General features: G+C 60.1%; 40 protein-coding genes and 1 pseudogene (2 of these 41 cut by a window edge). 19 read left to right on the forward strand and 22 right to left on the reverse strand.

The genetic code is table 11. The features are described 5' to 3' along the window. A pseudogene (locus AC30D7_RS02575) lies at nucleotides 1–209 on the reverse strand (aldehyde dehydrogenase family protein); its annotated part reaches 451 nt to the left of the window's first position; the annotation flags it as partial. Nucleotides 210–370: 161 nt separating this feature from the next. Between AC30D7_RS02575 and AC30D7_RS02580 the strand changes: the two are divergent. From AC30D7_RS02580 to AC30D7_RS02590, 3 genes are all read left to right on the forward strand, one after another. Continuing rightward, on the forward strand, nucleotides 371–1,633 hold the full coding sequence (locus AC30D7_RS02580; RefSeq protein WP_490132905.1) for a serine hydrolase domain-containing protein: 1,263 nt from the start codon (nucleotides 371–373) through the stop codon (nucleotides 1,631–1,633). Between the two features lie 117 nt (nucleotides 1,634–1,750). After that, nucleotides 1,751–3,088: an alginate export family protein gene (locus AC30D7_RS02585; RefSeq protein ID WP_490132906.1), complete on the forward strand. Its 1,338-nt coding sequence runs from the start codon at nucleotides 1,751–1,753 to the stop codon at nucleotides 3,086–3,088. A gap of 39 nt (nucleotides 3,089–3,127) precedes the next feature. Further along, nucleotides 3,128–4,231: a polyamine ABC transporter substrate-binding protein gene (locus AC30D7_RS02590; RefSeq protein ID WP_490132907.1), complete on the forward strand. Its 1,104-nt coding sequence runs from the start codon at nucleotides 3,128–3,130 to the stop codon at nucleotides 4,229–4,231. Nucleotides 4,232–4,322: 91 nt separating this feature from the next. On the opposite strand, the gene AC30D7_RS02595 is transcribed toward AC30D7_RS02590, so the two are convergent. Together AC30D7_RS02595 and AC30D7_RS02600 are read right to left on the reverse strand one after the other, a co-directional pair. Continuing rightward, entirely contained in the window at nucleotides 4,323–4,934 is a 612-nt protein-coding gene (locus tag AC30D7_RS02595; RefSeq protein ID WP_490132908.1) for a TetR/AcrR family transcriptional regulator, read from the reverse strand. Between the two features lie 217 nt (nucleotides 4,935–5,151). Then, a complete protein-coding gene (locus tag AC30D7_RS02600) occupies nucleotides 5,152–6,927 on the reverse strand; it encodes a sigma 54-interacting transcriptional regulator (RefSeq protein ID WP_490132909.1) in 1,776 nt (591 codons plus the stop codon). A 293-nt stretch (nucleotides 6,928–7,220) separates the two neighbouring features. Between AC30D7_RS02600 and AC30D7_RS02605 the strand changes: the two genes are divergently transcribed. From AC30D7_RS02605 to AC30D7_RS02630, 6 genes are all read left to right on the forward strand, one after another. Continuing rightward, nucleotides 7,221–8,696 carry a benzaldehyde dehydrogenase gene (locus AC30D7_RS02605; protein WP_490132910.1) on the forward strand — a complete coding sequence of 492 codons (1,476 nt, stop codon included), beginning with the start codon at nucleotides 7,221–7,223 and terminating at the stop codon, nucleotides 8,694–8,696. A gap of 71 nt (nucleotides 8,697–8,767) precedes the next feature. Continuing rightward, the gene (locus AC30D7_RS02610; RefSeq protein ID WP_019578612.1) at nucleotides 8,768–9,535 is read left to right on the forward strand and encodes a coniferyl-alcohol dehydrogenase; all 768 of its coding nucleotides are present in this window, start codon (nucleotides 8,768–8,770) and stop codon (nucleotides 9,533–9,535) included. Nucleotides 9,536–9,743: 208 nt separating this feature from the next. Continuing rightward, complete coding sequence (locus AC30D7_RS02615) at nucleotides 9,744–11,393, forward strand: DUF1302 domain-containing protein (protein ID WP_490132911.1); 1,650 nt, start codon at nucleotides 9,744–9,746, stop codon at nucleotides 11,391–11,393. Nucleotides 11,394–11,408: 15 nt separating this feature from the next. Continuing rightward, on the forward strand, nucleotides 11,409–12,770 hold the full coding sequence (locus AC30D7_RS02620) for a DUF1329 domain-containing protein (protein ID WP_490132912.1): 1,362 nt from the start codon (nucleotides 11,409–11,411) through the stop codon (nucleotides 12,768–12,770). Nucleotides 12,771–12,841: 71 nt separating this feature from the next. Continuing rightward, entirely contained in the window at nucleotides 12,842–13,942 is a 1,101-nt protein-coding gene (locus AC30D7_RS02625) for a WD40/YVTN/BNR-like repeat-containing protein (RefSeq protein WP_490132913.1), read from the forward strand. Nucleotides 13,943–13,994: 52 nt separating this feature from the next. Continuing rightward, entirely contained in the window at nucleotides 13,995–16,418 is a 2,424-nt protein-coding gene (locus AC30D7_RS02630) for an efflux RND transporter permease subunit (RefSeq protein WP_490132914.1), read from the forward strand. Nucleotides 16,419–16,624: 206 nt separating this feature from the next. Here the strand turns inward: AC30D7_RS02630 and mhpT are convergent, their stop codons facing one another. Then, entirely contained in the window at nucleotides 16,625–17,851 is a 1,227-nt protein-coding gene (mhpT, locus tag AC30D7_RS02635; RefSeq protein ID WP_490132915.1) for a 3-(3-hydroxy-phenyl)propionate transporter MhpT, read from the reverse strand. A 332-nt stretch (nucleotides 17,852–18,183) separates the two neighbouring features. On the opposite strand from mhpT, the gene AC30D7_RS02640 reads away from it, so the two are divergent. Then, a complete protein-coding gene (locus AC30D7_RS02640) occupies nucleotides 18,184–19,494 on the forward strand; it encodes an OprD family porin (RefSeq protein ID WP_490132916.1) in 1,311 nt (436 codons plus the stop codon). A 6-nt stretch (nucleotides 19,495–19,500) separates the two neighbouring features. Here AC30D7_RS02640 and AC30D7_RS02645 read toward each other — a convergent pair whose 3' ends face one another. Beyond that, nucleotides 19,501–19,989, reverse strand: a complete 489-nt coding sequence (locus tag AC30D7_RS02645; RefSeq protein WP_018927890.1) for a MarR family winged helix-turn-helix transcriptional regulator — start codon at nucleotides 19,987–19,989, stop codon at nucleotides 19,501–19,503. Between the two features lie 212 nt (nucleotides 19,990–20,201). Between AC30D7_RS02645 and AC30D7_RS02650 the strand changes: the two genes are divergently transcribed. The 5 genes from AC30D7_RS02650 to AC30D7_RS02670 all read left to right on the forward strand — a co-directional run bounded on the left by AC30D7_RS02650 (nucleotide 20,202) and on the right by AC30D7_RS02670 (nucleotide 26,666). Further along, entirely contained in the window at nucleotides 20,202–21,032 is an 831-nt protein-coding gene (locus tag AC30D7_RS02650) for a p-hydroxycinnamoyl CoA hydratase/lyase (RefSeq protein ID WP_007895816.1), read from the forward strand. A gap of 129 nt (nucleotides 21,033–21,161) precedes the next feature. Beyond that, nucleotides 21,162–22,610: an aldehyde dehydrogenase gene (locus AC30D7_RS02655; protein ID WP_490132917.1), complete on the forward strand. Its 1,449-nt coding sequence runs from the start codon at nucleotides 21,162–21,164 to the stop codon at nucleotides 22,608–22,610. Nucleotides 22,611–22,753: 143 nt separating this feature from the next. Further along, entirely contained in the window at nucleotides 22,754–24,637 is a 1,884-nt protein-coding gene (locus tag AC30D7_RS02660; protein WP_490132918.1) for a feruloyl-CoA synthase, read from the forward strand. Then, the gene (locus tag AC30D7_RS02665) at nucleotides 24,634–25,875 is read left to right on the forward strand and encodes a thiolase family protein (protein WP_138867371.1); all 1,242 of its coding nucleotides are present in this window, start codon (nucleotides 24,634–24,636) and stop codon (nucleotides 25,873–25,875) included. Before AC30D7_RS02660 ends, AC30D7_RS02665 begins: the two co-directional genes overlap by 4 nt. Before the next feature lie 77 nt (nucleotides 25,876–25,952). Beyond that, nucleotides 25,953–26,666: a GntR family transcriptional regulator gene (locus AC30D7_RS02670; RefSeq protein ID WP_019578625.1), complete on the forward strand. Its 714-nt coding sequence runs from the start codon at nucleotides 25,953–25,955 to the stop codon at nucleotides 26,664–26,666. 10 nt (nucleotides 26,667–26,676) lie between these two features. Here AC30D7_RS02670 and AC30D7_RS02675 read toward each other — a convergent pair whose 3' ends face one another. Continuing rightward, entirely contained in the window at nucleotides 26,677–27,627 is a 951-nt protein-coding gene (locus tag AC30D7_RS02675; protein WP_490132919.1) for a PDR/VanB family oxidoreductase, read from the reverse strand. Next, nucleotides 27,624–28,670: a Rieske 2Fe-2S domain-containing protein gene (locus AC30D7_RS02680; protein WP_490132920.1), complete on the reverse strand. Its 1,047-nt coding sequence runs from the start codon at nucleotides 28,668–28,670 to the stop codon at nucleotides 27,624–27,626. Before AC30D7_RS02680 ends, AC30D7_RS02675 begins: the two co-directional genes overlap by 4 nt. 246 nt (nucleotides 28,671–28,916) lie before the next feature. Between AC30D7_RS02680 and pcaQ the strand changes: the two genes are divergently transcribed. The 3 genes from pcaQ (at nucleotide 28,917) to pcaG (ending at nucleotide 31,286) form a co-directional block, all read left to right on the forward strand. Further along, nucleotides 28,917–29,846, forward strand: coding sequence for a pca operon transcription factor PcaQ (gene pcaQ / locus AC30D7_RS02685; protein WP_490132921.1), 930 nt, complete (start codon nucleotides 28,917–28,919; stop codon nucleotides 29,844–29,846). 103 nt (nucleotides 29,847–29,949) lie between these two features. Continuing rightward, nucleotides 29,950–30,669 carry a protocatechuate 3,4-dioxygenase subunit beta gene (gene pcaH, locus AC30D7_RS02690; protein ID WP_018927930.1) on the forward strand — a complete coding sequence of 240 codons (720 nt, stop codon included), beginning with the start codon at nucleotides 29,950–29,952 and terminating at the stop codon, nucleotides 30,667–30,669. Nucleotides 30,670–30,680: 11 nt separating this feature from the next. Beyond that, the gene (gene pcaG / locus AC30D7_RS02695) at nucleotides 30,681–31,286 is read left to right on the forward strand and encodes a protocatechuate 3,4-dioxygenase subunit alpha (RefSeq protein WP_490132922.1); all 606 of its coding nucleotides are present in this window, start codon (nucleotides 30,681–30,683) and stop codon (nucleotides 31,284–31,286) included. 60 nt (nucleotides 31,287–31,346) lie between these two features. On the opposite strand, the gene AC30D7_RS02700 is transcribed toward pcaG, so the two are convergent. The 10 genes from AC30D7_RS02700 to bcsQ form a co-directional block, all read right to left on the reverse strand. After that, nucleotides 31,347–33,770, reverse strand: coding sequence for a glucose/quinate/shikimate family membrane-bound PQQ-dependent dehydrogenase (locus AC30D7_RS02700; protein WP_490132923.1), 2,424 nt, complete (start codon nucleotides 33,768–33,770; stop codon nucleotides 31,347–31,349). Nucleotides 33,771–34,015: 245 nt separating this feature from the next. Next, a complete protein-coding gene (locus tag AC30D7_RS02705) occupies nucleotides 34,016–35,170 on the reverse strand; it encodes an alginate O-acetyltransferase AlgX-related protein (protein ID WP_430953944.1) in 1,155 nt (384 codons plus the stop codon). Next, complete coding sequence (locus AC30D7_RS02710; protein WP_028940804.1) at nucleotides 35,170–36,579, reverse strand: MBOAT family O-acyltransferase; 1,410 nt, start codon at nucleotides 36,577–36,579, stop codon at nucleotides 35,170–35,172. The genes AC30D7_RS02705 and AC30D7_RS02710 overlap by 1 nt, the downstream gene beginning before the upstream one ends. 18 nt (nucleotides 36,580–36,597) lie before the next feature. After that, a complete protein-coding gene (locus AC30D7_RS02715; RefSeq protein WP_490132924.1) occupies nucleotides 36,598–37,272 on the reverse strand; it encodes an alginate O-acetyltransferase AlgF in 675 nt (224 codons plus the stop codon). Continuing rightward, a complete protein-coding gene (locus AC30D7_RS02720) occupies nucleotides 37,269–37,937 on the reverse strand; it encodes an SGNH/GDSL hydrolase family protein (protein ID WP_026286561.1) in 669 nt (222 codons plus the stop codon). The genes AC30D7_RS02715 and AC30D7_RS02720 overlap by 4 nt, the downstream gene beginning before the upstream one ends. Before the next feature lie 17 nt (nucleotides 37,938–37,954). Continuing rightward, nucleotides 37,955–41,815 (reverse strand): cellulose biosynthesis protein BcsC, encoded by a 3,861-nt coding sequence (locus AC30D7_RS02725; RefSeq protein ID WP_490132925.1) that lies wholly within the window; start codon nucleotides 41,813–41,815, stop codon nucleotides 37,955–37,957. Then, nucleotides 41,791–43,032, reverse strand: a complete 1,242-nt coding sequence (gene bcsZ, locus AC30D7_RS02730) for a cellulose synthase complex periplasmic endoglucanase BcsZ (RefSeq protein WP_490132926.1) — start codon at nucleotides 43,030–43,032, stop codon at nucleotides 41,791–41,793. Before bcsZ ends, AC30D7_RS02725 begins: the two co-directional genes overlap by 25 nt. Before the next feature lie 7 nt (nucleotides 43,033–43,039). Further along, nucleotides 43,040–45,298 (reverse strand): cellulose biosynthesis cyclic di-GMP-binding regulatory protein BcsB, encoded by a 2,259-nt coding sequence (gene bcsB, locus AC30D7_RS02735; protein ID WP_490132927.1) that lies wholly within the window; start codon nucleotides 45,296–45,298, stop codon nucleotides 43,040–43,042. Between the two features lie 41 nt (nucleotides 45,299–45,339). Continuing rightward, nucleotides 45,340–47,571 carry a UDP-forming cellulose synthase catalytic subunit gene (gene bcsA / locus AC30D7_RS02740; protein WP_490132928.1) on the reverse strand — a complete coding sequence of 744 codons (2,232 nt, stop codon included), beginning with the start codon at nucleotides 47,569–47,571 and terminating at the stop codon, nucleotides 45,340–45,342. Beyond that, the gene (gene bcsQ / locus AC30D7_RS02745) at nucleotides 47,568–48,653 is read right to left on the reverse strand and encodes a cellulose biosynthesis protein BcsQ (RefSeq protein ID WP_490132929.1); all 1,086 of its coding nucleotides are present in this window, start codon (nucleotides 48,651–48,653) and stop codon (nucleotides 47,568–47,570) included. Before bcsQ ends, bcsA begins: the two co-directional genes overlap by 4 nt. Nucleotides 48,654–49,238: 585 nt before the next feature. Between bcsQ and AC30D7_RS02750 the strand changes: the two genes are divergently transcribed. Further along, the gene (locus AC30D7_RS02750) at nucleotides 49,239–50,015 is read left to right on the forward strand and encodes an alpha/beta fold hydrolase (protein ID WP_490132930.1); all 777 of its coding nucleotides are present in this window, start codon (nucleotides 49,239–49,241) and stop codon (nucleotides 50,013–50,015) included. A gap of 155 nt (nucleotides 50,016–50,170) precedes the next feature. Here the strand turns inward: AC30D7_RS02750 and AC30D7_RS02755 are convergent, their stop codons facing one another. The 5 genes from AC30D7_RS02755 to AC30D7_RS02775 form a co-directional block, all read right to left on the reverse strand. Then, entirely contained in the window at nucleotides 50,171–50,869 is a 699-nt protein-coding gene (locus AC30D7_RS02755; protein ID WP_490132931.1) for an outer membrane protein, read from the reverse strand. Between the two features lie 84 nt (nucleotides 50,870–50,953). Continuing rightward, nucleotides 50,954–51,430, reverse strand: coding sequence for an SRPBCC family protein (locus tag AC30D7_RS02760; protein ID WP_490132932.1), 477 nt, complete (start codon nucleotides 51,428–51,430; stop codon nucleotides 50,954–50,956). Nucleotides 51,431–51,489: 59 nt separating this feature from the next. Further along, nucleotides 51,490–54,900 (reverse strand): beta-ketoacyl synthase N-terminal-like domain-containing protein, encoded by a 3,411-nt coding sequence (locus AC30D7_RS02765; RefSeq protein WP_490132933.1) that lies wholly within the window; start codon nucleotides 54,898–54,900, stop codon nucleotides 51,490–51,492. 83 nt (nucleotides 54,901–54,983) lie between these two features. Beyond that, nucleotides 54,984–56,069, reverse strand: a complete 1,086-nt coding sequence (locus AC30D7_RS02770; RefSeq protein WP_490132934.1) for an acyl carrier protein — start codon at nucleotides 56,067–56,069, stop codon at nucleotides 54,984–54,986. Between the two features lie 116 nt (nucleotides 56,070–56,185). Continuing rightward, nucleotides 56,186–57,671, reverse strand: the 3' portion of a protein-coding gene (locus AC30D7_RS02775; protein WP_490132935.1) for an FAD-dependent monooxygenase. It continues 278 nt past the right edge of the window; only the last 1,486 of its 1,764 coding nucleotides appear in the window; the start codon falls outside the window, past its right edge; the stop codon is at nucleotides 56,186–56,188.

Below are 57,671 nucleotides of genomic sequence, written 5' to 3' on the forward strand. Positions count from 1 at the left end.
GGCAGGTTTCGATCTGCGCCAGTTCTTCGCGGTTGCGCTCCAGCAGGTCCGCCAGTTTCAGCAGCACATTTCCCCGCGTCGCCGGTGTGGCCTGGGACCATTGCTTGAAGCCACGCCTGGCCGATGCCACCGCCGCGTCGATATCGGCTGGATCGCTCGGCGACCTGGGCAATGACGTTGCCAGTGGCAGGATTGATCACTTCCGGTGTCCAGTAATCTTTTCGGCGAGTTAAATCGACCTGATTTGTCCCCCAAAAGCACAGGGCTATTATTTTAATTTGCAAAAATGTTTTATTGACTAAAAAATAATACCGAGTAATTATTTCCCTGCATCTGCTTTCACGCAGAGTCATTTTGCAGGGGAAACCCGATGAGTCAGAACACCGTGCCGTTGCTGGCCAGTCTTTACTTCGAGACGAATGAATCGTCACTCGACAGGCGCTCGGCGCCTTTGTTTATGCAGGGTTTTCCGGCCGAGCCGAAGCGCCGCGTCACCTGGAACAACTGGATGCGTCCACCGTTCAATCAGTGGGGGTTCCGCAATCTGGCGCGCCTGCGGCCCTCCATTGATGTGGAGGCGGGTGGTGGACCGGTCAGCGTCTTGAAGGAAGCGCCACAAGCGCTGGATGAACTGCACTTCGACAGTGAATGTGGCTTGAGCGTCAGCGTCATCGATCATCTGGTGGTCAGTCAGACCGACGCCTTTTTGGTGATGCAGGGCGACACCGTGCTGTTCGAGCGTTACTTCAACGGCCAGCGTCCCCGGGACCGGCACGTCATGTTCTCGGTGACCAAGTCGCTGATCGGCACCCTGGGGGAGCAACTGGTCTGCGATGGCATCCTCAATCCGCAATTGCCGGCGGCGTATTACGTGCCCGAACTGGTGGGTAGCGCGTTTGGCGATGCCACGGTGCGCCAGCTGTTCGACATGGCCGTGGGCATCAACTACAGCGAAGTCTATGACGATCCCAACTCTGAAAGTTCGCAGTACGGCTACGCCTGCGGTTTTCAGCCGGCACCTGCGCAGTACGCTCAGTTCGAGTCGCTGTATCAGTACCTGCCGTCGCTGAAAAAACGCAGCAGTCACGGCGGCTTTTTCCATTACGTGACCGCCACCACCGAAGCCTTGGCCTGGGTCATGGAGCGCGCGTCGGGCAAGGCTTGCAATCAATTGCTGCAAGATATCTGGAGCCAGTTGGGGTGTGAGCGCGACGGCTACTTTATGGCCGACCCTTGGGGGCGCAGCGTTGCCGGTGCCGGTTTCAACGCTACCTTGCGAGACATGGCGCGGTTCGGTCGGTTGCTCGCCAACGACGGTCGCCATGATGGACTGCAATTGCTGTCGACCAAGACGGTTGCACGCATTTGCGCCGGTTCCGATCCGGCGATCTACGCCAAAAACTCCGAGTTCTCCAAATGGACCCCCAGCGCTTCCTACCGCAGCCAGTGGTACGTCTTCAACGACCATAGCCAGGCGATCATGGCCGGCGGCATTCATGGCCAATACCTGTTCGTCGATAAGCCGTCCGGTGTGGTGATCGTCAAGCAGTCATCGCTGACCGAGGCTGTCAGCCCGGTCGATGCTGACAGCGTGCGCATGCTGCGTGCCATCGCCGCGCACCTTCGCCACTGAAACACCCCATAAAGACAAGAAGTTTGCGTCCTTTTCGCCTGGCTCAGTCAGGTGTTGGCGGCGCTTTGCGCCGCCATTCACTGCCCTGTAACAACAATAATCACACAGGAGCTTCATATGGTTTTCATGACGCGTTTCTCTCGAACGCTCTTGGCGGTCGGCTTACCCCTGACCACCCAAGTCGCGCTGGCGGGCTACACCTTCGAGGATGGCAACCTCAAGGGTGAGGTCAACTTCACCGCTGGCGGTGCGACTCTTTCCACCCGTAACGTCAACTTCGGCAGCGGCCGCGTCGATGCGCGCAGCGGCAAGAATGGCGGCACGGATATCGACTGGCAGGAGTTCTACATCAAGCCCGGCGTCAAGCTGGAATACGCCCTGCAGCCAGACTTCAGCCTGTTGGCCGGTGGCTCGCTGGTGGCGGCGACCACCTTTGGCGATGGCGATGCCGGCGGCTTCACCCGCAGCTCTGATGGTGATGTAGCCACCGAAGAACTCTACGGCGGTTTCCGGGCCGGGGAGTGGACGCTCACTGCCGGCCGCCAGAACTACATGATCGGCACCGGCTTCATCGTCATGGACGGTAACCTCGACCAACTCAAGGACGGCGCCTACTGGCTTGGCCCCAGAACAGCCTTCAAGGATTCGGCCATTCTGGCCTGGGATCATGGCGCATTGAAAACCCAGGCCTTCACCTTGCGGGTCGATGACGATCTGGGTGACTTCCGCATGACCGGCGCTAACCTGGACTACAACCTCGACGACCAGGTGACACTGGGGGCCATGGCGATGAAGGTCAACGCGCTGGGGCCCAAGGGCAGTACACTGCCACGACGCCGGGACGGGATGCAGGTGTACAACGTGCGTGCGTTGAAGGCCAAACTACCGGGTGTGCCGGACCTGACCCTGAATGCCGAATACGCCGTGGAGCGGGGCAGTGGTGAAGGCGCGGATTACGATGCCAACGCCTGGTACGGTCAGGCGGATTACGCCTTCAACACGTTGCCGCTGACCCCGGTGATCGGCTATCGCTACGCCAGTTTTTCCGGCGACGACAACCTCGCCGACAACCGGCAGAAAGCCTGGGAGTCACTGAGCAAGGGCTTCGTCGACTGGAGCACCTGGCTGGTGGGGGATGTCGTCGGTAACTACCTGCTGTTCAACAGCAACGAAAACGTTCAACAGTTCTCGCTCAAGACCCACCTCAATGAAACGCTGACCCTCGGCGCGATCCACTATCAGTTCTGGCTGGACGAGAAAAACTACATGGGTGCGCAGGTCAGTGATCGGCGCTTTGCCGATGAGAGTGTGGTTTTCCTCGACTGGACCCCGACGCCGTCGTTTTATACGTCGCTCTCCTATAACTGGGTCAAGCCGCTGGCCGCTGCCAAGCAGGTGTTCGGCGATGACCAGAAATTCAGCGCGCTGGAACTGTACTTCACCTACCGCTACTAAGTGCCGCGAGCCTTCGCGGCCGCGCAGGAGTGCTTAACCATGAACATGTTTTTGCGTAACACCTTATTGGGCGCTGTAGTGTCATTGCTGGCCAGCGGTGTGTGCTTGGCTGAAGAACGCACGGTGCGGATCTACAACTGGATCGAATACCTGCCACCTGAAGTGCTCAAGAGTTTCCAGGAGGAAACAGGCATCCGTCCGATCTACGACGTTTTTGACAGTGTCGAAACCCTAGAGTCCAAACTGCTGACCGGCAATTCCGGGTATGACGTGGTGTACCCCGGCAGCGCCAACCTGAGTCACCTGATCGCCGCCGGTGCCGTCCAGCCGCTGGACCGCAACCAGTTGCCGAACTGGCAGCACCTGGACCCAGAGTTCATGAAAACCCTGGAAGCCGCGGGTGATACGGGCAACCGCTACGCGGCACCGTACTTATGGGGCACCACGTTGATCGGCTATAACGTCGATAAGGTGCAGCAAGTCCTGGGTGCCAATGTGCAGATGAACACCTGGGACATGATCTTCAAGGAAGAGAACCTCGCCAAGCTGGCCAGTTGCGGTGTCGGTTTCCTCGACGCAGCCAACGAAATCGTGCCCATTGCCTTGCACTACAAGGGCCTCGACCCCAACAGTCAGAAGCGCGAGGACTACCCGCAGGCTCAGGCGGCGATGATGAAGATTCGCCCGCACATCACCTACTTCAACTCCTCACGCTACGGCATGGACCTGGCCAACGGTGACATCTGCGTGGCCGTCGGCTGGTCGGGTGGCGTGGCGCTGGCCAAGCAACTGGCCGATGCCGCCGGCAAGGGCGTCAAGGTGGAGATGGCGTTACCCAAGGAAGGTGCGCCGATGTGGTCGGATGTGATGATGGTGCCAGCCAACGCCCCCCATACCAAAGAGGCCTACGAGTTCATCAACTACATCCTGCGCCCTGACGTCATTGCCCGGATCAGCAACAAGATCGGTTACCCCAATCCGAACAAGGACGCCACCGCACTGGTGAACGCCGAGATCCGTAATAACCCCAACATGTATGTGCCGGACGAAGCGCGCAAAACACTGTTCGCTCTGCAGCCCATGCCGGCAGCCGTGGAGCGGATCCGCACCCGCACCTGGACCACCATCAAGACCAACCGCTGATCATTGTGGCCCGGCGTCGTGACGCCGGGCTCGCCAGCAATGACGCGCCTCGGCTATGGCATGCAGCCAGTCTGGGAGGAGGCTGGCGTTCTCAGGCCCGCATTCCGTAAAAGAGCAGCTCGGTGATACGCCTTACCTGGGCGGAGTGTGACTCGATGTCCGGCTGTTCCTGGTTGACCAGCCTGAACAACTGCAGGTGTGAGTAGTCGTTCAACAGGAAGGCGGCCAGGTCGACGTTGAGGTCGGCGCGTAGCTTGCCGGCCTGTTGCAGTTCTCTGAGTAAACCGCTGATTTCGGCCCTGAGCGCATCGTTCATGGCCCGATAACCTTCGGGCAGTCCGTTATCACCACCAAATAGAATCAACGGCAGCAGTTCACGCCAGAGACTGGGATGCATGACTTCCAGGGCGTAACCAGTCAGCAGGCGTTCCAGGTAGCACAGGGCCTCGACCGGATCTTCTATTTCAGGAATCTGGCAGCGGGTGTCCTTGAGTGCGCGCTGGTCGGCGTCGTGCAGGATCTCCAGGATGATTTCCTGCTTGTTGCCGAAGTACTTGAACACGGTAGGCGCCGACACCCCAGCCTGGTTGGCGATCTGTTCGATGGTGGTGTTCTGGAAACCTTGACGCTCGAACAGTTCGATCGCTGCCTTGCTGATGGCTTGGCGTCGTTCGACCTTCTGACGTTCACGCAGTCCGCTCACGGTTGATCCCTGTCGCTATGAATAAAAGGGGGCGCATGTCGCCCAATCATCCATGCAAAATACTTAATCGGGTAAAACTTTTAAAGCGCTAATTTCTGTAGTGCACGTTTATCCCGGAAGCGAAAAGTCTCGTTGGCTGATGGCGAGCGTCCTCAGGCTATATAGTTAATTTTATTAATCTTTTCAGCGCTGTTCACCATGCATCGACCCGCCTGAATCAAGCCGATGCCTGTCGGTACTTTTTTAGTCGATAGGCAAACTGCGCACGACTCAAACCCAGCAGTCGAGCGGCAGCGGCCAGATTGCCTTGGCTTTTTTGTAGCGCTTCATCGATCAGGCGCGACTCCAGCCCTTCAATGGAGAAGCCGTGTTCCAGGCGAGCCAGGGTCTCCAGCAAGGCCGGGCGAGGCTGTGTGCCGGTGGGACTCTGGTCGGTTGCGGCGAGGCTGCCATTGTCGTCCAGAGAGTACGCATCCTGCGGCATGGGTTCGTTGCGAAACAGGTGGATCAGATCGATGGCTTGGCCGTCTTCGCTGGCGATCAGGCCGCGCTCCACCAGGTTCTGCAATTCCCGTACGTTGCCGGGAAATTCATAGCGCAACAACACCTTGAGTGCGCGCATGGTCAGGCCGGCGGGTTTACGGGCGTAGGCCTGACAGAAGCGCCGCAGGAACGCGTTGACCAGCAACGGAATATCGTCGCGACGTTCGCGCAGTGGCGGCAGCATGATCGGGTAGACATTCAACCGGTAGAACAAGTCTTCGCGAAAATCTCCGGCCGCCACGGCTTTGCGCAGGTCGACATTGGTAGCCGCCACCACCCGGACGTCGACCTTGATTGGCTGGCCACCGCCGATACGCTCGATCTCCCGCTCCTGCAATGCACGCAGCAACTTGCCCTGACCCGGCAGGCTGAGACTGGCGATTTCGTCGAGAAACAGCGTGCCGCCCTGGGCGCGCTCGAAGCGTCCGGGGCGCGAATGGGTCGCGCCGGTGTAGGCGCCACGCTCGACACCAAACAGCTCAGCCTCGATCAGATTGTCCGGGATGGCGGCGCAGTTGAGCGCCACGAAAGGTGCTTGATGGCGTGGGCTGAACTGATGCAACTGACGGGCGAACAATTCTTTGCCGACCCCGGACTCGCCGCTGAACAACACCGTGGCGGGCGTCGGCGCCACGCGCTGCAAGGCGAGGGTAGCGGCATTGAAGGCCGCGCTGGCGCCAATCGGTTTTGGCCCGCCGGGGTTTTCGCTGTCGTCATCCTGGGGGGCGGGCGCCCGGGCTTGAGGCTGTTTGGGCGCGGCGCCTGAGGGTGAGGCGGTGAGATAACTCAGGTCCTGTTCGACATCGCCCCATTGCTCGGCGGTCTTGCCGATCACCCGGCAGCTCTCATGGCCCATGCCCCGGCATTCGGTTTCGCGGAAGATCACCAGACGGCCGAACAGCCCGCTGACATAACCGATGGCATAGCCCAGTTCGGTCCAGCACACCGGGTCCTGGCCGATGCCGAAGGCGGCGATATGTTCGTCGGCCTCACAGGAATGGTGCCAGAGGAATTCACCTTCATAGAAGCCTGAGTCGGCGTCGAATTTGAAGTGCAGGGGTTCGACCTTGGTCATGCCTTCAAGTGTATGCAGACGCGTGCCGGCCGAGAAAACCGCCGCGGCGTCGGCGTCTGGCCAGCGCTCGCGGATCAGCCGCGCATCGCGCGCGCCGGAGAGATAGCCGGTGCGGGTAAACAGGCCGCGGCTCTGTTCCACTCCCTGGCGCTCGATAATTTCCCGTCGCAGCGCGCCGAAGGATGAGCTGTGCAACAGCAGCATGCGCTGGTCGTTGAGCCAGATACGTCCGTCAACAGGGGAAAAGAACAGGCATTCGGTCAACTCGGCCAGGGTCGGTGAGTTGCCTTCGGCCAGTTGGGTGCTGTCGCCTCGGGGCGAGAAATGCTCCTCCTGCACCGCAAGATGAGGAAGCAGCGAATGGGGATTGTTCATTGTTATGCCCCTGAGCGAGTCGACTGATCGAAATGATCAACTAGCAAAACAGTTATTAAACATAACTTTATCATTTGGACAAGTGGCGAGCTGCCAGCTGTACGCCAAGCACCTTGTCCTATTCGCAACCGCCCCTCTAAAGCCCGCAGGCCAGAGCCTTCGCCACTTGAAATATGGCGAAACGCAGGAAGTCGGCACAGCCCTTGCTCTACTGCTTTCACCACGCAAACGCCTTGCATCGTATTAGCAAGGCTGCGTCAGGCAATGACAAACACAAGAGCCGGGAGACCGAAATGTCGGTAAGTGAACCATCTGATTTTCTGCGGGATGAGCCATGGCGCGAGCGCATCTTCAATGGTGACTGGCTACGTCCATTGGGCGGCAGCCATAGCGTCATCGAACCGGCCACTGGCGAGGTGTTGACCGTCACCGGTTTGGCCGATGCAGCGGACATCGCGTTTGCCAGCCTGAACGCCGCTCGTGCTCAACCGGCCTGGGCGGCATTGGGGCCACGGGAACGCGCAGAGATCTTTCGTAAAGCTGCCGCACTGGCCCAGCAACACTTTGCCGAACTGGCGTTGTACATCGCCCGGGAAAGTGGCGGCAGCCTGTTCAAGGGTGAACATGAGGTCCGTGAGGCGATCGTGTTGCTGCATCAGGCGGCCGGGCTGCTGTCGCAACCCCATGGTCTGGTTCTGCCGAGCGAAGCGGGGCGCTTGTCCTATGCACGCCGGTTGCCCCATGGCGTGGTCGGGGTGATCTCGCCGTTCAACTTTCCCCTGGTGTTGTCCCTGCGTTCGGTGGCGCCGGCGCTGGCGGCGGGCAATGCCGTGGTGCTCAAGCCCGATCCGCAGACCCCGGTCAGTGGCGGTTTCATCATTGCCCGGTTGTTCGAGGCGGCCGGTCTGCCCAAGGGCTTGCTGCAGGTTTTACCGGGGGCAGCGCCAGCCGGAGAAGCGCTGTGCCGCGATCCGCATGTGCGGATGATCGCGTTCACCGGCTCCACTGCAGCGGGGCGCAAAGTCGCGGAGCTGGCTGGGCGTCATCTGAAAAAAGTCGCCCTGGAGCTGGGCGGCAAGAACTCGTTGATCGTGCTCGAAGACGCCGATCTCGAACTGGCGACCAGCAACGCCGCCTGGGGTGCCTGGCTGCATCAGGGGCAGATTTGCATGGCCACCGGACTCATCTTGGCCCATGAGTCGATTGCACAAGAGCTGGTCCGTCGGCTGGCAGAAAAGGCACGGGCAATCACGGTCGGCAATGCCGCTCGCGGTGAGGCGGTGCTGGGGCCGTTGATCAACAAACGCCAGCTGTTGCGAGTGCATGAAATCGTTACGGAGAGTGTGACGGCCGGCGCAACTCTGCAAGCCGGCGGCGAGTATGAGCAGCTCTTCTACCAACCCACGGTGCTTTCCGGTGTGCGCCCGGGCATGCGTGCATTCGATGAGGAAATCTTCGGCCCGGTGGCCACGGTGGTGAGTTTTGCCAGCAACGATGAGGCCATCGACCTGGCCAACCGCACCGAGTATGGCTTGTCCGCGGGAATCATTTCGCCTTCGGTCGGGCCCGCGATGGCGATGGGCGAGCAACTCAATTGCGGTCTGCTGCACATCAACGACCAGACAGTGGCCGACGAATGCATCAATCCCTTCGGCGGACGCGGCAGCTCAGGAAATGCCGGCAGCGTTGGCGGTCCGGCCGACTGGGATGAATACACCCAATGGCAATGGGTGACGGTCAAGGATAAGGCGCCGCGTTACCCGTTCTGACGGCGTTTTTTATTGGGGTCGACAAGGTAGGTCGGCCCACCGAGTACACAAAAATAATAAGAGGACTCAACATGAAACTCGACAACAAGATTGTGCTGGTGACCGGCGTTTCTTCGGGTATCGGCGCCGCCACGGCAAGCCTGCTGCGCAGCCACGGCGCTCACGTGATTGGCGTGGACCTGAAGGCTCCGCACATGACCCTGGACGGTTTTGTTCAGGGCGATCTGAGCAGTGCCGAGAACATCGACCGGTTGCTGGCGCAGCTACCGGCACGGATCGACAGCCTGTGCAATATCGCCGGGGTGCCGGGCACTGCAAACCCGCAACTGTTGGCGCGGGTCAACTACCTGGGATTGCGCCACTTGAGCAGCGCGTTGCTGCCACGCATCAACGCTGGCGGCAGCATCGTCAATATCGCCTCGATCCTCGGCGCCGAGTGGCCGTTACGCCTGGAACAGCACAAGGCACTGGCGCGCATCGAAGGTTTCGCCGCCGGGCAGGCCTGGCTGGCCGAGCACCCGGTACCGGACCAGACCTGCTACCAGTATTTCAAGGAAGCCTTGATCGTCTGGAATTACCTGCAGGCCCAACCCTGGTTTCTCGAACATTCGGTGCGCATGAACAGCGTCGCGCCAGGTCCGGTTTTCACACCGATCCTCGGCGACTTCGTGAGCATGCTCGGTGAGGCCCGAACCCAGGCCGATGCCCATCGCATGAAACGCCCCGCTTATGCCGATGAGGTAGCGGCGGTGATCGCTTTCCTGTGTGCCGACGAGTCGCGCTGGATCAACGGCGTCAACCTGGCCGTCGATGGCGGATTGGCCTCCACCTACATCTGAAATGCACACCTGTAGACAGCGGCTGTGGCGAGGGAGCTTGCTCCCGTTCGGCTGCGAAGCAGTCGTAAACCGATAAACAGGTTCTATCCGAGAGAACTCGTTGCCAGATTTTAGGGGCCGCTGCGCGCCCCAACGGGGCGATGCGGCGTTCCGACAAGCCCCCTCGCCACAGATGCAAAGGCAAAAATAAAAATAATGAGGAGCGTCCATGGACAACGTTAAACGTTGCTTTCGTTTCAAACAGTGCGCCCTGTTTCTGGCGTTATGCAGCGCCGGTGTGATGGTCGAAAGGGTCGAGGCCATGCAAATGGACCTTGGTGATTCCGACTGGAAACTGCGTTGGGACAACACCATCAAGTACAGCCAGGCCTGGCGGCTGCAGGGGCAGGACAGCCGATTGGTCAACGCGCCGACCGCCAACGGTCTGTACCCCTCGATCCAGAGTCAGGGTGATAAAAACTTCAGCAGCGGCCTGGTCTCCAATCGTCTGGACCTGTTTTCCGAAATGGACCTCAGCCGGCAAAACTATGGACTGCGCGTGAGCGGCGCAGCCTGGTACGACGATATCTACAACCAGGACACCGACAGCGGCGAGCAAACGCATTTCCTCAGCGAAACCCGCAAACTCCATGGTCGCGACGCGGAAATTCTCGACGCCTTCGTGTTCCTGCGCGGTGATCTTGGTGAAGACTCTCAGGGCGTGATGCGCCTGGGCCGACACAGCCTGATCTACGGCGAAAGCCTGTTCTACGGTGGCAACGGCATTGCCAATGCCCAGGGCCCGACCGATGTGGTCAAGTTGCTCAGTGTGCCGGGGACCCAGTTCAAGGAGATCCTGCGTCCGGTCAATCAAATCTCCGGGCAGTTGCAGATCAACCCGCAGTTGTCGGTGGGCGCTTACTACCAGTTTGAGTGGGAACGCTCCAATGTGCCCGGCGCCGGCAGCTACCTGAGCGATATCGATGCCATCGGTTACGGCAGCGGTTCGCTGCGTGAAGTGTTCGGCAACGACACGGTGAATGGCGGCGATTTGAAACCGCGAAATTCGGGGCAGGGTGGTATGCAGATCCGCTTCAAGCCGACCGGCACCGAGCTGGAGCTGGGTTTCTACGCTGCGCAGTATCACGATAAAACCCCGACCGGCCTGTACGCCTACCTCGACGGTACGGCTGCGGCTGCCACCGGGTTGCCGATCCTGAGTTCCTATCGTCAGGTCTACGCCGAAGACATCAAGACTGCCGGCGTCAGCTTCTCCACCGCTTATGGGCCGTTCAACTTTGCCGGCGAAACCTCCGTGCGCTGGAACGCGCCGCTGGTGAGCAATCTGCAAGTGGTGGCCCCTGGCGTGGCGGCCGATGGCGGCGATAACTCACTGTTTGCCAGGGGCAAAACCGCTCACGCCAACCTGTCGGCGATTTACCTGTTATCGCCCACCGCATTTTGGGATGGCGGCTCGGCGCTGGCCGAGCTGGCCTGGAACCGCACCCTGAGCGTGACCGAGAACGCCGCCGCGCTGGATGCCAACACCACCCGCGATGCTACGGCACTGCGGGTATTGGTGGAGCCGGCGTACTTCCAGATTGTCGACGGGATCGACCTGACCGTGCCGATCGGCCTGGGTGTGGTACTCGATGGGCGCTCTTCGGCGGTCAACAAATCGGGCTTCGGCAATACCCATTCCGGCGACTGGAGTGTCGGGCTCAAGGCCACCTACCTGCAGCGCTGGGATGTCGGCCTGAACTACGTGAACTTCTTCGGTGCCCCAAAAGCCGGGCTGCGCGAGGACGGCAATTTCAGTTACGGGCAGTCGTTGGCCGACCGCGACTTCGTCTCGCTCTACGTGAAAACCTCATTCTAATAAGGTGGATTCACCATGCAGAACAAAGCATTTCTCAACACTTGCGTCCTCACCCTGGCCCTTGCCGGCATGAGCCTGGCGCAGGCGGCCGTGTCGCCTGAGCAGGCTGCACGTTTGAAGTCTGAACTGACGCCCCTTGGTGGCGAGCGCGCCGGCAATGCCGATGGCAGCATCCCGGCCTGGGAGGGCGGCTACACCAAGGTCGCGCCGGGCTACAAGCCTGGTGACAAACGTCCCGATCCATTTGCCGGTGAAAAACCGCTGTATTCGATCAAGGCCTCGAACATGGAGCAGTACGCCAATGTACTGGCCGAAGGCACCAAGTTGCTGCTGAAGAAATACCCGGACTATCGCCTGGACGTGTACCCGACCCATCGCTCGGCGGCAGCCCCGCAATGGGTGTATGACAACACCGGCAAGAATGCCACTCGCGCCACGCTGGACGTGGCGAGCGAGAAAGTCTCCGGCGCCTATGGCGGCATTCCGTTCCCGATCCCGGAAAACGGTACGCAAGTGCTGTGGAACTATCGGTTGTCCTGGCAGGGTGGCGACACCATCAGTTCGCCTTTCGATACCTGGCTGATGACCGCCGGCGGCAAGAAAGTCCAGGCGACCCGCGCCCAGTACACCTACCAGTTTCCCTACTACGTCGAAGACGGCAGCCTGGAAAACTTTTCCGGCAAGTACCTGGTGGGCAAGCTGCTGACCGAGTTGCCATCGTCCAAGGCCGGTGAAGGCCTGATGACCCATTGGGACCTGGACCCGGCCAACCGTGCGGCCTGGCAGTATCTGGTCGGCCAGCGCCGGGTGCGTCGGGCGCCGAACATTGCCTACGACACCCCGGACTTCGTGACCTCCGGGGTTGGTCTGTTCGACGAAGCGTTCATGCTGTTCGGGCCTACCGATCGCTATGACCTCAAGCTGATGGGCAAGAAAGAATTGATCGTCGCCTACAACAATAACCGCGCCGGTCTGGCCAAGAGCGACGACCTGCTCAAACAGAACTTCCTCAATCCTGATCTGGTGCGTTGGGAGAAGCATCGGGTCTGGGTGGTCGAGGCCACGCTCAAATCCGGCAAGCGCCATGTGGTACCGCGTCGGACTTACTACATCGACGAAGACTCCTGGCAGATCCTGATGGCTGACGGATATGACGCCCAGGGCAAGCTCGGACGGCAGATGTATTCGCTGACGCTGCTGGCGCCGGACCTGCCGGCCCTCACCGCGCAGGTCATGTGGGGCAGCTACAACCTCGACACCGGCGCCTACTTCCTTAACTCATCGAGCAACGATCTGGCGGTCCAGTACCAGAAGGTCGCGAAACCTTCGGCGTCCTATTTCACGCCGGATGCCATGGCCAACGAAAACATGCGTTGAACCTGAGGGAGGCCGTGGCGGGTGAGGGTGCGCGCTGCGGTCGCCTGTGACTTTGCGAGTGGGATACAGACATGATGGGGCAAAAACGCTATGCGGGCTTCGGCCTGCGCCGGGGCGCCTGCGTCCTGGCATTGGGTTTGATGGCGTGTGTGTTCAACGCCCAGGCGAGCACGTTTGCAGTACTGCAGCAACCGGCACTGTCGACCGCCAAGGCCCAGCGCGCGGCAATGCTCGGGTTGACCCGGGCCGGCGAGCGTCTGGTGGCTGTCGGCGAGCGCGGGATCGTGCTGCTCTCGGATGACGCTGGAAGCAATTGGCGGCAGGCCATTGTGCCGGTCAGCGTCAGCCTGACGGCAGTGCAATTCGTCGATGCCGAGCAGGGCTGGGCGGTCGGTCATCTGGGCGTGGTGTTGCACACCGAGGACGGCGGTGAAACCTGGCACAAGCAACTCGACGGTGAACGTGCCGCCGCGCTGGCGGTGCAGGTCGCTGAGCGCGATGCCAATCAACCGAGCGGGGCCGGCAACCTGGCGCAGGCCCGGCAGATGCTCGACGACGGACCGGATAAACCGTTTCTCGACCTGTACTTCAGTGACCGCCTGCACGGCTACGTCGTTGGCGCCTACAACCAGATCTACCGTACCGACGACGGCGGGCGAAGCTGGCAGCCGTGGATGCAGCATGTGGACAATCCGCAGGGCCTGAACCTGTATGGCATTCGCGCCTCGGGCAACGATCTGCTGTTGGTGGGGGAGCGCGGTTTACTGTTGCGTTCGACCGATGCCGGGCATTCATTCCAGGCCTTGAAGTCACCTTATGAAGGCAGCTTTTTCGGCTTGCTCGGCACTCGCGGCGGCGCCTTGATTGCCTACGGTTTGCGCGGTAACGCCTGGTGGTCCGATGACCGTGGCGGCAGTTGGCGACGCCTCGACACCGGCATCGAATCAACACTGGCGAGCGCCATCGAACTGCGCGATGGCAGCCTGCTGTTGGCCAGCCAGGGCGGCGAACTTTTATTCAGTCATGACCAAGGTCGTAGCTTCGACAAACGCCAGAGCCGCAGCGGCGGGACTGTCGCGGCCGTGCAACAGGCGGCCGACGGCAGCCTGGCCAGCGTCGGTTTGAGCGGTGTGGCCGCTGACCAGGATCCACGAGCCTCTGGCAAACCTTGAAACTTCACGGTGCAGCGCTATCGGGCCACGGCCCGTGCAACAGGAGTCAGACTTGAAAGACGAAAAAACTCAAACCGTGATCGGCCGCCTGGCAGACTTCGACCAGGCGTCGGGTAACTTCGCCGAGCGGGCGATCTTCAACCATCGACCGTTGGTGATCCTGCTGTGTCTGCTGGTGACGCTGGTGCTCGGCTGGCAAGCCACGCGCATCGGCATCAATGCCAGTTATGAGAAAACCATTCCCACGGGGCATCCCTATGTCGCCAACTTCCTGCAGAATCGCAGTGAGTTGAGCGGCCTGGGCAACTCGCTGCGGATCGCCGTGGAGGTCAAACAAGGCAGCATTTTCACCAAGGACTATCTCGACACCCTGGCCAGGCTTAACGATGAGCTCTATCTGCTGCCGGGTGTCGACCGGCCCTACATGAAATCGTTATGGACCCCGACCACGCGCTGGACTGCCGTGACCGAGGAGGGGCTCGATGGCGGCACCGTGATCCCCGACGACTACGATGGCTCGGCGGCCAGTATCGAACAGGTGCGAACCAACGTCGCGCGTTCCGGTGAGGTCGGTCAATTGGTGGCCGGCAACTTCAAGTCCAGCGTGATCTTCGTGCCGTTGCTGGACATCAGTCCGCAGACCGGCAAGGCCCTGGACTACGGCGAGTTTTCCCGGCAACTGGAAGCCCTGCGGGACAAGTACCAGAGCGACGACCTGCGAATTCATATCACCGGTTTCACCAAGATCGTCGGCGATTTGATCGAGGGGTTGACCCAAGTCTTGTTGTTCTTCGTGGTGGCGGTGCTGGTGACGGTGTTGGTGCTGTTTGGCTACACCCGTTGCGCGCGCAGCACGCTGGTGGTGGTGACGTGTTCGCTGGTGGCGGTGCTCTGGCAGTTAGGTCTGCTCGCCATCCTCGGTTATGAGTTGGACCCCTACTCGGCACTGGTGCCGTTTCTGGTGTTTGCCATCGGCATGAGCCATGGCGCGCAGAAGATGAACGGCATCATGCAGGACGTCGGTCGCGGCACCCACCGGGTGGTGGCCGCGCGTTATACCTTCCGCCGACTGTTCGCGGCCGGCATGACCGCGTTGCTCTGTGATGCGGTGGGCTTCGCGGTGCTGCTGCTGATCAATATCCGGGTGATTCAGGATCTGGCGATCACCGCCAGCCTCGGCGTGGCGGTGCTGATTTTCACCAACCTGATTCTGTTGCCGATCCTGCTCAGCTATATCGGTGTCAGCCCGGCAGCGGCGCAACGCAGCCTGAGTTCGGAAAACGTCGAATTGCAGGCGCAGATCAAGCATCCGTTGTGGCGCGTGCTCGACTTGTTCACCCAACGGCGCTGGGCCATGGGCGCCATGCTCGGTGGTCTGCTGCTGGCAGCGTTCGGTTTTGCCGTGAGCCTGCACCTGAAGATCGGCGATCTCGATCCCGGCGCCCCGGAGTTGCGGGCTGACTCGCGCTACAACCGCGACGCGCTGTTCATGACCCAAAACTATGCGGCCAGCTCGGATATTTTCGTGGTCATGATCAAGACTCCGGAAGATCAGTGCACCCGCTACGCGAGCCTGTCGGCAGTGGATGCGTTGGCCTGGCGGCTGGAGCAATTGCCCGGCGTGGAGTCGACCACCTCAATGGCGGCGCTGAGCAAAATCGCCACGGCCGGTTACAACGAAGGCAACTTCAAATGGTATGAGCTGATCCCCAATGATGGTGCGCTGGGCGCCGTGCAAACCCGTGCTCCGCGGGAGCTGTTCAATCAGGGCTGCTCGATGTTGTCGCTGTACGTTTACCTGGCCGATCACAAGGCCGATACCCTGAATCGGGTGGTGGAGGCCAGCGAGAAATTCATCAGCGAGCATCAGGTGCCAGAGGTCAAATTCATGCTGGCCGCCGGCAGCGCCGGGATCGAAGCCGCGACCAATATTGTGGTGAAAAAATCCATGCGCGAGATGCTGTTCTGGGTCTACGGCGCGGTCAGCCTGTTATGCCTGCTGACCTTCCGCAGCTGGCGCGCAACCCTTTGCGCGATGCTGCCGCTGATGCTCACCTCGATTCTGTGCGAGGCGCTGATGGTGGGGCTGGGTATGGGGGTCAAAGTCGCGACCCTGCCGGTAATCGCATTGGGCGTGGGCATTGGCATCGACTACGCGCTCTATGTCTTGAGTGTGATCCTGGCTCGAATGCGTGCCGGCGACACTCTGGCCCAGGCGTATTACCAGGCGCTGCTGTTCACCGGCAAAGTGGTGTTGCTGACCGGCATGACCCTGGCGGTTGCAGTGTCGACCTGGGCGTTTTCACCGATCAAGTTCCAGGCCGACATGGGGATTCTGCTGGCGTTCATGTTCCTGGTGAACATGCTCGGTGCCTTGATCCTGCTGCCGGCCTTGGCCTGGCTGCTGCTGCCGCAGAAGGTCTTCGCAAAAAAGCCTGAAGCGAGCCGGCATGGGCAGTTGGTCAAGGAGGGCTGAAGGGCTAGGCGGCGGTACACCGTCTGTAGCAGCTGCCGAGCCTGCGAGGCTGCGTTCGGCTGCGAAGCAGTCGTCAAACCAGAGTTCGCGGTGCATCAGGCAGACCGCATCAGCCGGATTCACGACTGCTTCGCAGCCGAACGCAGCCTCGCAAGCTCGACAGCTGCTACGGCCGAATGCAAGCTGCTACGAGGAGCGCACCCCGGTCAGGTTTTATCCGCGACCGGGTTCGCCGTACGTAACTGCGGTTCGGCCGAACGGGTAATCACGCTGATGATCGCCAGTGCTGCAATCAGCAGCCCGGGAGACGTCGCCAGCAAAACTCCGGTGGTGCCGGCCCCGGCCGCCAGAATCTGCCCGGCGGCCAAGGGCCCGGCCACCGATCCGAGGCGACCGATAGCCACCGCTGCGCCAACACCGGTGGCGCGCACCGAGGTCGGGTACGACGGCGGTGCCAGGGCGTACAGCACCAGCTGCGCGGCCATCACAAACAACCCGGCGGAAAAACCGGCGATGGCCATGGGGACGATGCCCACCGACAGGCCGACTCCAGCCAGCGCCGTCAGCAACCCGGCGTAGACAAACAGCACCACTTTGATGCCGTTGCAGCGATCCAGCAGCAGCCCGCCGAGCAGGGAACCGAGGGCGCCGCCGATGTTGAACAGCATCTGCACCAGGCCAGCCTGGGGTTTGCTGAAACCCTGTTCCAGCAACAGCGATGGCAGCCAGTTGAGCAGCATGTACATCACGGTCAGGGTGAAGAAGTAGCTCAGCCACAACGCCAGGGTGACGCGGGTCCGGTCTTCGCCGAACAGCGCCTGGCCGGTTGACGCGCGCGCCAGGTTGACGCTGCCTTGTTGCTGGCGAAAGGCGCTGGACTCGGGCAGCAGCAGGACCATCAACGGCACCACCAGCAAGGGCACGAGACCACCGATGATGAAGGTCATCTGCCAATGCTCAGCGAACAGCATGGCGACCACCGCCGCCAGTGCGCCGCCCAACGGCACGCCGGCATACATGATGCTGATCGCAGTGCCACGACGTTGCTCACCCACGGCTTCGGCACACAGCGCGATTAGGTTGGGCAGGGCGGCGCCCAGGCCCAGGCCCGTCATGAAGCGCGCCAGCAGCAGGCCGGAAAAACTGCTGACATAGGCGGTGCTGAGGGAGAAAACGCCGAACAGCAGCACGGCGCCGATGAGGATTTTCTTGCGACCAATGCGATCGGCGATCCAGCCGCCGAAGAAGGCGCCCGGCAGCAAACCGATGATGCCGGCGCTGAATACCCAGCCCATCATTTTCGGGTCCAGGGCAAAGGTCTGGCGCAGGCCTGCGGCGGCAGTGCCGGCGGCTTGCAGGTCGAAGCCTTCGATCAGTGCAACGATAAAACACAGGGCGATAGTCAGCGTCGTGCGACGTGATGGGGTGTCCATGGCGAACCTCATTATTGTTTTTGTTGGGGCTTACGGGGGAACGCGAGCCTGATTGCTGTGGGCGGTAACAGGCTGAAATTAAGATTAACAAAGATAACTAAAAAATGAATGACCAAGGTTTTTTGCTGAAAAATTCAATTAATTTCATTTAAATCAATGTGATGACATAGGGTTGGTGATGTATTTAAAAAATAGATAATAATATTAATGTTCGATTATCGGTCATTGTGGATTGACGCCACTCTCAGGCGTTTCCATTCTCTGACCGGAGATCCTTGGGGCAACCCGACGATCCCGTTCAAAAAAACAACAACAATAAGTGGACATCGAACATGCCAAATCTCCCTCGGGACGCCCTCGTGGCGATCTCAACCTTACCTGTTCGCGCACGTCGTCTGGCCCTGTTGGGTTTGAGTGTGATTGCCACTCCGGCGCTGGCCGAAGGCTTTATCGATGACAGTCACGGCACCTTGACCCTGCGCAATTACTACCTGGATCGGGACTACAAGGACGACGGGGCGAAGACCGCGGCCCGGGAATGGGCCCAGGGTTTCATCATGAATGTGGAGTCGGGCTTTACCCCGGGGACTGTTGGTTTTGGCCTGGACGCTCGCGGCCTGATGGGGGTCAAGCTGGACTCGTCGCCCGACCGCAGTGGCACCGAGTTGTTGCCGGTGTCTGCCAGTGACAAGCGTGCGGCGGACGAGTATTCGCGCCTGGCCATGACCGCCAAGATGCGCTTTGCCCAGACCACGGTGAAGACCGGCGATGTATCGATCTTCCTGCCGTTCGCTTTCGCCAGTCCGTCACGGCTGCTGCCGCAGACGTTTCGCGGCACCACCCTCAGTTCAAAGGACATCGACGGGCTGACCTTCAACACTGGCTACATCGATCGCATCAACAAGCGCGATTCCACCAACTACCAGCCGATGAGCATCGCCTCGCCGAACCGGCGTTTCAACGGCGCGGCCACCTCATCGCATATGGCCTATGTTGGCGGCGATTACCAGGTGAACAAGGATCTGAGCCTGCGTGCCTATCACGCCGAAGTGGCGGATCTGTACCAGCAGAACACCCTGGCCTTGCTGCACACGTTGCAGGTGGGCGAGGGCACGTTGACCACTGACCTGCGCAGTTTTTTCAGCGACGAGGACGGTAGTGCGAAGGCCGGCAAGGTGGACAACCGCAACCTCTCGGCGCTGTTCGGCTACCGCTTTGGCGGCCATCGCCTGAGCCTGGGTTATATGCACTCCAGTGGTGACACCGCGACGCCTTACGTGTCGGGCACCGAGTTGATGGGCATGAGTGAGTTGACCATGAGCTCGGACTTTCTCAATGCCAAGGAGCGAACCTGGCAGGCGATCTACGACTATGACTTCGCCGCCGCCGGGGTGCCCGGCCTGAAGAGCCGGCTGCGTTATGTGCGCGGTGACCATATCGAACTGGCGGCGCTGAATGCCGACGACCGCAAGGAGCGGGAGTTCCAGATGGAGCTGGGGTATGTGATCCAGAGTGGGCCGCTGAAGAACGTCGGGCTGATGGCGCGCAAGTCGATCTATCGCAATGACTTCCCCACTGGCGCGGCGTTTCGCGATGAAAACCAGACCCGCTTTCTGGTGCTCTACACCGTGCCGATCTGGTAAGTCGTTTCAGGCCTGATAGACCTTCTTCAGCAACCTGAGCAGTTCTTCGCGTTCCTGACTGTCGAGGGCGGACGTGGCATCCATGTCGCTCTCGGCAGCGATCAGTTTCAGCTCCTTGAGCAGGGTTTCGCCGGTCTTGCTGAGAAAAATCCCGTAGGAGCGTTTGTCCGGTTTGCAGCGCACTCGCACCGCCAGCGCCCGGCTTTCCAGTTTGTTCAGCAGCGGCACCACTTGCGGTGGCTCGATGGCCAGTGCCTTGGCCAGGTCGGCCTGCATCAGCCCGGGGTTCTGGTCGATGATCGCCAGGGCCGAGAACTGCGCCGGGCGCAAGTCGTGGGCCGAGAGCCGGCCAATCAGGTTCTGGAACAGTTTCAGTTGCGCCCGGCGCATGGCGTAACCGATCAGGTCGTCGAGGGCTGCGTCCAGCGACGCCTGGGTTTCGGGGCTGTCGGCAGGCGCCTCGGGGGCGGCGGCAATCTTGGAAGACTTGGCCATTGCAGGGTGAATCCTCGGGCTGGCGGTTAAGAAGGCTATCTAGTTTGCCGAGATTGGCCGGGGATAGCCACGACCTCTTTCAGATTTCTAGGCGCTGCGCCCGTTTCAGGCACGAAAACAACTCGGTTAATTTTATTAATAGTTAATTGACATAACTATATTTGCGGTTTAGTTTTTACCCATCGTCAAGCCAAGAACAAGAGAGCATCGCCATGAGCAATTACGAAGGTCGCTGGACAACGGTCAAAGTGGAAATCGAGGAAGGCATCGCTTGGGTCATCCTCAACCGTCCGGAAAAACGCAACGCCATGAGCCCGACCCTGAACCGCGAGATGATCGACGTTCTGGAAACCCTGGAGCAGGATCCGGACGCCGGTGTCCTGGTGTTGACGGGCGCGGGCGAAGCCTGGACTGCAGGCATGGACCTCAAGGAATACTTCCGCGAAGTGGACGCCGGCCCGGAAATCCTTCAGGAAAAAATCCGCCGCGAAGCCTCTCAATGGCAATGGAAACTGCTGCGCATGTACGCCAAGCCGACCATCGCCATGGTTAACGGCTGGTGCTTCGGTGGCGGTTTCAGCCCGCTGGTGGCCTGCGATCTGGCGATCTGCGCCGATGAAGCGACTTTCGGCCTGTCGGAAATCAACTGGGGCATTCCGCCGGGCAACCTGGTGAGCAAGGCCATGGCCGACACTGTGGGCCATCGCCAGTCGCTGTACTACATCATGACCGGCAAGACCTTCGGCGGACAGAAAGCCGCCGAGATGGGCCTGGTCAACGAGAGCGTGCCGCTGGCGCAACTGCGTGAGGTGACGATTGAGCTGGCGCGTAACCTGCTGGAGAAAAACCCGGTGGTGCTGCGTGCGGCCAAGCATGGCTTCAAGCGTTGCCGCGAACTCACCTGGGAGCAGAACGAAGACTACCTGTACGCCAAGCTCGATCAGTCGCGCCTGCTGGATACCGAAGGTGGCCGCGAGCAGGGCATGAAGCAGTTCCTCGACGACAAGAGCATCAAGCCCGGTTTGCAGGCTTACAAACGCTGAGCCCTGGCGTTGAGAACAAGGCGAGCTGGCCGGGCGATCGAGCGTCCGCCAGCTGTTCGCCCCGGCGCCTCGGCGCTACTGTGAGCCCCTCGAACGTATTCCCGATAAAGACAATAAAGAGGAATCACCATGCTGGACGTGCCCCTGCTGATCGGCGGCCAGTCGTGCCCCGCCCGAGACGGTCGAACCTTCGAACGGCGTAATCCGGTGACCGGCGAAATCGTGTCGCGGGTTGCCGCCGCCACCCTGGAAGATGCCGACGCCGCCGTGGCTGCGGCCAAAGCGGCATTCCCCACCTGGGCGGCCCTGGCCCCCAATGAACGACGCACCCGGTTGCTGCGCGCCGCCGAGCAGTTGCAGGCCCGCAGCGCAGAATTCATCGCCGCCGCCGGCGAGACCGGCGCCATGGCCAACTGGTACGGTTTCAATGTGCATCTGGCGTCGAACATGCTGCGTGAAGCGGCATCGATGACCACCCAGATCACCGGCGAAGTCATTCCTTCGGATGTGCCCGGCAGCTTCGCCATGGCCCTGCGTCAACCGTGTGGCGTGGTGCTCGGCATCGCGCCGTGGAACGCCCCAGTCATCCTCGCCACCCGTGCTATCGCCATGCCGTTGGCCTGCGGTAACACAGTGGTGCTCAAGGCGTCGGAACTGAGCCCGGCGGTGCACCGGCTGATTGGCCAGGTATTGCAGGACGCCGGCCTCGGTGACGGCGTGGTCAACGTCATCAGCAACGCGCCCCAGGATGCCGCGGCGATTGTCGAACGGCTGATCGCCAACCCGGCGGTGCGTCGGGTCAACTTCACCGGCTCGACCCATGTCGGGCGCATTGTTGGTGAACTGTCGGCGCGTCATCTCAAACCGGCGTTGCTGGAGCTGGGCGGCAAGGCGCCGTTCCTGGTGCTGGAAGATGCCGACCTGGATGCGGCAGTCGAGGCCGCAGCCTTCGGTGCCTTTTTCAACCAGGGGCAGATCTGCATGTCCACCGAGCGCCTGATCGTCGATGCCAAGGTGGCCGATGCCTTTGTCGCCAAACTGGCGGCGAAGATCGCCACCTTGCCCGCCGGCAACCCCAATGCCGAAGGTTCGGTGCTCGGTTCTCTGGTGGACAGCAGCGCCGGTGAACGGATCAAACTGATGATCGACGATGCTCTCGACAAGGGCGCAACCCTGGTCGCGGGTGGCGGGTTGGAGGGCAGTATTCTGCAGCCGACCTTGCTCGATAGCGTCACCGATGCCATGCGCCTGTACCGCGAAGAATCCTTTGGCCCGGTGGCGGTGGTGCTGCGCGGTGAGGGCGATGAAGAGCTGCTGCGTCTGGCCAATGATTCCGAGTTCGGCTTGTCGGCGGCGATCTTCAGTCGTGACACCGGTCGCGCGTTGGCCTTGGCCCAGCGAGTCGAGTCGGGCATCTGCCACATCAACGGCCCGACCGTGCACGACGAGGCACAGATGCCTTTCGGCGGGGTCAAGTCCAGCGGCTATGGCAGTTTTGGCGGCAAGGCGTCCATCGAGCACTTCACCCAATTGCGCTGGGTGACCTTGCAGAACGGCCCGCGGCACTACCCGATCTGAGCAGCTGTCGCAGCGTCGGGCGACGTACGCTTGAGAGCGCTCGTCGCCCGCGTGCAGGCCAGATATAACAATAACAAGGCTGCCATGCCCCAGTTGACTGCTTCGCAGCGGACCGGTGGCGTGCCTTGATGGAGAACAAGCACGTGAGTTCCGAATTCAGATCGCTACCCCAGACCGAAGCCAGTGCACCGCGCTATCGCCAGGTATCCATTGGCTGTCCTGCGGTCGAAGTCAGCGAAGAGCAGGGCATATTGCATATGCGCTCCCTGGAACCCTTGGCCGAGTTGCCCGTACGCTTGCTCGATCGCCTGGTGCATTGGGCCCGGGTGCGCCCGCAACAGACCTTTGTTGCCGCTCGCCTGGAGGGCGGCGACTGGCGCCGGGTGAGTTACGCCGAGATGCTGACCAGCGTCCGCGCCATTGCCCAGAGCCTGCTGAGTTACGGCCTGTCGGCCGAGCGACCGCTGGCGATCCTCTCGGGTAACGACATCGAGCATTTGCAGATTGCCCTGGGTGCGATGTACGCCGGCATTCCCTATAGCCCGATCTCACCGGCCTATTCGTTGTTGTCCCAGGATTTCGCCAAGCTGCGGCATGTCTGCGATCTGCTGCAACCGGGGCTGGTGTTCGTCAGCGACGCCGCGACCTATCAGCGGGCGATCGACGCGGTGCTGCCGGCCGAAACGCCGCTGATTACCGTGCACGGCCAAGTACCGGGCCGCTGTCAGGTGAGCTTTGCCAGCCTGCTGGAACAGCCCGGCGGTGCCGAGGCCGATTGCGCCTTCACGGCTACCGGGCCGGACAGCATCGCCAAATTCCTGTTTACCTCAGGTTCGACCAAACTGCCCAAGGCGGTGGTCACCACCCAGCGCATGCTCTGCGCCAACCAGCAGATGCTGTTGCAAACCTTCCCGGTGTTTGGCGAAGAACCTCCGGTGTTGGTGGACTGGCTGCCTTGGAATCACACCTTCGGTGGCAGCCACAACGTCGGCATCGTGCTGTACAACGGCGGCACTTTTTACCTGGACGACGGCAAGCCGACCGTTCAGGGTTTTGCTGAAACCCTGCGCAACCTCAAGGAAGTATCGCCCACCGCCTACCTGACCGTGCCCAAGGGCTGGGAAGAACTGGTGAACGCTCTGGAACAGGACGGCGAGTTGCGCGAGCGTTTCTTCTCGCGCATGAAGCTGTTCTTTTTCGCTGCCGCCGGTTTGTCGCAACGGGTTTGGGATCGCCTGGACCGGGTCGCCGAACAGCATTGTGGCGAACGCATTCGCATGATGGCCGGGCTCGGCATGACCGAGGCGTCGCCGTCCTGCACGTTCACCACCGGGCCGCTGTCAATGGCCGGCTACATTGGCCTGCCGGCACCCGGTTGCGAAGTGCGCTTGGTGCCGGTGGGCGGCAAGCTGGAAGGGCGCTTTCGCGGGCCGCACATCATGCCCGGTTACTGGCGCGCACCGCAGCAGACCGCCGAGGTGTTCGACGAACAAGGTTTCTACTGTTCTGGCGATGCGTTAAAGCTGGCTGACCCCTGTGATCCGCAACTCGGGCTGATGTTCGACGGGCGCATCGCCGAGGACTTCAAACTCAGCTCCGGTGTGTTTGTCAGCGTCGGTCCGCTGCGCAATCGCGCGGTGCTCGAAGGTTCTCCTTATGTTCAGGACCTGGTGGTGGCCGCACCGGACCGCGAGTGCCTGGGGGCGCTGGTCTTTCCCCGATTGTATGAATGCCGACGTCTGGCGGGTTTGGGTGCCCACGCCAGCGATGCCGAGATTCTGGCCAGCGCGCCGGTGCGTCAGTGGTTCGGCGATTGGCTGCAACGGCTCAACCGCGACGCCACCGGTAATGCCAGCCGCCTGGAATGGATCGCGCTGCTCGACGAACCAGCTTCCATCGACCGTGGTGAAATTACCGACAAGGGCTCGATCAATCAGCGTACGGTGTTGCAGTGGCGCGCTGACAAAGTCGAGGCGCTGTATCGGGGTGAAGAGCCTTCCATCCTGCGCGCCGGACCTCTGCCATGAACGGTGCGGGGCAGTATTCGAGCTTTAGCGATGTGGCGATTTTCGAAGCCCTGCGCACGCCTTGGGTCGACCTTGGCGGGGCCTTGGCTCAGGTCTCGCCGATCGATCTGGGGATCAAGGTCGGGCGCGAGGTATTGGCTCGCGCTGCTCTCGATCCGTCCTCGGTGGACAGCGTGCTCGCCGGCTCCGTGGCTCAGGCCAGTTTCGATGCTTACCTGCTGCCTCGACATATCGGCCTTTACAGTGGTGTGCCGCAAGAGACTCCGGCGCTGGGGGTGCAGCGCATCTGCGCCACCGGTTTCGAACTCTTGCGGCAGGCCGCCAGGCAGCTGGATGACGGCGTGCAGCTGGCCCTGTGTGTGGCAGCCGAATCGATGTCACGCAACCCGATTGCCGCTTACACCCACCGCAGCGGTTTCCGGCTCGGCGCCGAGGTGGCGTTCAAGGACTTTCTGTGGGAAGCCCTCTACGACCCGGCCCCAGGCGTAGACATGATCACCACCGCCGACAACCTGGCCCGGCGGCATGGCTTGAGCCGCGACGAAGTGGATCGCTACGCTCTGTGCAGTCATCAACTGGCATTGCAGGCGCAAGCCGACGGCTGGTTCGAGCCGGAACTGGTAGCGATCGGTAATGAGCGTTTTGAGTTGGCCGGCTATCAGCCACGCAATATTCAGTTGCCACGGGGCGTGGACCGCGTAACGCACGATAGCCACCCGCGACCTACCGACCTGAGCGCTTTGGGCCGGTTGCGGTCGGTGCATGCCGGCGGTGTGCAAACGGCCGGCAACAGTTGCGCGGTGGTCGATGGTGCGGCGGCCGCGCTGGTGGGGCGAGCCTCTGCGGCTCGGCGTCCGGTGTTGGCCCATTTGCTGGCCAGTGCCGTGGTGGGGGTGGCACCGGAGTTCATGGGCATCGGCCCGGCACCGGCGATCCAGTTGCTGCTGCAACGCAGCGGCCTGGCCATTGACGACATCGGCTTGTTGGAAATCAACGAAGCCCAGGCGGCACAAGTGCTGGCCGTGGCGCAGGTGCTTGAACTGGACGGCGACCGCCTCAACCGGCGGGGCGGCTCCATCGCCCTGGGGCATCCCTTGGCCGCCAGCGGGTTGCGTCTGGTGCTGACCCTGGCCAGGCAACTGCGCGAGGGCAATCTGCGTTATGGCATTGCCGCCGCGTGTGTTGGCGGAGGACAGGGTATGGCACTGCTGATCGAGAATCCGGCCTATCAAGGCTGAACACCGCGACCTCTGCCCAAACCTGGCGTCTCTCTCTTGCGTTACTATGCAGGCCCACCTTTCTGGAAGTTGCCTGGATGAGTAAGCCCGGTCAAACGGTGTTGGTCGCATTGCGCAAGATGATCGCCTCGGGCGAACTGGCGGCGGGCGAGCGGTTGATGGAAATCCCCACGGCGCAGCTGTTCGGTGTTTCGCGGATGCCGGTGCGCATGGCGTTCCGCACGCTGGAGCAGGAAGGCTTGCTGGTGCGTTTTGGCGGGCGCGGGTTTCAGGTGCGTTCGGTCAGCCCCGATGACATTGCCGGTGCGGTCGAAGTACGGGGAGTACTCGAAGGCCTGGCGGCGCGTCAGACCGCCGAGCGCGGGCTCTCAGACGAAGCCCGGGCGACCCTCGAACAGTGCCTGATGCAGGGTGATCAGCTGTTCGATAAAGGGTACGTGACCATAGAAGACCTGGAGGTCTATCACGACCTCAACATGCGTTTTCATGAGGTGATCGTCGAAGGCAGCCATAACCCGGCGATCGCCGACGCCCTGGCGCGCAACGATCATTTGCCCTTCGCTTCGGTGACTGCCCTGGCCGTGGACCGCAACGACATGGTCCGGGAGTACCGACGTTTCAACTATGCCCACATGCAACACCATTCGGTGTTCGATGCCTTGGTCAACCGCCAGGGCGCGCGTGCCGAGGCGATCATGCGCGAACACGCCAACGCCACGTTGCGCTACGCCGAAGTCTTCGGCTCAGCGACGGCCGAGGAGCGGATGAAGGTCATTCTCCGCTCGGAATAAGCGCGGTTTATCAGATATCCAGTACCAGCAGCGGCGTTTTCGAGCGCGAGCAGCAAGGGGTGAACTGGTCGTTGCAGGCCTGTTCATCCTCGGTGAGGAACAGGTCGCGATGCTCCGGCACCCCCTCCAGAACCCGAGTCAGGCAAGTGCCACAAATGCCTTGTTCACAGGAAATGGCGATTTCGATGCCGTGGTCTTGCAGTACTTGCACCACGCTCTTGTCGGCCGGCACCTCGAAGACCTGACCGCTGCTGGCGAGCTTGATCGAGAAGCTGCCATCGGCGCCAGTGTCGACGGGCGCGGCGGCGAAGTACTCGCGGTGCAGGCATTGCTCCTGCCAGCCCTGCTTCCTGGCCGTGTTCAACACGTGCTGCATGAAGCCGCCGGGGCCACACACATATAAATGAACGTCGTTCAGCGGCGTGGCCAGAACCTTGGCCGCGTCCAGCGCGGTGTCGGGTTCCTGATCGAAATGCAGGAACACCCGGTCGGCAAAAGGCGAGTGCTGCAGGCGTTCGACAAAGGCTGCACGGTCCCGTGATCGGGCACAGTAATGCAGCTCGAAATCCGCGCCACTGTGTGCCAGGCGTTCGGCCATGCACAGGATCGGCGTGATCCCGATACCACCAGCGAACAGCAGGCTGCGCCTGGCCTCATGGACCAACGGGAACAGGTTGCGCGGTTCACTGATCGGCAGGCGCGTGCCGGGGTGGATCTGCTCGTGCATGGCCAGTGAACCGCCGCGGGAGGTCGGGTCCTTGAGAACGCCGATCAGGTAGCGATGGCGTTCTTCGGGGTGGTTGCACAGGGAGTATTGCCGGATCAAGCCGCCGGGCAGGTGCACATCGATATGCGCGCCGGCGCTGAAGGCCGGCAGCGGTCGGTCATCGACACTGGCCAGCTCATAGCTGCAGATGTCCTGGGCTTCGTTGTTGCGCGATACCACCAGCACTTCGATCATGCCATTGACTCCAGCGGGGCTTGCTCCCTGGCGATCAGGCGCTCCAGAACGCGACGCGACTGCACGCCGCCAGCGTCGATGTTGAGCTTGAGCAAATTGCGCGCGGGATGGCTGAGCAGGTTCTGTTGCTGGCGTTCGAGCATCTCCAGGTCCTCGCTGAAAATCTTGCCCTGTCCCTCGCGAATGCTCGCGGTCAAGGCTTCATCCTGCGGATTGAAGTTGCGCGCCATGCCCCAGAAGTACCAGATCGAGGTCTCGGTTTCCGGCGTGATGAAGTCGACGACGATGCTCGATGCCTTGAGCTGCTGGGGAGCCTGATAACCACCATGGCCGGCATGGGCCACGCCGACTTCGATCAGCACATGGCTGGGCGGGGTGAAGCGGCAGATCTGCCAGCGGTCCACCGGCACATCGTCGGCCAGGTTGTTGCCGCGCAGGGCCATGCGCCAGAAAGGCGGGGCCATGATGTTGTCCATGTGGCGGGCAGTAACCACTTCGTCGCCGTCGACCGTGGTCACCGGCGGCGCTTCGTCGATTTCCTTTTGGCCGATGCTGGACGCATGAACGTAAGTTTCATGAGTCAGGTCCATCAGGTTGTCGATCATCAGGCGGTAGTCGCACTGGATGTGGAACAGGCCGCCGCCATAGGCCCACTCGTCACTGACCGCCCATTCCAGGTGATGGATCAGCGCCGGGTCGGCCAACGCCTGATCGCCGGGCCAGACCCAGATAAAGCCATAACGCTCGACCACGGCAAAGGTCTTGTTGCACGGGAAGCCGCGAACCCGCTGCCCGGGCATTTCCACGGTCTTGCCGTCGCACCCCATCACCAGGCCGTGATAGCCGCACACCAGATTGCCGTTTTCCACATAGCCCAAGGACAGCGGCGCGCCGCGATGGGGGCAGAAGTCCTCAACAGCCGCCACCTTACCCTCGTGGCCGCGGTAAAAAACCATCTTTTCACCGCAGATCTGACGGCCCAGCGGCTTGTCGGCGATTTCATCGGGCGTGCAGGCGACATACCAGGTGTTCTTGGGGTACATGGAGATTCTCCAAGGTTGTTTGTTGTTTTTAGTGGATCCATTAGTGGTGGTTTTATGGGGTATTGTCAAATTAATTCTGCTTGTTAACGATTTAGTGGATCCATTGATCGCCTGTGAGTTCTTCTGGATCGATGCCGGCGGGAGTCTCTGAAATCCAGCACCATCCGGTCGCCAGGAAATTGAGCGCACGCTAAGATCGCCTGCAAACGTTTCTACGCCATCGAGGCAACTTCACGGGGCTCTGTAGTGAACATCGACACCCGCATCAAATTCCGTCACCTCGTGTGCTTTCTCGAAATGGCTCGTCAGGGCAGTCTGGCGCGGGCGGCGGATGTGTTGGCGGTGAGTCAGCCAGCGATGTCGAAGACGCTCAAGGAGCTGGAGGAACTGCTGGCGGCAAGTCTGTTTATACGCAGTAAAAGTGGTGTGAACCTGACCGAAGCCGGGGTTGCCTTTTTGCGTTATGCCGGGCCTTCGGTGCAGGCGCTGCGCGATGGGGTGAACACCTTGCGCGGTGGCGAATATGCGGCAGGCACGGTTCGACTTGGCGTGTTGTCGACGGTGGAAAGCTTGCTGGTGCCTGAGGTTGTACGGCGCTTGCACGAGCGTCATTCGGCGCTGGTGGTGAGTGTGGTGACCGGGCCAAGCGCCTATTTGTTGTCACAGTTGCGGGTGGGCGATGTGGACCTGGTGGTCGGTCGTATGACCGATAGCCCGGAGATTCAGGGGCTGACCTTCGAGCATCTGTACAGTGAATCCATGACGCTGGTGGTGCGTCCCGATCATCCCTTGCTGGCCGAACCACTGGAGCGTAACGCTCTGGAAGATTACCCGCTGGTGCTGCCGCTGGCAGGGACGACGATTCGCAAGTTTGCCGACAGCTTGTTCGTGCAATGCGGCATCAATCAGTCGCGGCAGCGTCTGGAAACTTTGTCTGTGACTCTGAGCCGTCGTTATGTGCTGTCCAGCGAGGCGATCTGGATCGCGCCTCTGGATGCCGTGCGCCTGGATCTGGCAAGTGGCGAACTGCGTGAGATCAACCTGGGGCAGCGCGAACCGGGTGGTTCGGTGGGGATATCCAGTAACGCCAGCTTGCCCTTGTCACTGGCGGCCCAGTGGTGTGTCGAGGTGCTGCGCGAGGTAGGGCAGGCGTATCGCGAAGGGGCTTATCCATAACCATTTGGTTATGTGTTGAGGGTGGCTTTTCAATATTCCCCAGACTTCTGTTGTTTGAAACTGCGCGGGCAGTGCTCCATAAATCAAACAACAGGAGATCGACATGTCTGATGCAGACAGCAGTCGTTTCGTTATTCGTGACCGTAATTGGCACCCCAAAGCCCTGACCCCTGATTACAAAACCTCTGTCGCCCGTTCTCCACGCCAAGCCTTGGTGAGCATCCCCCAGTCGGCCAGCGAAACCAGCGGCCCGGATTTCTCTCACCTGAAGATGGGGCGGTTCGATAACGACCTGCTACTCAACTTCAATAATGGTGGGTTGCCGGTGGGCGAGAGAATCATCGTTTCCGGCCGGGTCTGTGATCAATACGGCAAGCCAATCCCGCATACCCTCGTGGAGATGTGGCAGGCCAACGCCGGTGGTCGCTACCGGCACAAGAATGATCGCTACCTGGCACCACTGGACCCGAATTTCGGCGGTGTCGGCCGGGCCCTGACCGACCGTGACGGCTACTACAGCTTCCGCACCGTGAAACCCGGTCCGTATCCTTGGCGCAACGGTCCGAATGACTGGCGCCCGGCGCACATCCATTTCTCCATCAGCGGGCCATCGATCGCCACGCGCCTGATCACCCAGCTGTATTTCGAAGGCGATCCACTGATCCCGATGTGCCCGATCGTCAAGTCGATCGCCAATCCAGAGGCGGTACAGAGCCTGATCGCCCGGCTCGACATGGGTAATGCCAATCCGATGGATTGCCTGGCCTATCGCTTCGACATCGTGCTGCGCGGCCAGCGCAAGACCCACTTCGAAAACTGCTGAGGAGTCCGTCCATGACTATCGAACTGCTACCCGAAACCCCTTCGCAAACGGCCGGCCCTTATGTGCATATCGGTCTGGCTCTGGCGGCTGCCGGCAACCCGACACGGCCGGAGGAAATCTGGAATCAGATGGCCAAGCAGGGTGCCGAGGGCGAACAGATACTGCTGATCGGTCATGTCTATGACGGTAACGGTCACCTGGTGCGAGACTCGTTTCTGGAGTTTTGGCAGGCCAATCATGAAGGGGTTTACGACCCGGTCTTCGACTCGGAAAAAACCTTCAACAGTTTCGGCCGAACCGCCACCACCTTCGATGCAGGGGAGTGGACACTCAATACCATCAAGCCCGGCGTGGTGAACAATGCCGCCGGGGTGCCGATGGCGCCGCACATCAATGTGTCGCTGTTTGCCCGCGGGATCAATATTCACCTGCAAACTCGGCTGTACTTTGCCGATGAGCCACGCGCCAACGCGACGTGCCCGGTGCTTAATCTGATCGAGCAACCGCAGCGTCGCGAAACGCTGATAGCGCAGCGTTGCGAGGTGGATGGCAAGGCGGCTTATCGTTTCGACATACGTATTCAGGGGGAGGGTGAAACGGTGTTCTTCGATTTTTAAAGGCAACAAAAAACCGCTGCCACGCTCACACGGCGACAGCGGTTTTCAGGTGTTACTGGCTTACTTGCTATCAGGCAGCGCGTAAGCGATCACATAATCGCCGCGATCGGGTGACTGACGCGCACCACCCGCGGTGATGACAATGTACTGCTTGCCTGTTTTCGGCGACACATACGTCATCGGGCCACCCTGGCTGCCCACGGGTAGCCGGGCTTTCCAGGCCTCTTCTCCGTTGGCGGAATTGAAGGCGCGCAGGTAGTAGTCCTGTGTACCGGCAATGAACACCAGGCCGCCCTGGGTGGAGAGCGTACCACCCAGCGTCGGCATGCCGATCGGCAACGGCAGATGCATCTTGACACCCAATGGGCCAGTGTCCTGGACGGTGCCGACCGGCACTTGCCACGCGACTTTTTGGGTTTTCATGTCGATCGCGGTCAGTGTGCCAAAGGGCGGTGCCTGGCAAGGGATACCGGCGACAGACAGGAAGCGGTTCTTGTTCACTGCATACGGGGTGCCTTTGAGCGGTACCGCGCCCATGCCGGTGTTCAGTGCTTCACCACCGGAAGAGGCCTTGGCATCTTTCTGCGCCGCAATCATCTGGATCCACAGGCCCAGACGCATGTCGTTGACGAAGATAAAACCGTGTACCGGGTCAGTCGAGATACCGCCCCAGTTCATCCCTCCCAGCGAACCCGGGAAGCTCAGCGAGACATCGGTGCCTGGTGCGGTGTACAGCCCGTCATAACGCATTTTCTTGAACGAGATACGGCAGAGCAGTTGATCGAACGGCGTTGCCCCCCACATGTCTGACTCGGTCAGCGTTTGCGCGCCGATCGCTGGCATGCCCACCGATTTCGGCTGAGTCAGCGAGTAAGGTTCGTTCGGGATGTTCGAGGTTTTGACCGGAACCTCTTCAACCTTGGTCAGCGGTTTGCCGGTGGCGCGGTCAAGCACGAAGATCTGGCCGGCTTTGGTGCCGATCACTACGGCGGGCACCTTGCTGCCGTCGGCTTTGGTGAAGTCGATCAGGCTTGGCTGCATGGGCAGGTCGAAGTCCCACAGGTCGTTGTGGACGGTTTGGTAGACCCACTTTTCTTCGCCGGTTGTTGCGTTCAGTGCAAGCACGGAAGCGCCGTACTTGTGGTTCAGTGCTGTACGTTCCACGCCGTAGATGTCGGTGGACGAACTGCCCATCGGCAAGAACACGGTGTTCATTGCCGGGTCGTAGGACATCGGTGCCCAGCTGTTGGGCGTGCTGCGCACGTAGGTGCTGCCGGCCGCCGGAGCCTGCTTGTCTTCGGGGTTGCCCGGGTCGAATGCCCAGCGCATCTCGCCGGTGACGACGTCGAAACCACGGATCACGCCACCTGGCATGTCGGTCTGGACGTTGTCGGCGACACGGCCGCCGACGACCACGGTGGTCCCGGCCATCAGCGGTGCCGATGACAGCTGGTAATAGGAGTCAGGGACGTCGCCAAGACCGGCTTTCAGATCAACCTGGCCGTTGTTACCGAAGCCCTGGCAGAACTCCCCTGTGTCGGCGTCCACTGCGATCAGGCGCGCATCGATGGTGTTGGTCAGCAGACGGCGCTGGCAGTTGGCGCCGGCCGGTATCGACACGGGTTTGACAGGTGTGCTGCCGTCAGCAGGCTGGGCGAGCGCAGCGGTAGCGTCGAAGTAGGCGATACCGCGGCAACGCTGCCAAACACGGGTCTTGGCGTTGATCTCGTTTTTCCACAGCTGTTTACCGGTGTCGGCATCCAGTGCGATGAGGTTGTTGTGCGGGGTGCAGATGAACACCTTGTCGCCAACCTGCAACGGTGTCATCTGATCTTCGGCGCCATTGCCGTCGCTGATCGCGATGTCCCCGGTATTGTAGGTCCATGCCGGCACCAGCTTCGAGACGTTGCTACGGTTGATCTGGTCCAGAGCGGCGAAGCGGCCGCCGCCTTCGTCGTTACCGTAGTGTTCCCAGTTTTTCTGCGCCTTGGCAGGTTCGACCTTTGTCAGCCCTGGGCCGTCACCGGTCGGCGAAACAGGGGCATGGGGTACGAACATACCGGCACCACCTGCAACGATGGCGACTGCCAGCACACCGCTCAGAGCGTAGCCACTGCGGCCGCTGGCCAGGCTATTGGCCTTGCGCAGATGGGGGTAGACCAATGCCACCAACAGGCTCAGCACGCCCAGGGCGAACAAGCGAGAGATCAGTGGCCAGAAATTCAGTCCGACATCGGCCAGCGCCCAAATCACGGTCAGCACCATCACCGCCGCGAACAGCCAGGCACCCTGCAGACGCTGCTTGAAGAGCAGTACGGCAGAGACGATCAAACCGAAACCGGCGAGCAGGAAGTACCAGCTGCCACCCAGCGTGGCGAGGTAGCCACCACCGGTTGCGAAGAATAATCCAAATACCAGCACACCGAAGGCGACGACCCAGATGGGCCAGCGGCTGACGGATGCCGAAGGTCGAGACTTAGTCATGTTGCATGATCCTACTGACGCATGAACGTTTGTGGGGAGGGTTAAGAGCAGTGAAGGCAAGTCTGAAAATAGTTGTTAACTATTTGGTTAATTGCGCAAAGATATCAAAAAAAGCGAGCCCTGCGACAAATTGTCATTTGCCGGAAAGGAGAAACACTGTTGCGAAGATAGTAACAATCGAGAGAAATGCCCCTGAACACACGGGGCGAGCTGGCGAAGATTGCCTTCAGCCAGGTGTGATTGGCCTACCGCAAAGAGCGATAGGCAATGGGGTCGACGTACGCCGATTGCAGGTCCCGCTCCGGGATTTCCCAGATGATTTGCTTTGGCGGCGTTTCTTTGGAGGCCGGGTTGCTGAGGTAGCTGTTTGCAGCGCCAGAGAACGCTCCACCGTCTTTGGCGAAGTTACCCACGGGGGCGCCCAGTGCCTGCTGCAGAAACCCTGCGAAGTTGGAGTTGCGTGAGAATGAAGTGCCGATGAGCGCGGTGTTGGGGAGGTCGGCATCGCCAAAAAGGTCTGCCTCAGTGTCAGGGTTGGCGGCTGACGCAGCGGGAAGTTCGTGGGTGCTGGTTTGGGCGACCATGTCGGGTGCGGGTTGCCATTTGAGCGGCAGCCAGTCGATGCCCGCCAGATGGACCAGATCGCCAGGTCGAACCGCGAGCGGGGCATGATGCTCGTTGAACGACCTGCTTGGCGTGGCGCTGATGCCCAGGGTCTTCAGGCGCTGTGTGATGGCATCGGCCGCCGCCTTCGCGCCGGATTCGCTCCAGTGCGTATCGGTGCGCAACCAGGCACTGGCCCCCAGTGGCGTCAGCGCAGCGGTGAGGTCCAGATTCGACACGCCGCCCGCATCCAGCTTTGAGGTCCAGGCCTGGATGCGTCCTTCGAGAGCAGCTGGGCGGTGCAGTGTGCAACGCTGCTCGGAAGCGATGCGGCTCTTGTCTGGAACGATGACCACCAGCAGGCTGATACCACGCTGGGAGAGCTGCTGCTTCAGGTCAATCACGGCCTGGGCTTTTGCATCGGCATTGCGCTGCGCTTGATGATTAACCTTGAGCTCATCGGCCAAAAACAACCAGCCAGGACAGCCTGAGCGAACCCTCGGCCCGGTGTCGTTCAGGAGCAGCCAACTGACTCCGCGCTCCAGCTCGGCGAAGGTCGTGGGGAGGTGAGCGTTCGACAGTTCCTTGGCGAGTCGATGAGTGATATCGCCATCAAGAATCTGCGAGGTCAGCACTTCACCGGGTAACAGTGAGATCTGCCCTGAAACGATCAGACGGCCAGAGGACAGCAGTCCGACGAACAGGAATATCAGCAGCGCCACGCCTGCCAACCGACTGCTGCGAATCGCCAAATCATCTGGCTGAGTAGGGAGCGGGGGAGGCTTTAGGGTTGTCATCAGAATTGGAAGTACAGGAAGGGTACGGTTTCGCGACTGGCGATCAGTGCGAACGACAGCATGAAACCGGCGATGGGCCAAAGGGCGGTGGTGTGGAGCAATAGGCCGCCCAGTCGTTTCTCACAGTAAGGGTGCAACAACGGTGCAACGACACCGAACACCCCCAGCAAACCCGCAAGGCCGTGTACCGGGCGTAGGGTCGCGGACAGTTCGTCACCGAGGGCAATGCCTTGCAGCCCGAACTGTCCGGCATACAGGCTCAGCGCGCTGTGAAAGTCGGGGGCGCGGAACAGTGTCCAGGCCAGGCAGACGAACAGCAGGGTCAGCCCATGGGAAAACACTGGCTGTAACGGGGGCAGGGTAGAGCTGTTCCAGACACGATTCACACACAACGCAATGCCATGGGCGCTGCCCCACAGCAGATAATTCCAGCTATCGCCACCGTGCCAGAGGCCGGCGATGGCCATGATCAGGAACAGGTTGCGATAGGTTTTCCAGGTACCGTTGCGATTGCCACCCAGCGAAATATACAGATAGTCACGCAGCCAGCTGGACAGCGACAAATGCCAGCGGCGCCAGAAGTCCTGGATGCTGTTGGCCAGATAGGGACGGTTGAAGTTCTCGGGAAAGTGGAAGCCCAGCATCAATCCAAGGCCAATGGCCATGGCGCTGTAGCCGGCGAAGTCGAAGAACAGTTGCAAGGAGTAGGCAAGGCAGCCGATCCAGGCGTCAGAGAAACTTGGGTTCTGCACATTGAACGCCACATCGACCACCGGCGACAGGGTGTCGGCCACCAGGACCTTCATGCTCATCCCGACCATGAACCGGCGTGCGCCCAGCGAGAAATTCTGCCAGTTGAAGTGACGCTGATTCAGCTCACGCCGAACCCAGTCATAGCGAATGATGGGACCGGCGACCGAATGGCCGAACATCGAAATATAGGTGGCGTAATTAATGAAGCTGCGTTCGGCCGGCACGGTACGGCGGTGTACATCCACCAGATAGGAAATCGCCTGCAAGACGATAAACGATAGCCCGGCCGGCATGATGACTCGCTGCCAGTCCAGCGGCATGGCGCCAGACCAGGCAAGGGCATCGATCAACGTACCGGCGACGATGTTGGCGTACTTGTACCAGCACAGCACCGCCGTGTTGAGCACGATCAATGTCACGAGTAGCCGCACGCGGCCCTTGTCTTTTTCCCGCAAGGCGTCAATCAGCAAGCCGCCGGCCCACGCTGTGATCGTCAGCACCACATGCACTGCGAGGAACCGAGGGCTCAACCAGCCATAGAACAGCCAGCTGCCGATCAGTAACGTGACGTTGCGCCAGGCGGCTGGGCACACTGCATAGCTGCACAAGAACAGCGGCAGGAACAACGTCAGAAACTCGAGAGAGGCAAAAACCATGGTGGTGGCGCGATCCGATCAGTGGGCCAGGACGTCAGTCGCGAGCAACAGGTGCGGGCCATTTGCGCCAGGTAGCAGCACAACGCTGTAGCGCTCGCCGGCCTTGAGCTGGCCCAGGTCAAGTGGGGCGCCGACGTTGGTTTGGGCGCAGACCAGTTGAACCGACAGACTGACCGGGTTGATCGCTCGGCGTTGCACGCTGCCGTCGGCCACCTCCTTGAACAGGTCGGTGTTTTTCCCCGCAGCACGCAAACCGGCCTGGGTGCACGCTGGATCGGCACTGATAAACGCCAGCGAGGCTCTCAGGCTATTGAAATCGTCGGGTTGCTCACGGATGACGACCTGGCGGATACCTTTAGCGCTGTCTGGCAAAGCGATCACACTGGCGAATTCGCCTGCTGCCACCTGGATGTCCAGCGGCAGGCTTTTGCCGTTGCGTTCCAGGGTGCCCTTGATCGGCTGGTTGGCGGGCACGGGCAAGTAGTCGGACACGGCATTCGAACCCTCGAGCCTGAGGCTGGCCCGCGAGCCTTCGGCCAGCAGTTGCAAGGGGCGGTCGGCGGCGTTGATAAAGCGCAAGAAGGCCGAGTCCTGATCCGGGCCCGTCGGGTACAGGGCAATGTCGGCGGCCTGGGCGTGCAGGCTCAGCATCAAGGGCGCGAACAGCGCCCAGCCACATGCGGATCGAGTCATTTGCCGGCTCCTGTGCTGCTGACGGTGTCGGCGGGCAACTTGGCCAACGCACCACCAATCGCAGTGCCCCAGGCTTGATAACCGGCAACGGTAAAGTGCTGCCCATCGGTGGTGATCCACTGCCCGGGTTTGGAGAACGTCAGCGAATCGATGTAGGTGCAAGGCGCCACGTTCGCGGCTAAAAACTGCGACATCAACTGGGTGCGGGCATCATTCTTCTGGTACATGCCACCGGCTTTGCCCCAGGCCGGGCCCACCCAGGCGCAACGGGTCCCGGTGGCCGCGATGGCCTTGGCCAGGCCGGTGACGCTTTGCCATGCCCAGGCCTTCGGAAACACGGGCTTGTCGTAGGACGCCATGGTGTCGCCGATGACCAGTACCACCAGGTCGGGCTTGTCGGCGGCGATCAGGTCCTGGATCGGTGTGGTGGTGGCGTCACGGCCCTTGATCACCATCTTGTCGTTGCCTTTGCGCTCGGCACCGCAGTCGACCTTTTTACTGATCAGCCAGTCGCCAGCGCTGGCGCCACAGGCGCCGATGGAGTGAACCAGGGCGCCTTGGCGAGTCAGGTTGTCGTGCAGCGGCTCCAGCAAATGGTCCGCGAGGCTCATATGACTCTCCCCAAGAACAAGGAGAGTCAGACCGGCAAGGGCAGAAGTGGGCATCGAAATCTCCAGAATGATCAGTTGGAATAAGGCGAGGTGTACGGGCTGACCGGCAGACTCATGGGGCCGCTGATGTCCTCGAACAGGTAACGCAAAGACAGGGCGCCGCTGAATTGTTGGTAGTCGTGGGCGTTGTCCAGGCCCAGATTGGCGCCCAGCAGGAAGTTCGAAGCGACCTTGTATTCAGCTGCCGCGGCGACGCTGTAGCCGATCCCGGTTTTGTTTTGCCCGGCATAACGCAGGCCCGAGGCCGCCTGCTGGGCTTTGTCGGTCGGGAAATAGTCGACACTGTCTTGCTCGAAATGCTGCACGCCGACCGAGCCCTTGACTTGATACGTCAAGCGCCCGGTGCGTTGTGCCCAAGTCACCGGTATGCCCAGGGCGAAGAACGTCTGCGGACTGAAATAGCCGCCGTGGCCATAGGTGAAATAGTCCTGATTGTTCGCGTAGCTGATGCCGGTCATGCTCAGGCCGACGGTCAGCTTGCTGTCCGTTGCATTTTGCATGTACCAGTAGATGCCGCTGCCCAGTTCACTGCGGCTGTTGGATTCGACATGGTTGCCCAATAGCTGGTGCCAGGAGGCGTAGCCATAGGCGCCGACTTCGCTGTCGTCATAGCTCAACTGGCCGCGCCCGCCGTTGGCGGTCACACCGCCCCAGGACTGCCCGCTGCGTTTGTCCGTGGTGCCGGCAAACGAGGTGACGCTGTCAGTCACCGGACGCCGGGAAACGCTCACCCCGTAGCGGACATTGGAGGAGTCGCTTATGGGGCGATCAACGCTGATGCCGCCCGTGGCGGTGGTGTATTTGAAGCCGAGCGGGGTGGTGCCGAGATCGGCCTTGAGCCCATCCGCGGGCCGTTGAATAGCGACGGAAAGACCGACACCCTCGGCTTTTTGCGAGCCGGCGCCTTCGCTCTGCGCACCGCTACCGAAGCGCTGCAGTGCTTCGCCGCTGGCACTGCCGGCGTTCAGCGAGACCGGTGTCACGCGCAGGGCGACGCGGCTTTCATCCAGCGGGATATTGATTTCCAGCGGCGTTTCAATATCGGTCAGTTTGCTCAACCCCGACTCACTGTTGTTGCTGCGAATGCTCACGCCCTGGGTGACGTAGGCACTGCGCTCCTGAAGGATTTTATTCAGCGCCAGTTGTGCGGGGCTGATGTCTTCACTCACCAGTGCTGCGCGCGGCAGCTGCGACTCGAATGGATTGCTCGCCTGCTGGGGCCTTGGCAGGGCGTCGATGCCAAAAGGGGTGTTAGACCTCACGCTGCCCGGCGTCTCCTGAGCCGGTGGCGGGATCGCTGCCAGCAAGGTGTCGCGACTGACCTCGCTACGTGGCCCCGACACCCCCGCAAAAGGGTTGGGTGCCACCGTCGAACCGGCCAGTTGGCCGCTCTGGCTTCTGCGTTTCTCGCTCTGTTCGATGGCCACTGCCTTGCGCAGCAGATCGGTCGCCGTGCCGGTCTTGCCCATGTTCTGGTAGAGGCGTGCGGCCTCGGTCAGCGTTTGAGGGTTACCGGATTCGGTCTTGAGCAGCTGTTGCAGTGCCTGTTCGGCAAAGCCTGTGTCATGTGCCAACACCGCCGCATCGGCGGCACCCAACAGCAGTTGCGGGTCGTTTGGCTGACGTTGTAACAACGGTTTGTAGAGTTCGAGGGCTTTTGCCGTGTCACCGTTGGCCGAATACATTCGCGCCAGCGCCGCGACGGCGGCGCTGTCACCGGGACGTTGCGCCAGTGCGGGCGCCAGCGTGTCATAAGCGCTGGCCAGATTGCCTTGTTCGCGTAGATGGTCAGCCTGGCGGATGCGATAGAGATGGAGCAGGTCATCGAAACGCTTGCGAGTCGGCGCGTTCAAGGGTTTGTTCTGAAGGTCGCGCAGAATCTCGTTGACCTGCGCGTCTTCTCCGGACTCAAGCAGGACCGCCGCGTATTGCAGGATGAAGTCCGCCGAGGGCGCAGGGGTGTGTTGCAACTGGCCGCGCATGAGGGCCAGCGCTCGGGTCGGCTCGCCGATGTCGACGTAGGCCGAGGCCAGGCTTGCCGTGCGATCTGGGCTGTTGTTGGCCATCGGCTGAATACGATCGAGCAAGGTCAGGGCTTCCTGACGCTGTCCGCGCTTGCCCAACCCGATCGCCTGGCTGAGTTGCAGGTTGAGGTTGACATCAGCGGCCAGTGCTTCCATGTCCGGGGTGCGCTGGTCGGGGCGCAAGCGTCCCAAGGTTGCCTGGGCGGCTTTCCACTCACCCATCTGGACCGACAGCAAGGCGCTGACGTAAAGCGCATCGGCATTGTCGGGGTGGGCCTGGAGCATGGTGTTGATCAGGTCCCGAGCCTTTTGCGGTTCGCCCATTGCCAGGTTCAGGCGGGCCAGGGCGAAACGTGTCCAGATGTTGTCCGGTTCGTAGCGCAGCGCGTCTTGCAAGGCGTTACGCGCAGCGGGCAGGTCGTTGCGTTGTTCGGCGAGGGCGGCCAGTTGCGTCGCGCGCAAGGCTTGCAGGCGTGCGGACTGGCCGGTCTTTGCCTGTCCGGTGGCTGGCAGGCTGTTGATCAGTTGCAGGGCTTCATCGTTCTTGCCGCTCTTGAGCAGCACATTGACCAACCCTTCCTGTGCTCGAGGGTCGTCGCGGCGCAGATTCAAAACTTGCCGATAGTTGCGCTGAGCGTCATCGAACTGGCCCGCGCTGGCCTGATTATCCGCCAGGGCGAGGAGAGCATCCGCCCCGTTTGGATTCTGCCGCAGCGCCTGGTTCACCAAGGCCTGTGCCTGGGCTGTCTGGCCTTTGGCCTGGGCATCGCGGGCTTGCTGCAACGCAGACCAGTAGCGCACTTCGTTCAGTGCCACTTGCCAGTGGCTGCCGTTGTGTTGTCGCGTGGCCTGACCCAGGAGCTTTTCCGCTTCGGCCAGTCGCTGTTGCTGCTGGCGAATAACCCCAAGGCCGCCCAGCGCGTCAGCGTCATCGGGCTGGGTTTTCAAGCGTGCTTGAAACGCCTGTTCGGCGGTGGCCTGATCGCCTGCTTTGAGCGCCTTCAGGCCGCGCGCGACTTCGGCGGGCGGTTGCCATTCCTTGCTGGCCGTCGTTGCCGGCTGTTGCTTGCCCTTGTTCATCTGCGCGCGGATTTCCACGTCATCCGGATGCGTCTTGAGGTACGCCTCGAACAACGGTACTTGTGCCGGATTGGGCGGACCGATCCAGGTCAGTGCCAGGCGCCAGCTTTCGTCGGCATCACCGGCAATGTCGGTAAGCTGGGTCAGCGCGGCCAGTGCACGAATGCCCTCGGCACGGCTGTCTTCACGACGGACCAGATGTTTGGCGTAAAACAGCGCGACGATCGAGTCGTTGGGCATCTCACGTTGCAGGCGCTGGAACCCGCTGCGTGCTTCAGCCCAGTCAGCCTGATTGAAGGCCAGGTTGTTGTAATACTCGCGGCCGATCGTACCTTGAGGTGGGCGGCCATCGAACAGCGAGCGAAACACGGCGGTCGCCTTGTCACGCTCACCGGCATCGACGAGGCGCCGAGCCTCTTCCAGGCGCTGCTGGTTCTGCGGTTGGGCCACGCCGATGTCCTGCGCCAATTGCAGAGCCTGCCGAGGCGTTGGCAGGATGGCTTGCAAGCGGGCGAGGTATTGCTGCGCCTGTTGTGGCTTGCCCTGTTGCACGCCGATCAAGCCCAGGCCATAGAGTGCGTCAACCTGGACCGGGTCCAGCAACAGGACTTTCTGCCAGACTTCCGCAGCGCGTTGAGGGTTGTTGTGCGACTGCCAGTACTGCCCTTGCTCGACGAGTAACGTCTGTGGCGTCGGACTTTGAGCGTGTGCAGCCGCCGTCCAGGCGCTCATGACGGCGATGGCTAGCGTGCGGTGGTGCGCGTGCATGCGGTCTCCCAGGAGAGTTTCAGCGTTCCGTCTTCCCGGAATCGGTAATGTTTATCTGCCCAGCCGAGCGCGAACAGGCTAAGCATGAAGTTGTAGTAACGCGGCGGACTGGCGTCGGTATCAGGCCTGGCCAGCGCCTCTTGCAAGGCGAGCTCCACGCGCTGTCGTTGTTGATCGGCCAACCGGGGATGCCCCTTGGCCTCAAGGTAGGGAATCAGTGCAGCCCAGAATCCGAACGGGCTCTGACCCTGAACACTGCCGTGGAGAATTCGGACTGTTTCCGGGGGGGAGCCCGTCGCGACAGTGCTGCGGGCCATGCCGTCCAGCCGTTTGAGCAGGAGCGCTGCCAGCGGTTCGGAGGTGTCACTCATGCCCAGCCAGAGGTACGCGCGAATGGCATCGTAGCTGCCCGTGTCGCCGTTGATCGGGTCGCTGACGAAGACACCCGATTGCGCTGAAGTGCCTTGATAACCGACCCAGTCAGCGACAAAACCGTGGTGGCTTGATTGGGCAATCATCGTCGCGGTGTTGTTGGCAATCGCTTGCCAGGGCCCGTTGGGAGCTTCCTTGGCCAGCCGCCGTAACAGTGGCAGTGGCAGGTAGCTGGGGTTCAGGCGCCAGAGAGCATCCGGCAGGATGAAGCCCTGTGGTCCAGGCAATACCATCGGACCCAGCCCGGGCAGCGTGACGACCAATTGCGCTTCAATCGTCGCCATCAGGTGCAGTGCATCCTGGCGATAGTCCGGCCGATGCCACAGGCGTGCGGCTTCGAGCAGGGCGTAGGCGATCCACAGGTCGGCGTCGGCGGCCGAGTTGGCGTCTTGCAGGCGCCACTGACCGTCCGTGCCTTGCCCCCATAACCAGCCCGGCAGGCGTGTGGTGGTGGCGGAGCCGGCGAGGTTGGCTGATGTCCAGCGCCAGAGTTTGTCAAAGCGTGGCTGATCGTTGCCGATCAGTGCGAAGAGCATGCCGTAGGACTGCCCTTCAGACGTGCTGTGATTGTTCTCCAGGCTCGATTCCAGAACCCGGCCGTCGGCCTGGACGAAGCGCGTTGCATAGGTTTGCCACAGTGGCCAGGCCGGCAACTCACAGGGAGTTGTAGCGGCTATTGCAGGCACCGGCAGGGCGAGCGCAAGCACAACGCTCAACCTGCGCGCGTTATCGCGCAGGCATTGGCGAAGTGAAACTCTCGGGCTGCTCATGGACGACACAGGCATGCGCGGCTTATTGACCAAGGCGACGTTTGGCCCGTAGGCGCAGGGCCAGGTAGGTCATCGAAGCAAACAACAGGACCCCGAGGAGCGTGAACAGCATGAGCGCCATTACGTTTTGCGAGAGGTACCACTGCAGATAGCGCAATGGCCCCAGGCTCCCGACGTAGTAATCCTGTTCGGCGACCAGCGATTTGACATGTTTGCCCTTGACCACCACCAGACTGCCTTGCAACTCGTGGGCGTTTTCTTCGCTGCTGAGCAGGGCGTTGGTCACGTCGGCCAAGCCGTTGGGCCTTGCGCTGGCGATAAACACCACACTGCGCCCACTCTTGAGTGGCGATTCGAATCCAGTCAGATAAGCACTGCCGTCGTCAGCGCTGAATCTGAAGCTGCTGCGTGCTTCACGCAGATTGGTTTTCGTATCCGGGCTGATCCAGTTGCGCAGACGCAAGGGCAGGTCAGACAGTTCAAAGTACTGCGCAGCAGCTTCGTCCTTGGCCGGCAGCAGGCTTTGCCATTGCTCCAGCAGCGGCTGATTGTTACCCGAGGCGAGCACCAGCAAATCCCGGTCGCGTTGCTCGGCCACCTGGTCGGCGTGGACCACCTTGACGCCGGTGGCCGGATAACCGGTGGAGTCGCCGAAGCGGCCCAGCACGGTCAGATAGGCGCTCAGATCGGCCGGGCCTGGCTCATTGGGCAGGATCACCGATGTTTCAGAAAGGTCGGCCATGCGGGTGAACGGGAAGCCGCTGTCCTTGAACACCCCGAGGTTGGGCATGGCCATGAAGTGTTCGTATTGGCTGAGGTCCAGGGTCGAGTCCGGGTCGATCACACCGCGCATGTTGTCGATGATGATGTCGCGGCAGTCGCCCTGTTTGATGTAGTCATACATAAAGCGAAATTGCAGGCGTGATTGCAGCGCTACGGAATTGAGCGGCAACAGCATGCGCGACGTGCGGGCCAGGCTGTCGTCGGTTTTGAGCATCGCCAGCAGGCTGTCGCTGTTGCCGAGTTTCTCGATCGAAGGCAGATCGATCGACTTGATGAAGGTATCGTTGAAGTTGACCAGCAACGAGGAATTGGTCGAGACCGGCTGCGGCGTATAGCGGTATTTCAGGTCAAGTTGTGCGCCGGGCTCACGCCAGTTGAACAGGTCGGGTGGCAAGCGCAGCGCAACCGTCATTTGTCCCGGGTTGTAACCTGACACATTGAGTTCTGCGGGGTTCGCCAGTTCACCCAGGCGAACCGGGCGGTCGGAGGGCAGCCAGTTAGGCGCGTCGTACGGTCGGCGTGGCTTGAGCGAGTCGATCCGGTCGATCACCACGCTGTGCCCGGAAAAAGCCGAGCCACCGAGGGCCAGTGCTGTCGCGGCGACCTTGAGGTCGGCGCCATCGCGCCCGGAGACGATCAACAGTTTGCCCTGAGCATCATTCGGGTTGCTCACGAGTGTCAATGTCGGCCCCGTGGCTTCTTTGATCGGTAAGCCACTCAAGGCCGTTGATTCGTTGCCGCTGACAAACACCACGGCGTTGCCTTTGGCCGGCAGGCTGGTGAGGCTGGCGGGGAAGGTTGCGCCGCGGTAGCTGGCCAGGGCGCCAAACCAGGACGACAGGATACCGGCGGCCTCAAGCTCAGGGCCACCCGGACGCGCAGTGAACACGAAGGGCAGCTTCAGGGGCGAAGCATCTCGACGATCGAACAAGGGCAGAGGCAGAGCGGACAGGTCGTTGGGCTGCTTAATCGAGGACACCTGGAGGCTCAGCTGGCTCTCGTTGCCGATCTTGGCCCACAGGCTGGAGTGCAGAGGGTCTTCACATTGCATCGTATAGTGACCGATGAACTGCAGGCTGAGCCGGTTGAATTCGGTGATGGTCTGCGGCGGAATCTGCACGGTCCGGGTCTGCAATTTACCGGCCTCTTCTTTCGGCAGGGGCAGGCTGGCAGCCACTTGATCGTTGATCAGCACGTTGATTTGCGAAAGGTCGGCCAGCAGCGCCGGCGAGTAGCTGTACTGCAGTGTGACCTGCGCAGCCGTGACGACTTCATCGGCACGCACATCGAAACTCACACTGTCGGTAGCCTCCACGCCTTTAAGGTTCATCGAATAGCTTTTGCCCAGCTCCTTGAGGGTGCGGGTATAGCTGTTGCTCGGGGCATCGGTCCCGGGCATCGATGCGACCGGCATCACCGCGGGCTCCGTGGTGCTGACTTGGGCGGTAGCACTCAACGCCCAGCCACTCCAGCCCACTAGCGAGCAGGCAAGCAGCATGAGTGAGTGACGAGGAAAAAAGGTCTGGCGAGTGGAGGGCTTCAAGATCGTTGCGTGTCCGCGGTGGAGTCGATGGGTGATGGAGCGTCCGGGCGTTTGCGCAGCAGCGCCTGGCTGTCCTTAAGGGTTGCGACGAACAGGCGCAGGATGGCGCGCAAGCCAATGCTGCTGACCTCGCGCAACGCCGACATTGGCGCGTCGAGGCGGCCGTTACCCCAGGTGTTGGCCCAGGTATCGGCCCGTGAAAAAGTCAGTCGCACCAGCTCACTTTGCTGGCGCAGGGTCAAAGCCTCGAATTTCACGCCTGCCACGTTGTCGTTGCTGAAGATCGTTGTGGCGGGGAAGAGGCTTGAGGGAGGTGTGCGCAGAATGCACAGCCGCAGCTTCTCTTTGGCGCTGAGCTGAACCTGCGGTGGCAGTGCCAGACCCACGCCGTTTTGCGAGAAATCCCGGGTTATGCAATCGAACGATGTGCCGTCTTCGCGATAGACGCGCACGGGTAGATCCGCGGGCACCCTGGGCTCGTTGCGCACCTGAGAGGACTCAGTGGCCACCGCCACGGCGGTGCTGACGATGATGATGTTGTACACGGTCCAGATCAGGTTGATCAGCAGGGTAGTGACCTCGGCCGAATCACTCCCGACCAGTTTCACCACGCCGATCGCCAGACCGATCATGTTCAAGGTCAGCAGGACGATGTAAGGCCGCGCGAGCTTCCAGTTGAAATAGTCCTTTTCGACGGTGCCGCCCTTGTCGGTTACGTTGAATTTGCCCAGCGAAGGGCTGATCAGGGCCAGGAGTACCGGTCGCATGATGTGCCAGGCCAACACCGACTCATACACTTCGTTCCAGAAGGAATGGCGGAAGCGCCCCTGGATGCTGGAGTTGGTCAGGCTGGAATGGAAAATATGCGGCAGAACATAGACCGTGACCATCAACGCCGAGGCATGGAAAATCTGCGCATCGAAAAACAGGTAGGCCAATGGTGCGGTCAAGAACACCAGACGGGGCAGGCTGTAGAAAAAGTGCATCATGGCGTTGAGGTAGCAGATGCGCTGCCCCAGGTTCAGTCCTTTGCCAAACAAGGGATTGTCGGTCCGAAAAATCTGCACCATGCCCCGCGCCCAGCGTATGCGCTGGCTGATGTGTCGGGAAAGGCTTTCGGTGGCCAGTCCCGCCGCTTGTGGAATGGCGAGGTAAGCGGTGTTGAAACCACGGCGATTGAGCTTGAGTGCCGTGTGCGCATCTTCGGTCACGGTCTCGGTGGCGATGCCGCCGACTTCCAACAAGTGAGTCCGCCGGATGACCGCGCAGGACCCACAGAAAAATGCCGCGTTCCACAGGTCGTTGCCGTCCTGCACCAGGCCGTAGAACAGCTCACCTTCATTGGGTACCGAGCGAAAGGTATCGAGGTTTTTTTCGAACGGATCGGGTGAGTAGAAAAAGTGCGGCGTTTGCAGCAACGCCAGGTTCGGGTCCTTTAGAAACCAGCCCATGGTGATTTGCAGGAAGGAGCGGGTGGGCACGTGGTCGGCGTCGAATACGGCAATGAACTCGCCATCGGTGACCTTGAGTGCCTCGTTGAGATTGCCGGCCTTGGCATGTCGATTGTTGTCGCGGGTGATGTAGTTGACACCAATCTTCTGACAGAAAGCCTTGAATTCCTCCCGGCGTCCGTCATCGAGCACGTGCACCCGCAGTTTGCCCTCTGGCCAGTCAATGGCCTGAGCCGCGAGTACCACCAGTTTGACGATACCCAATGCTTCGTTATAGGTGGGAATGAACACATCCACTGTCGGCCATTCGGCGGGTGGCTGTTGCAGAAACTGCGGCTTGCGGTGCAGGGGCCAGGCGGTCTGTACATAGCCGAAAACCAGGACAAGCAGGGCATACAGTTCGGCCAGCACCAGCCCGTAGCCAAATACGGCATCCTGCCAGCTGTCGAAGTCCAGGGTTTCGGACAGGCGCCAGTACATGTAACGCAACGAAGCGATCAGCGAGAGGGTGATCAGGGTCAGGATTGCCAGACGCCCGGTTTGCTTGCGGATGATCAGGCTGGCGGCAAAACAGACTGAGGCAAACGCGGCTTGGGAATACAGATTCTGCGGTGCAGTGAGGATACCCAGCACCAACAATGCTGCAATCAGCCCGCCTGAGATTTTCAGGCCCAGGCGCCAACGCAGGGGCCATTGACTGAAGCGATCCTGGAAGCTATCCAGCAGCTTCTGCAACCACCAGGTCTTTGCAGGTAGCTGATTCAGCTGGACGGTCATGGCGTGCCCTGCTGGCTGGAAGCATCCGCGAACAGCAGGGCATGGACCGCGCCTGATAGCGACAGAATGTCCTGACAGCCAACGCTCTCAGGTGCGTACTGCAGCAGGTCCCGACCATAGGCCAGCGACTCGTTGAACTGGTGATCGAGGCGAATCGTCCCGATCAGGTTAGCGCCGAGCCGTCGCTGAAACAGCACGCCCATGTCCCTGCTGAACGCACGGGAGTTATCCCGTTGGTTGAGCACATACCGCTGCCGCTGTGCGCGTCGCGGGCTGGTTTCCAGCCACTGGGTCATGGTGTCCAGTGCCAGGTAGGAGGCCGCGTCGGCCACCGTCATCACCAGCACCAGATCGGCGGCGTCGAGTGCCTGTTGCGAATAGACGGTCGCACCCGAAGGCGTATCCAGGATCACGGTATCGTTTTCGCTGAGGTTCATCGACGCAAGGTGCTGATTCAACCAGTCAGCATCTTCAAGCAGCATCTGCCTGAGCAATCGGCGATCGTTCAGCTCGCCAGTGCCGAAGGGCAGGCACTCACTGTCGCTAAAGCCCGGCAGGCGATGAGCGCCCCAGTCGGCGTCCTGCTCTTTGAGTTGGATCAGCCCGGGAGCCGGCCTGGTGATACCCAAGTGGCTGGACAGCGCGTTCTGAGGGTCCAGATCAATCGCGATGACTCGCCCGCCAGGGTGCCGAAGTGTTTTCGCGAGGCCAGCGGCGACGGTGCTTTTACCCACCCCACCATTCGCTGAAACGATGGCAATGACCTTCGCCTTGGTCCGCTTGCGAATCGTTTCTGGCAGACCGTCTCGGCGAACCTGGTTGAGTTCACGCAACAGGTCGCTCAAACGCTGACGGTCACCCGTAGCGGAACTCGCAGGTGGTTCGGTCAGGGGAGGGGATTTGGGCGATGGTGGCGAGAGGACAGTGTTTTTCACCGGCTCGACCGGCGGTTCTGGCTCAGCCACCGCAGGTATAACCGGGTCGTCTTTGAAATCTTTATAGTTTGGTTGTATTTCCTGGTAAGTCTCTGCATTGGCGCCAAAACGTGTAAAGAGTTTCGTAATGTCATCTACATATTTCATGCGTTGTACCAGGGATGAAATAACTTAGAAACTCAGCATTCCATTAACTTGACAAAGTTGATGTGTTGTCTAGGTGTTGGCAGAGTGCCATTAATTTAGGGTTTCCATGTAGGCGTGTCAATGATTGTTATAAAAAGTCAGCGAGTTCGTCTGGGTGTTATTAGAGTGTTGTGAAGTTTGTGGAAAGTGTGAATATTAAAATTCGCCCAATAATAACTGTCCAATGAGGAGTGGTGCGGTAAGTGCGTTTATTGGAAGAAATAATTTCCGAGTATTCCTGCTTCAGGAATAAAAATCTCTTCGATTTCAATGTGGCGAAGTGTGAGTCTTGTTTTCCGCCAAAGGTATTGTTCTATTGACTTCCGTTGAAGTCTGTGATGGTTGAAAAAAGAGACTTCAGTCTCTTTTTATGTTCACCAAGTTTCACCACTTCTGACGCAAATGTATCTCTGTGTATCCAGGCCGCATGCCGATACGGACTGTTTCTTTTATGGGCGGTTGGTGACACATCCGGGATACCTGATCGGCGTCAAATGAACTCCATCGAGACATTGCTCAATAGTTCAACCACCCAAGGAGTTTCCAATGAAAAAAGTAATGGCCGCTCTGGCCTGCACCGTTAGCCTGATCATCGGCGCCAACGCGTCGGCGCAAACTGAAAAGCCTACTGTCGTTCTCGTACACGGCGCCTTTGCCGATGCTTCGAGTTGGAATGGCGTGGTGAAGATCCTCGAAAAAGATGGATACCCTGTTGTGGCCGCCGCCAATCCATTGCGCAGTGTGAAGAGCGATGGTGCTGCTGTTTCTGCGTTGCTCGATGGCATCAAGTCGCCTGTTGTGCTGGTCGGCCACTCCTACGGTGGCAACGTCATCAGCGAAGCGGCCAACGACCATGCCAATGTAAAGGCACTTGTTTACGTCGCCGCCTTCGCGCCCGAGGCGGGCGAAACGGTCGCCGGGCTAGCCGGCAAATTCCCGGGGAGTACCCTCGGCCCAGCCCTCGCAGCGCCTGTCGCACTGGCTGATGGTGGCAAGGATTTGTACATCCAGCAGGACAAGTTTCACGATCAGTTCGCCGCTGACGTCCCCGCCGCACAGGCGGCATTGATGGCGGCGACTCAGCGTCCGGTCACCGAAGCAGCGCTGAATGAGCAGTCAGGTTCACCTGCCTGGAAGCACATTCCATCCTGGTACATCTATGGCGACAAGGACAAGAACATTCCACCGCAAGCCATGGAATTCATGGCCAAGCGAGCCGAGGCCAAGGTGGTGAAAGTCGTTAAAGGGGCTTCCCATGTCGTGATGGTTTCAAATCCGGAGCCGGTAGCCCGGCTGATTGAAAAAGCGGCTGCGGCGATGTGATTCTTGCGCTTGTGAAGTGTAGGTAAGCAGAGGGTCAAGTATCGAATCAAGGCATCAAGTAAGGAGCTCATTTGTGCCTTGATCGATTTTCGAATGGGGCGTCGTCGGTAGATCAGTCAGCCGGTGACCCCCCCTGCGCCGATCTGTTTAACCCCTTAGAACCAATAATGCAGGCCGAGCATCAATGACTGGGCGCTGTAGTCAGTACGAACATCGCCTTGGGGCAGGCCCTGAATGTCACCGAAGTGCGCATCGCGAGTCTTGAGGTATCGATAGTCCAGGGACATGGACCATTGTTCGGTGAGTTCGTAACCTACACCGGCGCCAAGTTGATAGGCCGATACGGTGTCGCGATGAGTGCCGCCGAACTGGACACCGCCGGCTTCCAGGCCACTGACCGACAGAGTGGTGTAACCCAGGCCGCCGCCGATATAAGGGGTGAACCGACTGAAGGGTGCTGGCAGGTTCAGGACGTCATACCAGAGGTTCGCCATCACGCTGGTGGCTTCCTCTTCGCCTTTGCCGTCGATGCTTCCGCCGCCTTCATAGACCCGGTGATTGAACTGGGTCAGGGTGTTTTTGCGGTAGCTGAGTTCCACTTCAGGCCGCAGCCCCATGGGGAATCGCCAGCCGAGTGCCAGTCCGGTGGCGTAGCCGGAGTCTAGTGGTTGGTTGAACTCCATTTCGACAAAGTCAAGGTTGTTCTGGTTAAGGTCCTGCGGAGCCACCCAGTTCAGACCACCCATGACACTGACGTAGGGGCCGAGCGTGTCGGCGGAACTGGACTCAGGGGCAATAAGGCCCATGCCAATGACGCCCATCACGAGATACTGAGGTTTTTTAAATAGGTTCATGCTCGGTCCGAAGTGTGCCGTTATCGATAAGTAAGCGGGGGGTGTTAGGGAGCGAGCGTTCAACACGCTCCCTCCCGGGATATCTCATACACGGTGCAAATGCTTTCCAGGCTTTTCGAGCGCTGCGGTACTGATGGCATTCGCTCGTTGTTCAGCCAAAGTGCACAGGTTGCGCAGTGCGGTGGTCATTGCCGCGGTCAGCATTTTGCGTAGCAGCCCGCGGTATAAAAAACTCAAGGGGCCAGAGATCTTCGCGCTATGGATGACCTGGGTTTCATCCGGGGAAAGCCTGCGCAACTGGTGATCGAACTCAAGGTCGATCCAAAGCAGTTTTGCTGTGTTCCGGTAGCTTTCATGCAGCTTCACGGCTTCCAGTTTCAGCGGCATGTTCAGGCCATTTTTGAGGACGCATTTGCCTCGCACTCCAGGTTGAAACGGGCCATTGAGTTCACAATGGCGGACGTCGGTATCCCATAACGGCGCTTCTGAAAAGTTGCTCCAGATCTTCCATATTTCAGCGCGCGGCGATTTGACTATGACTTGCACTTTTACATCGTTCACGGCGACACCTTGGTAGTTGGGGGCACGGTCATGCGGGAGAGTGGGATCACTTGAGTGCCTCAGGCAGCGGGTGCTGATTGACTCAGCACCTGAGCTGTAATACTCGCTTGACCGATTTTTTCGCCCCGGTTGAACAGGTCGATATAAATGCGGTTGGTTTTGAACGGCTGCTGTGCGTCAAAACCGGCTTGCGGTGCCAATGACAGCGGACTGTTCCTGGGGATTGGTCGATCCAGGGTGAAACTCAAGGCCAGCAGGTTCATCGGGGTGTTGAGTGGAATCCGCAGATGACTGTGGGCAATCTGCATGTAGCACTGACGGGCAACTTCGAGGAAATACACCATCGAATAGTGCTCGGGGTCGCCCTCCTGGAAGAAGTGCTCATCCGGCAGTTTGAGCGTGTCCACGCTCAAGCCCTGAGCGATGCCGCTCATGTCACTGACGATGACGTTTTCTTCCCTGGCCTTGTGCAGCAAGGCCTTGTCACGGCAGCGAGTGGCCGTGAACTCGCCGGCGGGCGATTTCTCGAACGCCGAGCTGTAGGCCATCCCAAGGACGCAGGTGCACATCAGCTTTCCGGCTTGCATGACCTTGGCATTGAACACCTGGGAGTCTTTTTCCTGTTCCAGATGCAGATCAATCACACCCTCCTTTTGTACGTATTGCTGGAACTTGATATTCAGGGTTTTGACATACGCGACTCGCCCACTCAGTGGCGGCATGGCGAGTTCAATCAGTTGCAACACGCCCTCGAGCAATAGAATGCCGGGGATGTGATCAAGAGGGTGATCGAAGAAATAAGGGTGCGCTTCATTCACCACGAGCTGGGCACGCAGTGACTGGGGGCCGCGCTGGACGTTGGTGATTACGACGTTTTCCGGGCAACGTTGCCAGTGCGCCGGGCGCTGGACTTCAGTGCCACGGTGCAGGGCGAAAAGACTCTCCATGGCGCGAACCCGGACACGCAACCCTGAGAGCAGGGTGTTGGTCAGCATGTCGCTGAGTTGCAGCACATCGACGCCGTCGTTTTGTGGCTCGCGGACAAGGCTGACAGGACGGGCAGGCGGGATCACCGGTTGCAGTTCATGGTGGGCCGAGTGAGCAAAACGCAGGGTAAAGGGATGCTTGATGGCAGGAGCGGGTTCGGCCGCAGTGCTCCATTCCCGAAGCTTTTCAGTAAACAACCACATCACTGCCTTGCCGGCTTCGCGAACCTCGATCACCGTGTGAGCCGATGCACTCAACATCACCGCCAGCAGGGTTTCGATACCACTGGCTTCAGCCAGGAAACCGGTAATCTCTTGCAGAGATCCACTGGCATGAGTCGCGTCAGGTTGCAGCTCGCAGACTTCAATGTTCTGGTATTGACTCCGCTCTTTGCCCAGCAGTTGGCAAGCCTCTTCCAGCGAGTTCGCGGCATGGGCGAGGACCGCCGCGCGGATCACCAGTAAAGGTTTGTCGCTGGCCTCGGGTTGATAAGGACGCAGCGCAATCAGCCCCAGTCCTTCACCTTGCACCGTCGCTGAATGTCGGGCGCGCTCGATCTCGATTTCACCGCTGATAAAGCGTCCTGCACCGAGCAACAGCGTGGTTATGCCGTTCTTGAACCATTGCTGCGATGCCAGCAAGGTTTGCCAGAACAGACCCGGGGTGCCGACCAGTGTTTGATGGAAACCCTTGAAGTCAAAAATTTGCGTCGGGTAGCCGGACAACATGTTCGGCAACATGGTTGCCACGTCCGCTACCTCCACGCCCGGTGGCGTGCCTTGGGCCTGGGAGTAGAAGGTGTGAGCGCTGCTGTACGCATTGCTGAAGCGCTCCCCACCCATGTTGCAGCACATGACCATCGCGGTGCCGGATGAACCGGCCACACCCGGCAGGCGTCGCAGTAAATGGTTGACGCGATCGGTGATCAACAGCTTGAACGGATCGACATGTGCCAGAGGTTTGGGGCCCATGCCGAAACCATCGATATCAATGACGCTATCTTGCGCCAGGAATTTTCCCAGTAACGGTTGGCCCGGGGCAGGGGTGTAATCAACGAAACGCCCATAAGGGAAGCTGACTGATGGCGCTGCTGGCCGATCGAGCTGTTGCTTGAATGACTGCAATGAGCCGTGACTGCCGATCGCAGCTTCAGCCTCGACAATCGCAAGGTCCAGCATCAACACGCCGGGCTTGGCTAGAGGGGCGGCAGGGCGGTTGTCGGGAATATATTCATCTACCACCAGATGCGCATTGGCGCCGCCAAAACCGAAGCTGGAGATGCCGACACGGATCGCTGACTGACGATCCACGAGGGGCTGTATCTGCTTTGTGGCCAGGCGCAGGCTGGTCTCATCGACTTTTGTGCTGGTTCGGTAGTCGGGCTGAGGTGGAATCCCTTTGTGGCGCAATATCATCAACGCCTTGGCGAGCGAAGCGCCTCCGGCAGCGGCCAGTGGGTGGCCAATGACGGACTTGATCGAACCGATGGTGATTTTTTTGCCGTCTGTGCAGTGGGGGGCGAAGAAGCTGTTCAGCGAGTCCAGCTCTGTCGCATCACCCAGCGGAGTGCCGGTGCCATGGGTTTCGATGTAGTCCACGTCGTTGGGATCAAGACCGATATAAGCACGCTGGTAAGCCGTGTACTGGGCCTGTTTGCCAGGCGCAAACACTGAGCCTTCGGCGCCATCGGCGGACATGCCCAATGCCCGGATAACGCCCAGGGGACGACGTTGCGCAATCAGGGCTTGCGACACGGGTTCGACCAGAAACGCGACTGCACATTCGCCCGGCACAATGCCGTCGGCGTCCTGGCCGAACGCTTGCATTTGGGCCCGGGCGGAAAAGGCGGTCAGCTGCGAAAATCCCAGAAACAGCGCCGGTGGCAGCACGGTGTTCAGTGCCATGACAATCGCGTTATCCGCCTGTCCGCTATTGACCAGGGCCTGAGCCATATCGATTGCATAGGGGAACGAACTGCAGGCGGTGTCTACCGATAATGCCGGGCCACCCAAGGCAAAAGCCGCCGCCAGTTCAGCCACTTGTTCACCCGGCGTGTAGCCCTGTGGTGAGTCGGTTTTTCCGGACTTGCCGGTGACGAAATAACTCTCGTCACTCCAGGATGTCGCGACCACCAAAGCGGTGCGTTCCTTGATCAGTGCCGAGCCTTGTCCGGCAAGCTGGGAGAGCAGCGTCTGGAGTACCTTTTTGCCGATGGCGACCTGCCGTCCTTCATGCCGCGAAGGGATTGATGCGTCATCGGTCAGGCAAAAGGCACTGTCCAGGTAAACGCGATCCTTTTCACCTGTCTTCGCTGAATAGATTGACGCCTTATCCAGTTCCCAGCGTGTCAGCATCGAATTGATAGGCGCTATCTGTCCTTGCGACAGTAAATGCCAAAGCGCATCCGTTGACGGTGCCCCCGGAAACTCGCCAGCCATTGCGCTGAAGCAAAAGTCGCCCTCTGTTGTTACCGCGCCATTCATACCCTGTCTCCTGATTGCCAAAATGCTGGGTGATCTGTCCGATCACCCGGATTCCATGCCATTTTTTACAGCGGCTCAGTGCTTCAGCTCAGTCGTGCCAGAAGCGACAAGGCGTCCTGCGGCGTACGACGCGACATCAGGGCTTCACCGGCAAACTCGCTGGCGGAGCACTGTTGCGCCATTGATTGGCAGAGTGCTTCTCGGGCAAAACCGTTGAGCCCCAACTGCGCAAAGGGCGTCTCAACGTCGATCGACAGTGGCGCGTCCGGGATCAGAGGGGACAGGGAGTTGAAAAGCAGGTTGCTTGCCTGCCCTTGGGCGTCCGTTGCGGCAGGTGCTTGCACCTCGGTATCGGCTGTTGAGGTCGACTCGGGGGCGGCCAGCGCGGCTTTGATCAGGGCGATCGTTGCCTGCGGATACTTGGCGTTGGCCAGCTCAGTGCTGTTGGCCTTGAGTTGCGGCCACAATGCGACGACCGACTCCAGGAAGTCCAGCTGCACGAGGGAGTCCAGGCCCAGGCTTTCATAGCTTTGTTTTTGGTCGATCTGGTCAACCGTAAAACCGGTGATATTCGCCAGTTGTTCCAGTACCCATGCTTCGACATCCACGGCAGGTGCCTGCGGATCGGCTTCAAGTCGCGCCAGCAAGGCGGTAGGAGTGGGGGCATCAAAGAGCTGCGAGGTGAGCTCTTTCTTCTCCGGAAAGTGCTGGGCCAGGGATTCGAAAATATCGACCATGCCGAGAGAGTCGATACCCAGACTTTCGAAACTTTGATCGAAGTCGATTTGTTCTTTTTTAAATCCGGTGACCGTACTTATTTCGGCGCGCAACCATTGCCCGTAGTTGAGTGCGGGCGTTTGTTCCGCAACAGGTGCCGATTCCAGTATTACCGGATTCGAGTGTACGGGCTCCAGCACCGCAAGGTTTTTATTGACGGGGGCTTCAATCCCATTGGCATAAACGCCCTCGAGGACTTGTTGATGAGCATTGAAATAATGCGCCGTGACGGATTCGGCCTGCTCCAGCAAACGCATCAATATTGATTCCTTTGCGATGTTGGATTCGCACAGTGAATCAATGATCTTTTCTGAAAGAGAGAAATAGCTGTTGGCTATTTTTCCATTGGACACGATGAATTCCTGCACAACATCGTTGAGTTGGAAGCGCATGAGGTTCTCCTAACCAAAGTCGGTATGTTTTCTATAAATAAGAAATCAAAAAACATGGCCCAGGGTTGGGCCTTGTGTGAATCAATCAAGCAAACTGGCAGTAGCCATAGAGAGACTTAAAGTTGGAGTTCCACTGCGTCGATCTCGGAAGATGTTGTTTTTCTGGCTCCCTTGAGCAGCCCGGATCTTACGTTCAGATAAGTGAAGAGCGTTATTGCATCCGCGCCCTGGAAAGCGATGTAGCCGTCAGGACGAATCAGCATCAACGTGCCCGCTTTGGCGTGGTAACGCTTGTGCAGCCGCCAATCGGGGTCCAGCAACGTCGAGTGCCAGGAAGGCAGTTCGGCGCTACTCAGGGCATCGATAACGCAGTAAGCCTTGATGCCTGGGTAGTCTTTCTCTACCGATTCGGCCAGTGAGTAATAGCTTGGTAACACTGGGGAAAACTGATCGGCTGCGCTAAAAATCAACAGCGTGAACGTTCCATGGAACAAGTCGATCAAGCGCTTTGGCGGCATACCTTGCAGTTGCCACAATTCAACATCGGGAGCCAGTTGACCGGCGCGAGGCACGGACGTCTGGAATTCAGGTTTCTTGCCTTTTTTGTCCCAATTCATGCGCTGCTTTTTCGTCAGTGATTCCTGGATGTAATCACTCTTGCCATAGTGGTACTGATGACCGGAAATCATCGACGGCAGTTTGCGCTGAACCTTGCGCCTGTTGCTTAGCAGTGGCAGAACATTGTCGCGCAGCCAAACGAGCGCGCGATGCTTGACGGTAATCAGTCCGGTCAGTCGGTGTGCCGTGTTCTCGACTTCCAGGGCCACCGGGTAGCGCTCTTCGTTGTAGCTCTCCAGCAACGATGGGTCTGCCAGACCCTGGTCGACATAGGCCATTTTCCACGCCAGGTTATAGGCCTCGGAAACCCCCAGGTTCATCCATTGGCCACCGATCGGGCTGCCGATATGAGCCGAGTCGCCCACCAGAAACACAGAGCCTTGCTGCAGCGACTGCACGCGGCGATGTTGAAAAGAGGCGATGGTGGTCGACGAAATATTGGACAGCGTCATCTTTTGCCCGCGTCCTTCGCACAAGCGCTGAAAGTTCTCCAGACTCAAGGACGGGCGCTCGCCTTCTGGCGGCAAGTTGTAGGGCATTTCGATGAAAAGTCGATAACGGGATTGAGCGCTGATCGGCGCGACCGCCACATAACCGTCCTGTGCGCCCAGGAAGAAAGCGCCTTCGTCCTTGCTTCCAGACCACTCGATATCGGCGTCGGCGAGCATGAAGAAGCGGTCGTAGGACGATCCTTCGAAGGTCATATCAAGACGTTTTCTGATATTGCTGCGAGCACCGTCGCACGCGACCACCCAGCGACTGGAAAAGGATTCGTCGCTGCCGTCCGCATGATGAAGTGTCATCTGTACCGAGCCTGGCTGATTTTCTATATCGACCAGCTCGGTATTCCACTCGACATCTGCTCCTAATTCGTTCAGCCGCTCGAGCAGAATCTTCTCTGTCTGCGGCTGTGGCAGGCTGAGGAGCAGGGGATAGGTGGCGTCCAAGTAAGAGAAGTTGTAGTTCAGTACCCGTTTAGCGTTC

Source organism: Pseudomonas sp. DF5, from assembly GCF_058148225.1.

Bases quoted from the DNA above. Each gene is read 5' to 3' on its own strand.
- AC30D7_RS02580 (WP_490132905.1), top strand. From the start codon at position 371: ATGAGTCAGAACACCGTGCCGTTGCTGGCCAGTCTTTACTTCGAGACG.
- AC30D7_RS02585 (WP_490132906.1), top strand. From the start codon at position 1,751: ATGGTTTTCATGACGCGTTTCTCTCGAACGCTCTTGGCGGTCGGCTTA.
- AC30D7_RS02590 (WP_490132907.1), top strand. From the start codon at position 3,128: ATGAACATGTTTTTGCGTAACACCTTATTGGGCGCTGTAGTGTCATTG.
- AC30D7_RS02600 (WP_490132909.1), bottom strand. From the start codon at position 6,927: ATGAACAATCCCCATTCGCTGCTTCCTCATCTTGCGGTGCAGGAGGAG.
- AC30D7_RS02605 (WP_490132910.1), top strand. From the start codon at position 7,221: ATGTCGGTAAGTGAACCATCTGATTTTCTGCGGGATGAGCCATGGCGC.
- AC30D7_RS02610 (WP_019578612.1), top strand. From the start codon at position 8,768: ATGAAACTCGACAACAAGATTGTGCTGGTGACCGGCGTTTCTTCGGGT.
- AC30D7_RS02615 (WP_490132911.1), top strand. From the start codon at position 9,744: ATGGACAACGTTAAACGTTGCTTTCGTTTCAAACAGTGCGCCCTGTTT.
- AC30D7_RS02620 (WP_490132912.1), top strand. From the start codon at position 11,409: ATGCAGAACAAAGCATTTCTCAACACTTGCGTCCTCACCCTGGCCCTT.
- AC30D7_RS02625 (WP_490132913.1), top strand. From the start codon at position 12,842: ATGATGGGGCAAAAACGCTATGCGGGCTTCGGCCTGCGCCGGGGCGCC.
- mhpT (WP_490132915.1), bottom strand. From the start codon at position 17,851: ATGGACACCCCATCACGTCGCACGACGCTGACTATCGCCCTGTGTTTT.
- AC30D7_RS02640 (WP_490132916.1), top strand. From the start codon at position 18,184: ATGCCAAATCTCCCTCGGGACGCCCTCGTGGCGATCTCAACCTTACCT.
- AC30D7_RS02645 (WP_018927890.1), bottom strand. From the start codon at position 19,989: ATGGCCAAGTCTTCCAAGATTGCCGCCGCCCCCGAGGCGCCTGCCGAC.
- AC30D7_RS02650 (WP_007895816.1), top strand. From the start codon at position 20,202: ATGAGCAATTACGAAGGTCGCTGGACAACGGTCAAAGTGGAAATCGAG.
- AC30D7_RS02655 (WP_490132917.1), top strand. From the start codon at position 21,162: ATGCTGGACGTGCCCCTGCTGATCGGCGGCCAGTCGTGCCCCGCCCGA.
- AC30D7_RS02665 (WP_138867371.1), top strand. From the start codon at position 24,634: ATGAACGGTGCGGGGCAGTATTCGAGCTTTAGCGATGTGGCGATTTTC.
- AC30D7_RS02670 (WP_019578625.1), top strand. From the start codon at position 25,953: ATGAGTAAGCCCGGTCAAACGGTGTTGGTCGCATTGCGCAAGATGATC.
- AC30D7_RS02675 (WP_490132919.1), bottom strand. From the start codon at position 27,627: ATGATCGAAGTGCTGGTGGTATCGCGCAACAACGAAGCCCAGGACATC.
- AC30D7_RS02680 (WP_490132920.1), bottom strand. From the start codon at position 28,670: ATGTACCCCAAGAACACCTGGTATGTCGCCTGCACGCCCGATGAAATC.
- pcaH (WP_018927930.1), top strand. From the start codon at position 29,950: ATGTCTGATGCAGACAGCAGTCGTTTCGTTATTCGTGACCGTAATTGG.
- pcaG (WP_490132922.1), top strand. From the start codon at position 30,681: ATGACTATCGAACTGCTACCCGAAACCCCTTCGCAAACGGCCGGCCCT.
- AC30D7_RS02700 (WP_490132923.1), bottom strand. From the start codon at position 33,770: ATGACTAAGTCTCGACCTTCGGCATCCGTCAGCCGCTGGCCCATCTGG.
- AC30D7_RS02705 (WP_430953944.1), bottom strand. From the start codon at position 35,170: ATGACAACCCTAAAGCCTCCCCCGCTCCCTACTCAGCCAGATGATTTG.
- AC30D7_RS02710 (WP_028940804.1), bottom strand. From the start codon at position 36,579: ATGGTTTTTGCCTCTCTCGAGTTTCTGACGTTGTTCCTGCCGCTGTTC.
- AC30D7_RS02715 (WP_490132924.1), bottom strand. From the start codon at position 37,272: ATGACTCGATCCGCATGTGGCTGGGCGCTGTTCGCGCCCTTGATGCTG.
- AC30D7_RS02720 (WP_026286561.1), bottom strand. From the start codon at position 37,937: ATGCCCACTTCTGCCCTTGCCGGTCTGACTCTCCTTGTTCTTGGGGAG.
- AC30D7_RS02725 (WP_490132925.1), bottom strand. From the start codon at position 41,815: ATGCACGCGCACCACCGCACGCTAGCCATCGCCGTCATGAGCGCCTGG.
- bcsZ (WP_490132926.1), bottom strand. From the start codon at position 43,032: ATGCCTGTGTCGTCCATGAGCAGCCCGAGAGTTTCACTTCGCCAATGC.
- bcsB (WP_490132927.1), bottom strand. From the start codon at position 45,298: ATGCTGCTTGCCTGCTCGCTAGTGGGCTGGAGTGGCTGGGCGTTGAGT.
- bcsA (WP_490132928.1), bottom strand. From the start codon at position 47,571: ATGACCGTCCAGCTGAATCAGCTACCTGCAAAGACCTGGTGGTTGCAG.
- bcsQ (WP_490132929.1), bottom strand. From the start codon at position 48,653: ATGAAATATGTAGATGACATTACGAAACTCTTTACACGTTTTGGCGCC.
- AC30D7_RS02750 (WP_490132930.1), top strand. From the start codon at position 49,239: ATGAAAAAAGTAATGGCCGCTCTGGCCTGCACCGTTAGCCTGATCATC.
- AC30D7_RS02755 (WP_490132931.1), bottom strand. From the start codon at position 50,869: ATGAACCTATTTAAAAAACCTCAGTATCTCGTGATGGGCGTCATTGGC.
- AC30D7_RS02765 (WP_490132933.1), bottom strand. From the start codon at position 54,900: ATGAATGGCGCGGTAACAACAGAGGGCGACTTTTGCTTCAGCGCAATG.
- AC30D7_RS02770 (WP_490132934.1), bottom strand. From the start codon at position 56,069: ATGCGCTTCCAACTCAACGATGTTGTGCAGGAATTCATCGTGTCCAAT.